At 62.8% G+C, this 56551-nt stretch carries 55 protein-coding genes and 3 pseudogenes (2 of these 58 only partly in view); 28 read left to right on the top strand and 30 right to left on the bottom strand.

What is annotated here, in order from left to right; translation table 11 throughout:
* The 21 genes from ACVOLZ_RS05935 to ACVOLZ_RS06035 all read right to left on the bottom strand — a co-directional run.
* On the bottom strand, positions 1-96 hold the 5' end (the start) of the coding sequence (locus ACVOLZ_RS05935) for a DUF3275 family protein (protein WP_003454876.1). 534 nt of this gene lie to the left of the window's left edge; 96 of the gene's 630 nt are visible here — the first part of the coding sequence; its start codon is at positions 94-96; its stop codon lies beyond the left edge, outside the window.
* Positions 97-207: 111 nt separating this feature from the next.
* Positions 208-771 carry an STY4534 family ICE replication protein gene (locus ACVOLZ_RS05940; protein ID WP_003454879.1) on the bottom strand — a complete coding sequence of 188 codons (564 nt, stop codon included), beginning with the start codon at positions 769-771 and terminating at the stop codon, positions 208-210.
* 298 nt (positions 772-1069) lie between these two features.
* On the bottom strand, positions 1070-1414 hold the full coding sequence (locus ACVOLZ_RS05945; protein ID WP_003454883.1) for a hypothetical protein: 345 nt from the start codon (positions 1412-1414) through the stop codon (positions 1070-1072).
* 143 nt (positions 1415-1557) lie between these two features.
* Positions 1558-1923, bottom strand: coding sequence for a DUF3085 domain-containing protein (locus tag ACVOLZ_RS05950; protein WP_003454886.1), 366 nt, complete (start codon positions 1921-1923; stop codon positions 1558-1560).
* Positions 1924-1998: 75 nt separating this feature from the next.
* A complete protein-coding gene (locus tag ACVOLZ_RS05955) occupies positions 1999-2796 on the bottom strand; it encodes a hypothetical protein (protein WP_003454887.1) in 798 nt (265 codons plus the stop codon).
* Between the two features lie 292 nt (positions 2797-3088).
* Complete coding sequence (locus ACVOLZ_RS05960) at positions 3089-3805, bottom strand: DUF5983 family protein (protein WP_003454888.1); 717 nt, start codon at positions 3803-3805, stop codon at positions 3089-3091.
* A gap of 80 nt (positions 3806-3885) precedes the next feature.
* Positions 3886-4350 carry a hypothetical protein gene (locus ACVOLZ_RS05965; protein ID WP_003454889.1) on the bottom strand — a complete coding sequence of 155 codons (465 nt, stop codon included), beginning with the start codon at positions 4348-4350 and terminating at the stop codon, positions 3886-3888.
* Positions 4351-4453: 103 nt separating this feature from the next.
* Positions 4454-4846, bottom strand: a complete 393-nt coding sequence (locus ACVOLZ_RS05970; RefSeq protein ID WP_003454890.1) for a hypothetical protein — start codon at positions 4844-4846, stop codon at positions 4454-4456.
* 25 nt (positions 4847-4871) lie between these two features.
* The gene (locus tag ACVOLZ_RS05975) at positions 4872-5198 is read right to left on the bottom strand and encodes a hypothetical protein (RefSeq protein WP_431606019.1); all 327 of its coding nucleotides are present in this window, start codon (positions 5196-5198) and stop codon (positions 4872-4874) included.
* A gap of 732 nt (positions 5199-5930) precedes the next feature.
* Positions 5931-7973: a DNA topoisomerase III gene (locus tag ACVOLZ_RS05980; protein ID WP_003454892.1), complete on the bottom strand. Its 2043-nt coding sequence runs from the start codon at positions 7971-7973 to the stop codon at positions 5931-5933.
* A gap of 277 nt (positions 7974-8250) precedes the next feature.
* A complete protein-coding gene (locus ACVOLZ_RS05985) occupies positions 8251-8700 on the bottom strand; it encodes a single-stranded DNA-binding protein (RefSeq protein ID WP_003454893.1) in 450 nt (149 codons plus the stop codon).
* Positions 8697-9248 carry a DUF3158 family protein gene (locus ACVOLZ_RS05990; protein WP_003454894.1) on the bottom strand — a complete coding sequence of 184 codons (552 nt, stop codon included), beginning with the start codon at positions 9246-9248 and terminating at the stop codon, positions 8697-8699. The genes ACVOLZ_RS05985 and ACVOLZ_RS05990 overlap by 4 nt, the downstream gene beginning before the upstream one ends.
* Positions 9245-10024, bottom strand: a complete 780-nt coding sequence (locus ACVOLZ_RS05995) for a PFL_4669 family integrating conjugative element protein (protein ID WP_003454895.1) — start codon at positions 10022-10024, stop codon at positions 9245-9247. Before ACVOLZ_RS05995 ends, ACVOLZ_RS05990 begins: the two co-directional genes overlap by 4 nt.
* 229 nt (positions 10025-10253) lie before the next feature.
* Complete coding sequence (locus ACVOLZ_RS06000; RefSeq protein ID WP_126220062.1) at positions 10254-11504, bottom strand: STY4528 family pathogenicity island replication protein; 1251 nt, start codon at positions 11502-11504, stop codon at positions 10254-10256.
* Between the two features lie 3 nt (positions 11505-11507).
* On the bottom strand, positions 11508-12068 hold the full coding sequence (locus ACVOLZ_RS06005; protein ID WP_003454899.1) for a DUF2857 domain-containing protein: 561 nt from the start codon (positions 12066-12068) through the stop codon (positions 11508-11510).
* A 12-nt stretch (positions 12069-12080) separates the two neighbouring features.
* Positions 12081-13742: a ParB family protein gene (locus ACVOLZ_RS06010; protein WP_003454909.1), complete on the bottom strand. Its 1662-nt coding sequence runs from the start codon at positions 13740-13742 to the stop codon at positions 12081-12083.
* On the bottom strand, positions 13735-13992 hold the full coding sequence (locus ACVOLZ_RS06015; protein WP_003454921.1) for a hypothetical protein: 258 nt from the start codon (positions 13990-13992) through the stop codon (positions 13735-13737). The genes ACVOLZ_RS06010 and ACVOLZ_RS06015 overlap by 8 nt, the downstream gene beginning before the upstream one ends.
* Positions 13976-14842 carry a ParA family protein gene (locus ACVOLZ_RS06020; protein ID WP_003454923.1) on the bottom strand — a complete coding sequence of 289 codons (867 nt, stop codon included), beginning with the start codon at positions 14840-14842 and terminating at the stop codon, positions 13976-13978. The genes ACVOLZ_RS06015 and ACVOLZ_RS06020 overlap by 17 nt, the downstream gene beginning before the upstream one ends.
* A 40-nt stretch (positions 14843-14882) precedes the next feature.
* The gene (locus tag ACVOLZ_RS06025) at positions 14883-15101 is read right to left on the bottom strand and encodes an AlpA family transcriptional regulator (protein ID WP_003454927.1); all 219 of its coding nucleotides are present in this window, start codon (positions 15099-15101) and stop codon (positions 14883-14885) included.
* A gap of 141 nt (positions 15102-15242) precedes the next feature.
* Positions 15243-16001 (bottom strand): hypothetical protein, encoded by a 759-nt coding sequence (locus tag ACVOLZ_RS06030; RefSeq protein ID WP_003454930.1) that lies wholly within the window; start codon positions 15999-16001, stop codon positions 15243-15245.
* A gap of 539 nt (positions 16002-16540) precedes the next feature.
* Positions 16541-17449, bottom strand: coding sequence for a LysR family transcriptional regulator (locus tag ACVOLZ_RS06035; RefSeq protein WP_012761385.1), 909 nt, complete (start codon positions 17447-17449; stop codon positions 16541-16543).
* Positions 17450-17588: 139 nt separating this feature from the next.
* On the opposite strand from ACVOLZ_RS06035, the pseudogene ACVOLZ_RS06040 reads away from it, so the two are divergent.
* A pseudogene (locus ACVOLZ_RS06040) lies at positions 17589-18018 on the top strand (transposase domain-containing protein); the annotation flags it as partial.
* A 135-nt stretch (positions 18019-18153) separates the two neighbouring features.
* On the opposite strand, the gene ACVOLZ_RS06045 reads toward ACVOLZ_RS06040, so the two are convergent.
* Positions 18154-18423, bottom strand: coding sequence for an IS110 family transposase (locus ACVOLZ_RS06045; protein ID WP_033873718.1), 270 nt, complete (start codon positions 18421-18423; stop codon positions 18154-18156).
* Positions 18424-18698: 275 nt separating this feature from the next.
* On the opposite strand from ACVOLZ_RS06045, the gene ACVOLZ_RS06050 reads away from it, so the two are divergent.
* The 12 genes from ACVOLZ_RS06050 (at position 18699) to kefB-GI (ending at position 32369) form a co-directional block, all read left to right on the top strand.
* A complete protein-coding gene (locus ACVOLZ_RS06050) occupies positions 18699-18971 on the top strand; it encodes a helix-turn-helix domain-containing protein (protein ID WP_126220061.1) in 273 nt (90 codons plus the stop codon).
* 44 nt (positions 18972-19015) lie between these two features.
* Positions 19016-19585 (top strand): Hsp20/alpha crystallin family protein, encoded by a 570-nt coding sequence (locus tag ACVOLZ_RS06055; RefSeq protein WP_016446189.1) that lies wholly within the window; start codon positions 19016-19018, stop codon positions 19583-19585.
* A 93-nt stretch (positions 19586-19678) separates the two neighbouring features.
* Positions 19679-22528, top strand: coding sequence for a heat shock survival AAA family ATPase ClpK (clpK, locus tag ACVOLZ_RS06060; RefSeq protein WP_126220060.1), 2850 nt, complete (start codon positions 19679-19681; stop codon positions 22526-22528).
* A 17-nt stretch (positions 22529-22545) separates the two neighbouring features.
* On the top strand, positions 22546-23976 hold the full coding sequence (cls, locus tag ACVOLZ_RS06065) for a cardiolipin synthase (protein WP_126220059.1): 1431 nt from the start codon (positions 22546-22548) through the stop codon (positions 23974-23976).
* Between the two features lie 27 nt (positions 23977-24003).
* A complete protein-coding gene (ftsH, locus tag ACVOLZ_RS06070) occupies positions 24004-25821 on the top strand; it encodes an ATP-dependent zinc metalloprotease FtsH (protein WP_126220058.1) in 1818 nt (605 codons plus the stop codon).
* An 87-nt stretch (positions 25822-25908) separates the two neighbouring features.
* Positions 25909-26367, top strand: a complete 459-nt coding sequence (gene hsp20-GI, locus ACVOLZ_RS06075; RefSeq protein ID WP_003454952.1) for a small heat shock protein sHSP20-GI — start codon at positions 25909-25911, stop codon at positions 26365-26367.
* 22 nt (positions 26368-26389) lie between these two features.
* A complete protein-coding gene (gene yfdX1, locus ACVOLZ_RS06080; RefSeq protein WP_126220057.1) occupies positions 26390-27304 on the top strand; it encodes a heat resistance protein YfdX1 in 915 nt (304 codons plus the stop codon).
* Between the two features lie 102 nt (positions 27305-27406).
* A complete protein-coding gene (gene yfdX2, locus ACVOLZ_RS06085) occupies positions 27407-28294 on the top strand; it encodes a heat resistance protein YfdX2 (protein WP_126220056.1) in 888 nt (295 codons plus the stop codon).
* An 89-nt stretch (positions 28295-28383) separates the two neighbouring features.
* On the top strand, positions 28384-28995 hold the full coding sequence (gene hdeD-GI, locus ACVOLZ_RS06090; protein WP_016451631.1) for a heat resistance membrane protein HdeD-GI: 612 nt from the start codon (positions 28384-28386) through the stop codon (positions 28993-28995).
* Between the two features lie 79 nt (positions 28996-29074).
* Positions 29075-30220, top strand: a complete 1146-nt coding sequence (locus ACVOLZ_RS06095; protein ID WP_126220055.1) for an RNA polymerase sigma factor — start codon at positions 29075-29077, stop codon at positions 30218-30220.
* Positions 30210-30650, top strand: coding sequence for a heat resistance system thioredoxin Trx-GI (gene trx-GI / locus ACVOLZ_RS06100; RefSeq protein WP_012761376.1), 441 nt, complete (start codon positions 30210-30212; stop codon positions 30648-30650). The genes ACVOLZ_RS06095 and trx-GI overlap by 11 nt, the downstream gene beginning before the upstream one ends.
* Before the next feature lie 3 nt (positions 30651-30653).
* Positions 30654-32369 (top strand): heat resistance system K+/H+ antiporter KefB-GI, encoded by a 1716-nt coding sequence (gene kefB-GI, locus ACVOLZ_RS06105; protein ID WP_126220054.1) that lies wholly within the window; start codon positions 30654-30656, stop codon positions 32367-32369.
* An 88-nt stretch (positions 32370-32457) separates the two neighbouring features.
* Here kefB-GI and ACVOLZ_RS06110 read toward each other — a convergent pair.
* A pseudogene (locus ACVOLZ_RS06110) lies at positions 32458-34019 on the bottom strand (IS3 family transposase).
* A 34-nt stretch (positions 34020-34053) separates the two neighbouring features.
* Between ACVOLZ_RS06110 and ACVOLZ_RS06115 the strand changes: the two are divergent.
* The 8 genes from ACVOLZ_RS06115 to ACVOLZ_RS06150 all read left to right on the top strand — a co-directional run bounded on the left by ACVOLZ_RS06115 (position 34054) and on the right by ACVOLZ_RS06150 (position 41830).
* Complete coding sequence (locus tag ACVOLZ_RS06115; protein WP_481515406.1) at positions 34054-34524, top strand: phosphate-starvation-inducible PsiE family protein; 471 nt, start codon at positions 34054-34056, stop codon at positions 34522-34524.
* Positions 34502-35467, top strand: a complete 966-nt coding sequence (locus ACVOLZ_RS06120) for a zinc metalloprotease HtpX (protein WP_003454968.1) — start codon at positions 34502-34504, stop codon at positions 35465-35467. The genes ACVOLZ_RS06115 and ACVOLZ_RS06120 overlap by 23 nt, the downstream gene beginning before the upstream one ends.
* 24 nt (positions 35468-35491) lie before the next feature.
* A complete protein-coding gene (locus ACVOLZ_RS06125; protein WP_003454970.1) occupies positions 35492-36643 on the top strand; it encodes a S1C family serine protease in 1152 nt (383 codons plus the stop codon).
* A gap of 232 nt (positions 36644-36875) precedes the next feature.
* Positions 36876-37784, top strand: a complete 909-nt coding sequence (locus ACVOLZ_RS06130) for a LysR family transcriptional regulator (RefSeq protein ID WP_003141085.1) — start codon at positions 36876-36878, stop codon at positions 37782-37784.
* A 333-nt stretch (positions 37785-38117) separates the two neighbouring features.
* On the top strand, positions 38118-38993 hold the full coding sequence (gene rimK, locus ACVOLZ_RS06135; RefSeq protein ID WP_481515423.1) for a 30S ribosomal protein S6--L-glutamate ligase: 876 nt from the start codon (positions 38118-38120) through the stop codon (positions 38991-38993).
* 220 nt (positions 38994-39213) lie between these two features.
* Positions 39214-39675, top strand: a complete 462-nt coding sequence (locus ACVOLZ_RS06140) for a hypothetical protein (protein WP_481515407.1) — start codon at positions 39214-39216, stop codon at positions 39673-39675.
* A gap of 144 nt (positions 39676-39819) precedes the next feature.
* Positions 39820-40497, top strand: coding sequence for a response regulator transcription factor (locus ACVOLZ_RS06145; RefSeq protein WP_057629745.1), 678 nt, complete (start codon positions 39820-39822; stop codon positions 40495-40497).
* Positions 40490-41830, top strand: a complete 1341-nt coding sequence (locus ACVOLZ_RS06150) for a sensor histidine kinase (protein WP_481515408.1) — start codon at positions 40490-40492, stop codon at positions 41828-41830. Before ACVOLZ_RS06145 ends, ACVOLZ_RS06150 begins: the two co-directional genes overlap by 8 nt.
* A gap of 380 nt (positions 41831-42210) precedes the next feature.
* Here ACVOLZ_RS06150 and coaE read toward each other — a convergent pair whose 3' ends face one another.
* Genes coaE through ACVOLZ_RS06165 form a run of 3 tightly spaced genes read right to left on the bottom strand, consistent with a single transcriptional unit; the run spans position 42211 to position 45015 of the window.
* Positions 42211-42825 carry a dephospho-CoA kinase gene (gene coaE / locus ACVOLZ_RS06155; RefSeq protein WP_481515409.1) on the bottom strand — a complete coding sequence of 205 codons (615 nt, stop codon included), beginning with the start codon at positions 42823-42825 and terminating at the stop codon, positions 42211-42213.
* Between the two features lie 59 nt (positions 42826-42884).
* Entirely contained in the window at positions 42885-43748 is an 864-nt protein-coding gene (locus ACVOLZ_RS06160) for a prepilin peptidase (protein WP_481515410.1), read from the bottom strand.
* 7 nt (positions 43749-43755) lie between these two features.
* On the bottom strand, positions 43756-45015 hold the full coding sequence (locus ACVOLZ_RS06165; RefSeq protein ID WP_481515411.1) for a type II secretion system F family protein: 1260 nt from the start codon (positions 45013-45015) through the stop codon (positions 43756-43758).
* Between the two features lie 481 nt (positions 45016-45496).
* Between ACVOLZ_RS06165 and ACVOLZ_RS06170 the strand changes: the two are divergent.
* The 6 genes and pseudogenes from ACVOLZ_RS06170 to ACVOLZ_RS06195 form a co-directional block, all read left to right on the top strand.
* A pseudogene (locus ACVOLZ_RS06170) lies at positions 45497-45596 on the top strand (prepilin-type N-terminal cleavage/methylation domain-containing protein); the annotation flags it as partial.
* Between the two features lie 502 nt (positions 45597-46098).
* Positions 46099-46404, top strand: a complete 306-nt coding sequence (locus tag ACVOLZ_RS06175; RefSeq protein WP_481515412.1) for a hypothetical protein — start codon at positions 46099-46101, stop codon at positions 46402-46404.
* Between the two features lie 163 nt (positions 46405-46567).
* Positions 46568-48430, top strand: a complete 1863-nt coding sequence (locus tag ACVOLZ_RS06180) for a hypothetical protein (protein WP_481515413.1) — start codon at positions 46568-46570, stop codon at positions 48428-48430.
* A gap of 80 nt (positions 48431-48510) precedes the next feature.
* Positions 48511-49683, top strand: a complete 1173-nt coding sequence (locus ACVOLZ_RS06185) for a lipopolysaccharide biosynthesis protein (protein WP_481515414.1) — start codon at positions 48511-48513, stop codon at positions 49681-49683.
* A gap of 10 nt (positions 49684-49693) precedes the next feature.
* Positions 49694-50539, top strand: a complete 846-nt coding sequence (locus tag ACVOLZ_RS06190; protein WP_481515415.1) for an FkbM family methyltransferase — start codon at positions 49694-49696, stop codon at positions 50537-50539.
* A gap of 60 nt (positions 50540-50599) precedes the next feature.
* On the top strand, positions 50600-51733 hold the full coding sequence (locus ACVOLZ_RS06195) for a glycosyltransferase (protein WP_481515416.1): 1134 nt from the start codon (positions 50600-50602) through the stop codon (positions 51731-51733).
* Positions 51734-51854: 121 nt separating this feature from the next.
* On the opposite strand, the gene ACVOLZ_RS06200 is transcribed toward ACVOLZ_RS06195, so the two are convergent.
* The 4 genes from ACVOLZ_RS06200 to ACVOLZ_RS06215 form a co-directional block, all read right to left on the bottom strand.
* Positions 51855-52766, bottom strand: a complete 912-nt coding sequence (locus ACVOLZ_RS06200; protein ID WP_481515417.1) for a glycosyltransferase family 2 protein — start codon at positions 52764-52766, stop codon at positions 51855-51857.
* Complete coding sequence (locus tag ACVOLZ_RS06205) at positions 52759-53793, bottom strand: glycosyltransferase family 4 protein (RefSeq protein WP_481515418.1); 1035 nt, start codon at positions 53791-53793, stop codon at positions 52759-52761. The genes ACVOLZ_RS06200 and ACVOLZ_RS06205 overlap by 8 nt, the downstream gene beginning before the upstream one ends.
* 192 nt (positions 53794-53985) lie before the next feature.
* Positions 53986-55185, bottom strand: coding sequence for a glycosyltransferase (locus ACVOLZ_RS06210; RefSeq protein WP_481515419.1), 1200 nt, complete (start codon positions 55183-55185; stop codon positions 53986-53988).
* On the bottom strand, positions 55178-56035 hold the full coding sequence (locus ACVOLZ_RS06215) for a glycosyltransferase family 2 protein (RefSeq protein WP_481515420.1): 858 nt from the start codon (positions 56033-56035) through the stop codon (positions 55178-55180). The genes ACVOLZ_RS06210 and ACVOLZ_RS06215 overlap by 8 nt, the downstream gene beginning before the upstream one ends.
* Before the next feature lie 353 nt (positions 56036-56388).
* Here ACVOLZ_RS06215 and pilB point away from each other — a divergent pair, with 353 nt between their 5' ends.
* Positions 56389-56551 carry the beginning of a type IV-A pilus assembly ATPase PilB gene (gene pilB / locus ACVOLZ_RS06220; RefSeq protein ID WP_481515421.1) on the top strand. It continues 1568 nt past the right edge of the window, so the window shows 163 of its 1731 coding nt (coding positions 1-163); it begins with the start codon at positions 56389-56391; its stop codon lies off the right edge, out of view.

The following is a 56551-nucleotide window of genomic DNA, read 5'->3' on the forward strand; positions in this document are numbered from 1 at the left end:
GAACTCGCCGATGGAGGTCGCAAGGCGCCCGACGTTGAAGTCGCCGTTACGGCCGTGGATGGTCTTGATGGCCAATTGGCCGGGAATGGTGATCATGAAGAACTCCTGCGGACGAAGCTGCGATCACGCACACGGCCGTCATGGCGACGGTCGCATGCGCACGCGAGTGGGAAGAAGACAAGGCCCCAGGGGACGGGGCCTTGCGGATCAGAACGACTCGGCAACTTCCAATGCAGGCGCATCGGCAGTGGCTTCGTCGGCAGCTTCGGCGGCGGGCCTGGCGGGCTCGAACGCAGCGGCTTGCGGCTCAGCGAACGTCGCGGGGACATCCGTGTTACGCACGTCGCGTTCGTCGCGCTGGTCGGCATCGGTCGGCTTGGGCTCGGCCTTGTAGACGAGCTTGCCGTCGACCTTGATCCAACTGACGAACAGCAGGCGGGCCTTGAAGCTCACCCCCTGCTCGCCGGCACGCTTGCCCTTGGAGTAGGTGAAGGTGTCGGCCCACAGGTCGCCCAGACGGAAGCCGATCATCACTTTCTTCTCGGCATCGACCGCTTGGATGCAGCGGCGCACGAGGTGCTGCGCTTCGGAGCCCGAGACGCGCGTGTCGAAACGCACGTAGGCCACGTCATCGCTGGGGCCGTTGAGCGCCGCGATGTCGCAGGCCAGGAACGCATCGCCTTTCTTGGGCTTCACTTCGCGGATGCGATTGAGATACCCGAGTCCGGTGATGTGCAGGTCGAAGTAGGACTTGTCGGTGGAAGTGGTCATGGTGAATCTCCTGAGAACAATGAGGCGGAGACACACCCGACCCAAGGCGGGGAAGGTGTGGAACCCCCGCGTGGGTTGAAGGAACAGCTTGGGTGGCATCACCATCGGGAGAACCGATGGCTGTTCGCGCTGGGATGCCGGAGCGAACTGGTTGATCAACGCGGTCGGAACCGCGTCGCAGTCTTGAAGATCGAGACTGCCTGGGCATGCTGCTGACGGGCGTCAGCGGAACATGGCGGCAGCGTGGCGCCAGGCGCGCGCCCGCGCGAGCGGCAATCGGCACCGGCGGCTGTCCGCATTAGTGGCACCCTCTCGCCACCGGGTTGGGCAGGTACTGCCGCTTGCGGACCAGCATCTCGAAAGGCTCGCCCGCGCGGCTGGCGGTATCGAAGTCCACCACCACGAAGCCCGGTTCGATGGGCCGGTACTCCAGCCAGTGGATCGGCACTTGCCAGTGCTCGGCGCAGTCGCGCACGAAGCGCAAGGTGGCTTCCACTTCTTTTCCGGTGTTGGCGAAGCAGACGACGGCATCTGCGGGCAGGCCGCCGTTGGCTTGCAGCACGCGCCAGAGCATGTACGCGCTGGTGCGGCCGCCGCTGAAGCTGATGCAGGTCGGTTGCTCGATCTTGAACGGGTCTCGCATGCAGGCGTCACCAGGCGGTGGCACCGGCAGATGCCGGCGTGAGCGGCCCGAGCCGGACTGGAGACGAGCGCGTGCGATGCGGCCATGGGCCGCGGCACGAGATAAAGAGAAGCCCCCGTGAAGGGGGCTGGGAAGCAGTACGGTCAGTGGCCGGCCGGTGCAGCGGATACCGCCTGCATCGACAGGTGCGTGACCGTGGCCGACACTTCGAGGTCGTCCTCGCTGTGCAGGATACGGGTGAGGACCCGTTCCTGCAGGGCGAAGAACTCGCCGAAGTCGTCGCCGCCGAATTCGGCGCGCGCCAGTTCCCACCAGTCGTCGAACGCATCGACATCGGGGTTGCAGCCCACGGCGTAGGCGATGGTCTTGCGCCGCCCATCGGGCCGGCTCTCGCCGTGCTCGGCCATGAAATACACGCCCTGGTCCTTGACCAGGATGACGCGGCACTGGTTGGCCGCCGCCTCGGCAAGCACGGGCCGAAGCTCGGTGCCTTTGAATCGAACAGTCATGGAAGTGGTCTCCAACGGTGAAGGAAGAAGGTTTCCCGCCGCGAGGACGGGAAGCCGCTTGGGGACGTGAGGGGATCAGTGCTGGACGGGCTTGCGACCGGACAGGCGCTGTACGCGGATGAGGCGCCAGCTCCCGTCGTCGATCAGCCGCTCCAGCACCTGGCCCAAGGTGTCGAAGAACACTTCATCGACCCGCTCGACCAGCTCGCCTTCGCGATGCAGCTCCACCGCGTAGGTGTCGAGGCCGCGTTCGTAGAGCACGGTGACGCGCCCCTGGAACTTCGCCGAAGCGACGGTGAAGCCGATGGCCGGCGGCGTGGCGATGATGTTGCTGGGGCTCGGATCGACCACCGTGAAGTCCCGCGCGCCGGCATCCACCAGCAGGTGCGTGATGCGGCGGAATCCATCGGGCGCGGGCAACTGCTCCAGTTGGTGGATCAGCTCCTGCAGCTCGGGGCACTGCGGCTCGGGGATCGGCAGCTTGGCCGGCGCGGAACCCAGGATGAGCCGCTTCACCGTGTACGGCTGGCCGTCGGCGGTGAACTCAGTGCTCTCCTCGGGCGTATCCGCGCGCAAGCCGTCGAAGCGGCGCCGCGCATACGGTTCGACCTGCACCTTGGCGCCTTCGTCGGGCACGTCGGTGACGAGGGCCTTGTCGAGCACCGCGAACTCGGCCCGCCCCGTCTTGACGACGATGGCCTCGTCGGTGGTGGCGATGACCTTGCCCTCGAAGGGCTTGGGATCAACGTGGAAGCCCAGCGTCGAAACCTTGGGCTGGCCGTCGAAGATGTTGAACTTGAAGCTGCGGACGTTGGAAGGCACGTGGCCGCGAACCAGCGTCGGCATCTGTGCGCGGATGGCTTGGGTATCCATGGAAGACTCCTTGTGGCAACCAAGGGACTTCCGCCCGCAAGGGAGGTGTGTCCCTTGGGGGTGAGGTGGATGGACGCGACATGCGCCCGGAGAAGGAATAGCAACCAGCACGGCGAACCGTGCCGCAGCCTCGAAGGTCTCGACTGCCTGGGCATGCTTGCCGGCAACGCCAGCGAACATGCGAGCAGCGTGCGTCAGGCGTGGGCCAGCGACGCGGGGGAATCGGCACTGCGCGTCCACCGGCTTCGTCCAGAAAGAATACGAGCCCCGCGTGGGGGCTCGAAAGGTGGTGTCAGTCGTCGTAGATCGGCAGGCCGTCCAGCACCTGCGCATCGGCATCGAAGACCAGCATGCGCACGTCGGCGAGCGCGGCCAGGTGCAGCACGTGCATGAGGGATTCCGGCATGCCCTTCTTGCGATGCTCCTGCATCAGCCGCTTGGCCGTGATGCCTTCGACCACACGCAGGTTCTCGTCGGTCCAGGGCGTGGCGATCAGCTTCAACCCAATGGCCGGGCTGTACGGGATGCGGAAGGCGACGAACAGGAACAGCGTCGGCGTGGCGATGTCCGCCAGCTCGGCGAGGAAGCGATGCGCGTCGACGTCGAGGTGCGCGCTGCTGATCTCCCAGCACCGGCTGTAGTAGCCGGTCTCGAAGCGCAGGCGCTGCACGACTTCGCGGGCTGATTCCTCGGAGTAGGTATCGCCCACGTGCAGCGGCTTGCCTTCTTCCTCGGCCATGACGGCATAGACCACGTTGCGGGCGAGGCCGTGACTGCGGCATTGCGCTTCCAGCTCGGCAGGCACGGCCTGGTCTTCGGTGATTAGCGCGAAGTCGTCCGAGAAGACACAGCTACGCCGTTCGATCTGGCTGTCCGGTAGATTCGACTGCGAGGGATGCAGCGGCAGGTAGGTCAGTGGGCAGTCGTCATCGTAGGAGATGGCGAGCAGCCGCTCGACCGACAGGCCATCGTAGCCGCGGATAAAGGGATTGTTGTTCGAGTAGGACATGGGATTTCTCCAGCAGAGGATGGCCGAGGCGATCCCCTGCTGGGGATTGAACCCCAGCGGGTGGATAAAGTGGCAGCCGGTCAGTCGGCAGCGGTAGAGGACGGGTCGCCCAGCGCCTTCAACAGGTCGAGCAGGCCGCCATTCGCAAGCTGGTACAGGCGGTTGTAGTCGTCGCCGGTCGGCGCCTGCTCCAGGCGATCCAGCCGCGCATCCAGGTTGAGGATGCTCTGGTGCACGTTGCGGGCGATGCTCAGCGCGGAAGGTTTTCCGGCCGGCTTAGGTGCATCGAGCACCGAAAGGACTTCAGCGGGCGATGGGTAGCGGCAGTCGGGTCCGTACTCGACCGGGAACACCTCGCGCCCGGTCAATCCGGTATTCGGGGTTCCGCTGCTGACATGCAGCACATACTCGTCGGGCACATCATTGCCGGCGTAGTCGAGCACCACGATGCGCGGCTTGCGCACGTCGGCCGGCCAGCCTTCAAGGATGACCGCATCGATGTCGTCGTCGGTCACGAGCAGACCGATGGAAAAGTCAGGGGACATGAATCACTCCTTTCAAGAAAAGGAGGGACATGGCCCCATGCAGGGACGCATGTCCCTCGTGGGGTGGGAAGAAAAGAAGAACGTCGGCAGGCCGCAGCGCGGCTCACCAGCCGTTGTAGTTCAGCGTCAGGTCGGCGACGACCTTGCGCCGTTCCAGGTCGAGGCCGCCCAGGTCGGACAGACCCTCGAAGCCGCAACGCTTGAGCATCGCACCGCCCTCGCGGGCGTTGTAGAAGCTCACCATCGCGGACAGGAACATCCGCTGGCCGCTGCTCAGGACGCCGAGGGCATCGTTGAGCATCAGCAGCTTCGGCCGCAGATCCCACTTGGTGGTGGCACGCTGCAGGCCTTCGCGGGTGCCGTCGCCGAACCATTCGGCTCCGGCGATGTCGACGCCGCGTTTCCACGCCTCGAAGAAGGCTTGGGGCGCGGCGGCGAAGTGCTGGTGTTCCAGCTCGATCTGATCAAGTACCTCTTGAGGCAGGGCACGGTTCATGACATGGGCTCCTGGTGGTTGGACATCACGGGTGGAGGCGCTGCTGCCAGCGGCCCGTTTGCAGGGCGTGCTCGGCGGCGTGGTGCGAGCGGAAGTAGCTGACCGACTCCCGCGAGACCGGGCCGTCCGCATCGGCGGTGCCGATGTAGTGGCCGGCTGCGCTGCACAGCACTTGCAGGGGCAGGCGCTTGCCGACGCAGGCCAGGGCCTGGTAGCCGATGGATTCGGCTCGGGCCTGTTCAGCACTCAAAGGTGCCGATGCGAGCGCAAGGGACATGGTTTTCTCCTGTTGGTTGAAGACCGGGAGCACCACGCCCTGACGGGAGCGGATACCTCCCGAAGGGTTGAACATGAAAAGCACCCGCGTCGTGGCGACGCGCGTCCGCGGTGGTCGGTGCGAAGCGGACTGGATCGGTCAACGCGGCGAACCGCGTTGCAGCCTTGAGGACCGGGGCTGCCAGGGCATGGTGCTGACGACCGTCAGCGACACATGCGGGAAGAATGAAAGCGCGGCGGCACTCCGTCGCTGATCAAACGGAACCGAACGCCGTCCAGTTTGGGCCGAGCGCTGGCAAGAGCAGCGATGCACGATTCCGTTCGCCCACGACAAAGGCGCCGAAGCCTCGCAAGGCTTCGGCTGGAGAGAAATCAATCCACCTGTGGGCTGCAAGCAGGCCAGGCCATCGTCAAAGCCATTCGCTGCGTCAGCAATCTCACCCGGCCCGTTTCGTGGCTGGGGCCGGCATCCTCTGGCGTGTATCCACACACAAAGGGAACCCGTTGTTCCGCCGGCGGGCACCGGCACCGAATACCGTCGACCGCAAACGGTCTCCTGACACCTCGCAGCCTTGCGGGCCAAGGCGTCAGGAGACCGCTCGCGGATGGACGGAAGCACGTCGATCAGCGGAATCGCGGCGAGCGCGATTCGATGGAACAATGACCTTCTCGCCCTGCCAGCCGTGATCGGCCCGTGCAGGACGCGCACACCGTTGCAGAAGGGAACGCGCGCTGGGGAGTCCCGCGAGGCGCGGGAGGTTTGCCCCGCCGTCGGCAGCAGCCGGCGTGGCAGAGGGAGATGGGGGCGTCAGTTCGCCCTGGGGCGCCGACGCGGTGGGCCTGATGCACGGCTGGATGCGCCGCGCTTGCCTGCTCCGGTATCTTCGACCGGCTGCGTGCCCTTGCAGTCCGGGTAGCGGCTGCAAGACCAGAACGCGCCGCTCCTGCCGCTGCGCTGGCGCATCGGTGCGCCGCACTGCGGGCAGCTCGGTGCGGGCGGCAGTTTGAGGTTCAGCGTGGCGCCGCGGTACTGCTGCACGAGCTGGGCGACCCAGCTCGATTGCTTGGCGATGAAGGTGTCCAGCGTCATCTGGCCGACCTCGATCATGTCCAGCGCCTGCTCCCACACCGCCGTGGTGCCCGGGTCGGCGATGGCCGCAGGCACGGCGTCGATCAGCGTGAAGGCGGCATCCGACGCGCGGATGGACCGACCCCTCTTCAACAGATAACCGCGGGCCAGCAGCCCGCTGATGATGTTGGCGCGCGTGGCCTCGGTGCCAATGCCCGTGGTGTCCTTGAGCTTCTGCTTCAGGCGCGGGTCGGTCACGAGCTTTGCGACGCCCTTCATGGCCTTGACCAGCTCGCCTTGCGTGTAGGGCTTGGACGGCAGCGTCTTCAACGCCTTCAGTTCGACCTGGCCGACCTGGCAGGCGGCACCTGTCTGCAGCGCCGGCAACACCTGTCCGCGCTGTGCATCCTCACCGTCACCGTCACCGTCACCGTCCTCGGGCTCAGGCGCCGCCAGCACCTGGCGCCATCCGGCCACCGCGATCTGCTTGCCGACCGCCACCAGCGACTGCCCGCCGCACGTGAGCTGCGGCACCGTCCGGTCGAACTCGTGGTGCGGCAGGAACTGCGCGAGGTAATGGGCGCGGATCAGCCGGTAGACGGCCAGCTCCTTGTCGCTCATCGCCGAGAGATTGGCCGGCTCCAACGTCGGAATGATGCCGTGGTGCGCCGTGACCTTGCCGTCATTCCAGGCCCGCGAACGCTGCTGGCGGTCCAGGCGGTCGATCAGCGGCCGCAGACCGGGATCGGTCTTGACCAGGCTGTCGAGGACGGCCGGCACCTCGGCCAGCATGCTCTCGGGCAGGTAGCCCGAATCCGAGCGCGGATAGGTCGTTGCCTTGTACGTCTCGTACAGCGCCTGGGCAATGTCCAGCGTCTCCTGCACGTCGAGGCCCAACTGCTTGGAACACACTTCCTGCAAGGTGCCGAGGTCGAACGGCAGCGGCGGGCCTTCGCGCACGCGCTCGGTCTCTACCGACAGCACCTGGGCGGTGCCGGCCGCGCGCAGGCGTTCGGCGGCCTGCTGCGCCACCGGCTGCTGCAAGCAGCGGCCGGCGTCGTCGGTGCTGCCCTGTGGCGGCGTCCAGCTTGCAACGAAGGACTGGCCTGCATGCGAGAGCGCGACCTCGATGGCCCAGAACGGCACCGAGACGAAGCGTGCGATCTCGCGATCACGGTCCACGACCAGCTTGAGCGTCGGCGTCTGCACGCGCCCGACCGACAGCACGCCGTTGTAGCCGGCCTGGCGGCCCAGCAGCGTGAACAGGCGGCTCAGGTTCATCCCGATCAGCCAGTCGGCACGCGATCGGGCGAGCGCGGAGAAGTACAGCGGCAGTGTCTCGGCGGACGGCTTGAGCGTGCCCAGGGCCTTGCGGATCGACGCATCGTTGAGCGCCGACAGCCACAGGCGCTGGATCGGGCCGCGGTAGCCGCACAGCTCGATGATCTCGCGGGCAATCATCTCGCCCTCGCGGTCGGCGTCGGTCGCGATCACCAGTTCGCCCGCCTTGGCGACGAGCTGCTGCACGACCTTGAACTGCGCCGCGGTCGCCGCCTTGGGCTCGACACGCCAACGCTCGGGAAGAATAGGCAGTTGCTCGATGCCCCAGCGCTTGTACTGCTCGCCGTAGCCTTCGGGCGGAACCGCTTCGACCAGATGACCGATGCACCAGGTCACGACGACACCCGCACCGCTGTAGCAGCCGTTGCCGCGTTGGCCGGCGCCCAGCACACGGGCGATGTCCTTGCCCTGGGACGGCTTCTCGCACAGGAACACGCGCATGAAGCCTCCTTGGAAGTGTGCGGTCATCGGATGGCCCCAGCTTGGCCGGGCCAGCGGATGACGGCAGCAAGGAAGCCGATTGGCGCAGACACCGCTTTGTGATCGGCAGGCGATGCGTTGCCGCAGCGGCATGCGCGAAGCCGCAACGGCTGGCGCAGCGGGAGCGTCGTTTCGGGAGGGCGGCTGGAACCCGGTGGAACACCCTGGAGCTATCCCCTGGGGATAGCTGGTGCATGGCGGGCGTCTGACGGTTGCTACAGCCGCCCCCTGCGGGGAATCAGCCCTTGGCCTTGGTTTCCTTCGACGCCTTCGTCCCCTTGGTCTCCTTCGGCGGCGGTACTGCGGCCTCGGGTTCCAGCGTCCTGGCGCTGAGGGTCACGGCCTGGATGCGGTACGGCAGAATGCCGATGCGGCGGGCCTCGATCTTGAAGGTCGTGCGCTCGTTGTCGTCGGCGTCCTCCCACTCGTCCTTCACCGTGCGGCCTTCTACCAGCACGCGCATGCCCTTCTGGTACAGGTCTTTCCAGTGGTCGGCGTCGCGGTGCCACAGCTCCACCGGCGCCCAGAAGCCGCCGCGGTCCTCGAATTCACCGTCCTTCTTTGGGATCGGGTTGTCGAAGTAGACGTTCAGGCGCAGCAGCCGGCGCGGCTCGTCGTTGCCGTTAGGGAATTCGCGATAGTCCGGCGCGGAACCGATGTTGCCCTCGCCGACGAAGTGCGTGCTCATGGAGACTCCTTGGGGGTGGTGGATGGAACCGACGCGGCATGCCCGTGGACACGTCGCAGGTAAGCCGCTTCGGCCTGCGCGGCCTTGCTGGCGCACTCCTGGGCCTGGCGGCCCAGCGTGTGAAGGAGGCTGATCTGCATGTTCAAAGCGATGCGCTGCAGCTCCATCGCGTACAGGTCGTCGATCAGCGAGGCCGGCGTCGCCGGGCGGTCGAGCAGCGATTCCCACAGCGCCACGCCCATGGAAGAACGGTCGTGGTTGCGCCAGCGCAGGAAGGTCGTGCCTGCGCCAGTGGTCTGCTGGGCCAGTTGCACGTCGAGCAGCGAGAAGGGGTAGGCCCGCGCCTGTTGCAGCACGCGCCGCTGCGCCAGCCCGATTAAGTCGTCGCGCAGCGCCGTGCACTGGTTGGCCCAGGCCTCCAGACTCCCCTTACCTTTAAAAGGCTGTAAAAGGCCTTTTAGGTAGGAGCCGTGTTCCAGGCGCTGGAAGTCCGCCTGTTCCAGCGGCAGGAAGCGCGCCGGTTGGCCGGTGGAAGACGATGCTGTCATGCCTTCGTGCCTTCGCCGTCATGGTCGTGGTCGTCGTCCGCCACGTCGGCTGCGCCAGCGCTGGGTGCGGCATCCGCGGCTGTACCAGGCTTGCCCGACCGCCGTGCGATCGGTGGCGCAAAGCGCGAGCGGCGCGTGCCTTCGAGCACGTCCTGCGGCAACTCGCCGAACTTCTCCAGCGCCGCCCGCGCCACCGCGTTCTTCGAGGCGAAGTCGTCGCGCGTCGCGCCGGAGTAGCGGTACTGCTGTGCCAGCGAGAACAGGCTGCGCAGCGCATGCGCGCCGTCGTTGAGCCAGCGTTCCAGCGTGCTGCGGTCGATCAGCGCGGTGTGGTGGGCGAGGATCAGCTTGCGGGCCAGGTCGTCGTAGTCGGCCAGCAGGTACACCGCCATGAAGCCGAGCTGCGCATTGACGAACAGCGGCAGCTTCACGGGCTGCACGTTCATGTTCTCGCCCAGCGACAGCGCGGGCGGCACGTCGGCCAGCGCCTGGTCCACCTGCTCACGCAGCGCCTGCAAGCTGTCCTTGGTCTGCGTCAGCTTGTCCTCGATGCGCAGCATCCAGAAATCCGAGTAGGGATCGTCCTGCTCGGCGCCGCGCTTCATCTTGTTCATCACGCTGATGTATCCGTTCAGGCCGATGATCCCGGGCCGGCCCTCGGCAGGCGCTCGGCCATGCCAGATGCGTGAAGCGTGGTGGGTGTGCAGCGTCAGCGACATCGCGCTGCGCAGCGATCCGAGATTCAACTGCAGGGGCGGCTGGGATTCATTGGCCATGGTGACGACTCGCGGTACGGGAACGAGCCGCCAGCATCGGCATCGCCCGGAAGGGCGTCAGTCAACAAACCGCAGCGGGTGCGCTCCCGGTTGTCGCCCCGGAAGGTCGCGTGTTCCGTCTATCCCCAGGGGATAGGTCCGCGCCGGGCTGCGACCGTGCGACGCATGACAGAACCGAAGCCGATGCCTGGAAGGCTTCGTGTCCCAGCTATCCCCTGGGGATAGCTGCTCAGGAATCGCCCAGGGTTGAACGCAGTTTCGCCAGGTAGGCCCGCGCTGCCTCGCGGCCAGGGCCGTTCGGCGCGGGCGGTGGCGGTGCAGACGGTGCCGGTGCGGCTGGCCGTGGCGGCGGCGCAGGCGGCGTCGATGGCGAACCGCCTTCGCCGGCCCAGGCGTTGAACTCGCCGCGGATCGCCTTCTGGATGATGCCGAACAGATAGCCGGCCGGGTTGCGTACCGCGCTGTTGCGGCAGCGCGCATCCCATTCGTCCAACACCGCCTGCCGCAGCGACTCGTCCACCTGCTGCAAGGCCACCATCGCGCCGCTTTGCTGCTCGTCCTTCAAGCGCAGCAGGCGCTCGGGCAGGCGCAGGTGCTGCAACGACTTCGCGCGCGGTACTGTACGTACTTGATTTATACGATCCATACGTACAGTACGGTCCTCCTTCGGATTCCGAAGTGAGCCGTCTGGCGCGGATTTCAGCCCTGCTTCGGATTCCGAAGACGGGCCTTCGAGATTCCGAAGCAGGCCGTCCTGGCCTTCTTCGGATTCGTGATCCACAGGCGCTTGTGGATAACTCGCGTCCGCCCATTCGTTGCGCGCCATGCGCAGTGCCAGCACCTGCAGCCGCGTGGGCAGCGTGCGGCCGTTGAGCATCGGGTCTTCGGCGATCTCGCGCAGGGTGTTCATGCCGACGATCTGCACCGCCTTCGCCGCATGGGTCAGCGCCTGGCCGACCAGGCCGAGGTAGTCGGGGTCGAGCTGCATCGCCTCGAAGGGTGTCAGCGGTTCGTCGTGCAGCATGTAGAGGTTGCTCAGGATGCGCCCGGTCTTCGGGTCGCGGCGCCGTCGCACCAGGCTCAGCCAGCGCGTCAGCCGCAGCAGCGTCAAGGCGCGCGCCACGGTCTCGTGCGAGGCCTGCGCCGCGCAGGGCATCGAGGCGAGGTAGGGGCGAAGCTGGTCGTAGGTCGGGAACGCCGTCACGCCGTCGCTCTGGAGCTGCAGGCGGAGCACCTGCCAGGCGTTGCGCTCCAGCGGCGTCAGGCGCCGGTCGAGGAACAGCGCACGCGGCACGCTCTCGTGCCGGTTGCCGCTGTAGAGGAAGCCGTCGCTGACCGGCGCGGCCGGCGATGCAGCAGCAGCGCCGCGCGGGGCTGGCGGTGTCGGCGGTGCCCGTGGCACCAGTTCCCGCAGCGCGTCGTCGAACAGTGCCGACAGCGCCACGGGGCCATCGCGCCGGGGTGCGCCGCCGGTCGCCATGGCCTACACCAGCCCCTGGTCGATCCAGTTGCGTATCGCCGACCAGATCACCGACATCGGCAGGTTCAAGGTCTCGGCCAGGTCCATGGTCAGCGTCAGCATCGCCACCTCATCGTCCAGCGCGATGCCGCGCTCCATGACGCCGGCCTTCCACTGCTTCCACAGCGCCGTGTCCTGCGCCTCGTCCAGCACCGGATGCCGCCCCTTGCGCTTGGGCAGGCCGAGGATGTCGCGGCGCAGGGCCACCTCCTGGTGCGTAAGCCCGTAGAAGCGGCTGACCATCTCCGTGCTGGCGCCCAGGCGCAGCATGCGGTCGACCGTCGCGATCTCTCGCTCCACGTCGTGCACTTGGCTCAGCAGCCGCTTCAGCACATCGCGGTTCACCGACACCGAACACCACGACACCGTGGCGTTCACCAGCATGCTCACGAGTTCGGGGTGCTTGAGCGCGTCCAGCTCCTCCTCGCCGAAGCCCATCGCCTTGCAGCGCCGCAGTTGCCCATTGCGCAGGTCGTGCAGCGCCTGTGCGATGACGGCCTGGTTGAGCGGATGCGGTGCCGACATGATGGCCTCTGCTCAGGCGCCGTGGCCGGGGTTGCTGGAGGCCGCGCCGGTCTCCAGATCCAGCAGCCGGCGCGCCATGCGCAGCAGCCGGAACAGCTTTACCAGCCCGGCATCGCTCAGGCGCGGATATGCGCCGCCGCCATGCAGCAAGGCCGCCAGGTCGTCGGCCAGCCGGGCGCCATCGAAGCCGGGGGCGGGTCGGGGCGCGGCGCACAGCGCATGCAGCAAGGTCAGCACCGCACACGCGAACGGAGGCAATGCGCGCACCGCCGGGGGCGCCACGCAGACGAAGCCCATGCCGCCTTCGCTGGGTTCGACCTGCCCGGCCACGTCGGCTTCCTCGGCGATCTCGCGCGCGAACTGCGCGATGTGCACCCGCAGCCGATCCGGCACATCCAGGCCGGGCTCGATGTACCAGACATCCGAGATGGGGTAGAGCCCGCCCGCCTGCACAGGGATCGCGCGCAGCGCGTCGGCCTCGAAGTCGGGCAGCTTGTCGCCCATCTGATCGGCCACCATGCGCTGGATGGATTGCAGGCGTTCGGTGGTCGGGGCCGGGGACACGATGTGACCCTGCAGGCGTTCGTCATCCTGCTGCATGCCCTTGTCGCTGGCGGCCGGCGTGGAACCGGCCTGCGCAGCCTGGCCAGGGCCAGGCTCCGACGACTGCACCGAGGGGCCGGGCGGCAGCGAAGGCGGTGACGGTGGTCGCGGTGGCCCGGCCGGCACCGCAGGTCTTGCCGCCTGCAGCGGCGCAGGATCGCTGGTCAATGCGCGCTGCCGGCTCTCGCTGTCGTCGATTTCCAGGCTCAGCGTGTCGTAGTCCGCTTCCAGCAGCTCGGCCATCTGGCCGACCAGCTCGTCCTGCACCCGCTGCGGTGAGAAGTTGTCGGGCTGCGTGTCGAACTGCGCCAGCACGTCCTGGAACAGCGTAGCGAAGTCCATCGACAGGTTGCGCCTCAGGGCACGCCGCTCCCAGGTGCGTTCGCAGGCCTTGCGCAGCACCGCGAGCCGTTCCACCTGATGCCGGCCGAGCCCGCCGTACAGCAGCGTGGGGATCGCCGGGAGCAGGTAGTGCACGGCGTCCTGCATGCGGCTGATGTGCGACTGCGGCAGCGGGAAGCCATCGGCCGTAAGCCGCCGCGCCAGCTCGCTCTGCGACAGCGGCTGGCCGCTGTCCCGCCCCATTTCCTGCTCGTAGAACTCGCGCGCCTTCTCCACGCCCAAGGCCCGCTCGATGAAGCTGAGCCCGCCGCGCAACTCGTTCTCGGCCAGGTGCCCGGTCAGCATCACCACTTCGCCGCGCTGCGGCCACGGGCGGAACAGGCAGGGGATGCGGAAGAACCGTTCGTCTTTCGTCTCGCTCCACAGCTCGCGCAGGATCGCCAGGCGCGTGTTGCCGCCGTTGCGGATGATGTAGTGCGGTTCGCCGGGCCGGCGCGTGATCGCGGGCGGCGCATCGAGCCCGCGTTCGCGGATCGAGGCCTTGATGTCCTCGTAGGCCGGGTTGCGCGTCACGCGCGGGTCGTGGTCGTAGGGGCGCAACTGGTCCAGCGTCACCACCATCGGCGTGTCGGCGATGGGGTCGCTCAGGGCCGCGACCGAAGGGCCGTTGCGCTCGAAGCCCGAGGCCAGCAGATTGGCGGCCATGTCCTGCGGCGTCAGGTCAGCCACGGCCATTCTCCTGAGATGCTGCAACACCCTGGGCCGCCTGTCGGTCGGCGCGGCGAAGCTGCGCACGGGCGTTGCGCTCGGCGCGGTGGTCGCTCGCCGTCGAGCTGGTGTAGATCGGCGCGCAGCCTTGCTTCGTGAACAGCAGGTGCCCGCCGCGGGTGCGCACCACCTTCCAACCTTCTCCCAGGGCGAACTCGATCAGCCCTCGCAGCCGCTTGTGGCCGCGGGCCAGGTCATGTGCGCTGGCCATGGCCGGCCCCTCCCGCGTCGCCTCGGCCGGTGACGAGCGCAAAGCGCTCCTGCCACGCCGGGAACAGCTCGCCGGCCAGCGCGCGCATGGTCTCCAATGCGGCAGGTGCCGTGCGGCCCGCCGGCTGGCGGTATTCCACCCGATGCACCGGCAGTCCGCGCGTCGCGGCGCGCTGATAGGCTTCAATCGCCGGCACGTCGGTGTCCAGCACGCGCACGCCAGGCTGCTCCTGGAATACCTGACGCAGCGCCTGCTGGATCAGCCGCGCATTCGACGACACCGGATGCACGCGGTTGATGAGCAGGTGCAGCGGCGGCGGCTCGATGCCGAGGTGGCGGTACGGCGCGATGTCCTCGATGAGTTGCAGCGTGCCGCGCCGCAGCTCGCGCGCCGCGAGGATTTCCGGCGTCACCGGCGAAAGCGCCAAGTTCGAGGCCAGCACCGCCATCTCCAGCAGCACGCTGCGCGCGCCCTGGGTGTCGATCAGCAGCAGGTCGTAGTGCGGCGCCAGCGTGGGCAGCAGGTGGCGCAGCCGCAATCTGCCATCGGGCGCGTGCAGCAGCAGCGTGTTCAGCTCGCCGCGGTCGTCGTTCGAGAGCACCAGGTCAAGCCGCTCGATCGCGGTGCGCGACACCAGTTGCTCGGCGCGCTGCTCGTTGTAGGCCAGCATCTCGTAGATGCCGGCCGGCGCGCGCTCGGCCAGCGTGAAGTAGCTCGACAGCGTGGGCTGCACGTCCAGGTCCAGCAGCAGCACGCGCAGCCCGGTGTCGGCTGCGAAGCCGCCCAGGTTGGCCGCCGTCGTGGTCTTGCCGACGCCGCCCTTGGTCGAAATGATGGACACCACCTGCATGGGCCTCTCCCGGTTGAATGGCATGTACCGAGGAAAAGCGTCAGGCGCGCTCATCGAGGCGATCGGCGATCCACTGCTCGACCTCCGCCGAGTCCCAGCCCACGGCGCGCACGCCCAAGCGCAGCGCCTTGGGGAACTTGCCTTCTTTCATCAGGCTGTAGATGTGCGCGCGCTTGAAGCCGGTTTTGGCCTCGACTTCGGCGCGACGCAGGATGCGGTGCTCGGCCGGCACTGCCGGCGCGGTGGTCTGCGAAGACATGAGAGACACTCCTTGACGCTCACTGGCGCTGTTCGGAAAGTGCCTCGTATTCAATACACCGCGGTCGCCGAAATCACTGCAATTGCAGAAGCAGCGACTGCAATTGCAGTGCGCCGCATCGGCATCATGCTGGCCGCGTCGTCAGCGCGACGCCTCCAGGTGGCGCCGCGCCTGCGCGAGCTTGCTCCACAGCGTCCGCTCGCTGAGACCCGGCCGCCCCTCATGGTGTGCGATCAGCGCGCTGACCACGGCATCCATGCTGCGGAACGACGAATAGGCCGCGCCTGACGGCGAATTGCCCAGCAGCAGCGTCAGCAGTCCGCCGATGATGTTGAGGTAAGTCGTCTCGCTGCGCAGGCCAGGCTCGCGCGCCTGTTCGTCGTTGGCCGCGCGCGTGGCATGTTCCTTCGCCAGTGCTTCGTGCGCGGTGCGCAGCGTTTCATGCACCAGGGCAAGTTCGGCAAGTTGCGACTTCGCTGCTTCGCGATCGGCCAGCAGAATGTTGAGCGTGTCCACGCTCACCGCCGGATGCACCGCGCGTTCGATGCCGTCAAACAAAAACCCCGGCCGATCGCCGGGGTAGAACTGCGACATCCACGCTTTCAAGTCCACGTGGCGCACGGTCAACTCGGGGTCGTCGAGCGCCGGCCGCTGCGAGTCCAGCACGATGCCGGCCTTGCCACCGGGCAATTCGCCATGCGTCAGCGCGTCGAAGATGCGCTCGGCATACAGGCGCAGCAGCGGCCAGCGCGGGAATTCGCCGGGCTCCGGCATGGCACGCTGCTCCAGCGCCTCCAGAATACGCTGCTCGAAGCGCAGGAGACCGCACCAGCGGACGGCCGCCTCGATCGGTCGGTAGTACGTCTTTGCGCCAAAGGCGTGGCTGCTCGATTTCGGCATAACGCGCTCTTCCCATCGTCGGATCGACACATGGCAAGCGCGCGCGGCCCACATGGGCGCAGCGATTGCCCAAAGAACCCGATAAAGCGCGAGCCGGTCGGCATCGTGGTGGACGTTGGGTGCGGCGATGTCGCCGAGCGTTACGCAGGGGGCAAACCTCCTTGCGGTGCCCGCTACACCTCAACCATAATGCACCTGCGAAAAATCTTGTTACCGGCGCAACGGTCTGAAAAGCCGCGCATCCAAGTTCGATCAGGAAGGGATGCCGCGCTTTACCGGAAAACCAGGGCAAAGTTTTCGTAGGAATACGGGCGGGGTAAAGCGCCAATGCGACTTCCGGCTGAGCCGGTTTGCATCCAGCAAGGGCTCATGCGTTCTGCGTCACTGCTGTGACCTCGACAGCTTGAAGGTGCCTTGCTTGATGCCGGGTGGATAGGCCCGATTCGCCATCCATGCCCGTGACGCAAAAGGTCGGCCGCCGATGCAATGCGGGTCAAGGTCCAGACCGAAAGGGAATCGTACCGTCCAAAATCCCCGCGTCACATCGGGCGTTGATCGGTGCCTTGCGGGCGTCCGACACGCTCCACGCGGTCGATGAACTGCCGCAGCGGCTCCATGATTTCGCCTTCGGGTCGCAGTAGATAGGTCGTCAGCGAAGCGGTCTCGTCGGCCAGCGGCCGCACGACGACATCGGCCTGATGGCAACCCGCCAGATGCGCCGCGCTCGAAAAGCCCACGCCGTAGCCGGCGGCCACGAGGGCCAGCATCAGGGAATGGGTCTTGACGTACTCGGCTACCGTCGGCTGCGCATCCACCGTGCGGAGCAGCCGTTCGCGCTGCCGGCTGCAACCTTCGCAGACCTGGGGATCGCACAGCACCAGCGGATAGCTCGCCACTTCCTCCAGCGGCACTTCCTTGAAAGCCAGCAGCGGATGCCTGGCGGGCAAAGCCACCACCAGCGGGTCTCGCCACACCGGCATGGCGACGATGCCGGCGTCCATTTCACCAGCCAATGCAAAACCTGCGTCATACAAGTCGTTGCGCAGTCCAGTCACCAACTGCGCCAGTGGCGTTTCAAATATCCGAATGCCGACCTGTGGTGCCTCCTCGCGGCAAAGCGCAAGCAACGCCGACAAGCGGGCCTGCCCCATGTCACCAGATAGTGCGATGCGCAGCGTGTTCCGCTGGTTCGCTGCGGCGCGTGCCTTGGTCTGCGCTTGCTCGAAGGCCAGCAGTACGCGCCGGGCTTCTTCGAGGAAGACCTGTCCCGCCGGTGTGAGACGAACACTGCGTGGCAAGCGGTTGAGCAGCGGCACCCCTAAATCCGCCTCCATCTGGCGGATCGTGCGCGACAGTGGAGACTGTTCGATGTGCAGCCGTCGAGCAGCCCGGCCGAAGTGCAGTTCCTCGGCTACGGCGATGAAGCAGCGAAGATGGCGTAAGTTCATGCTTTCTCCCTACCGATGTGATCAGTCCATATCATCGTAGGGAGCCGAATAGTGCGGAGGATTCACCTCTGTATCGAGATGAGAGCCATCCTGGGGGGTGATGCTCGGATGCTTTTCGCCCATGTCAGCGCCTACGGCGAAGCTCTCGTTCGAGATCGCCCAGCTGCGACGCCTGAAGTTCGGCAAGAATAGCGAGCAGCTCGATGCCGAACAACGCGCGCTGTTCGACGAGGCTCTGGACGCCGACCTTGCCGCGGCTGAGGCGCAGCTCCAGGAACTGCTGGGCAAGAAGAAGCCGCCGGCTACGCCTGGCGCGATGCCTAAGCGCACCGCCTTGCCGGCGGACCTGCCGCGCGTGGACTGCCACCACGAGCCCGAGAACACTCGCTGCGCGTGCGGCTGTGCGCTCAAGCGCATCAGCGAGAAGCTGGACAACACACCGGGCGTATTCACGGTAGAGTGCCACATCCGCGGCAAGTGGACCTGCGCACAGGTGCCGAACGCTGACCCAGGCGCCAGTCCCGGCGGAGATCATCGCCAAGGGCATCCCCACCTCCGGGCTGCTCACGTAGGTGCTGGTCGCAAAGGACTCCGACCATCTGCGGCTTACATGGTCGTCCCTAGGCAAGCAGGAATCAGCTGCGTGAGTGAATCGGGAGGTTTGCGCAGCTGATGGGTGGTCAGCAGCGTCTGCGCCGGCGTCTTCACCGGCACGAAGCGCATGTGCGGGCGGGTTGCCCATCGGCCGAATCGTTCTTGCGACCCTTGCCGGCCATGCGGTAGGGCGTGACGAAGTGGCCTGCAATCAGCCGCGCATCCAGCCCATAGCCGCGCAGCTTGCGTGCCCAGTGATGCGCACCGCCGCAGGCCTCCAGGGCCACCAGGCAGCCGGGAGGCAGCTCCGCGCACCAGGCCGCAAACTTGTCAGCGGCCAGCGCCTTGGCAACCACCACGCGCGCATCCACCGCATGCACCTAGATAACCCGCTTGGCCAGATCCACCCCGACTCGGGCAATCTCGTTCATGGACTTCCCCTTTCACATGGCTGCAGATTGATGACTTGGGGAGCACCATCGCGCTGGCAGCCAACATTTGTTTCCTGGCTGCTTACGATTGAGTCACATCAATCGGCCAGCAGATCGCTGGATGTTGACTCTTGACTTTTGGCATGTTAGGCGCAGTATCTTGCAAAGTCTTGCAAGAACTTCCTCAGGCGAGGCCGCGTGACGACGGAACTTGTGGGGGTGGTATGACAGCGCGCCAGCAGGCGATCTTCACACTCGACGAGTTGGCTGCCTACTTGAAAGTCGGCAAGCGGACGCTCTACCGGCTCGCCGCGCACGGGGAAATTCCGGCCTTCAAGGTCGGCGGGACGTGGCGGTTTCGTCAAAGTGAAATCGATCGATGGATCAATGATCAGATCCAAGCAGGCAGAAAGAAGGAGGTGATACGCACAGATGAGCAGCCAAAGTCAGCGGAACACTCCGTGTCGTCTGGGCGCGCTGTCCGTCGCCGCAGGTAAACGGAGTGAGCGAGAGTCTTCAATTTTTCTTCTGGAGGTGTGACATGGACATTGATTTCAAGAAATTGGCTCCCTGGAACTGGTTCAAGAAGGAGCAGGAAGAACAACAGAGCACTGCCTCGCTGCCGGTGCAGCGCAATGACCTGCCGGTGGCGGGTGGGCCCGTCAGTCCCATCCTGCAATTGCATCGCGAGATCGACCGCCTGTTCGACGACGCGTTTCGAGGCTTCGGTTTCCCGACGCTGGCCATGCCACGCTGGCCGTCGGACTGGCCGGGCATGCTGAAGCCGGCGCTGGACATCCAGGAGACCGACAAGCAGTACAAGATCGCCCTGGAAGTACCCGGCATCGAGGAAAAAGACATCCAGATCACGCTCGACAACGACGTGCTGCTGGTGCGCGGTGAAAAGCGTCAGGAGCAGGAAACGAAAGACGGCGGTTTCCATCGGGTGGAGCGCTCCTACGGCAGCTTTCAGCGCGCTCTGAACCTGCCGGCCGATGCCAACCAGGACACGATCAAGGCCGCTTTCAAGAACGGCGTGCTCACGATCACGATGGAAAAGCGCGAGGCCAGTACGCCCAAGCAGGGGCGCTCGATCCCGATCAACGGCTGACGCGGGGCAGCGCGTTTTTCTCAAAAACCACAAAGAGATGAGGCACCGTGATCGGCGGTGCCTCGTCAGATCAATCTTTACAGGAGCATCAGCATGGCCAGAAAACAATGCCAAGTCTGCGGCCAGCCCGCCACGGTGCGGGTGGAAGCCAATCTCAATGGTCGCCTCAGCACCATGCTGTTGTGTGACGATCACTATCGCCAACTGGTGCGCCAGCAAAAGCGCACCGTCTCACCGCTGGAAGCCTTGTTCGGCTCGCGCAGCGGGCTGTTCGAAGACTTCCTTGGCAGCGACTTCTTCCGCATCGGTGACGACGCACCGTCCATGGCGGCCGATACCGACGAGGTCGTCGATGCCTCGTTCGGCGAACCCGCCCCGGCCGGTACGGGCACCGCGCGCCGTCGCGGCAGTGGGCTCGCCAGCCGTATCAGCGAACAGTCCGAGGCCCTATTGCAGGAGGCCGCCCGACACGCTGCAGAGTTCGGGCGCGCCGAAGTCGATACCGAACACCTGCTGCTGGCGCTATCCGACAGCGACGTGGTCAAGACCATCCTGGGGCAGTTCAAGATCAAGGTCGATGACCTAAAGCGCCAGATCGAATCCGAAGCCAAGCGCGGCGATAAGCCGTTCGAGGGCGAGATCGGCGTGTCGCCCCGGGTCAAGGACGCGCTCAGCCGTGCTTTCGTGGCCTCCAACGAACTCGGCCACTCTTATGTCGGGCCGGAGCATTTCCTGATCGGACTCGCCGAGGAAGGCGAAGGTTTGGCGGCCAACCTGCTGCGCCGTTACGGCCTCACGCCGCAAGCGCTGCGCCAGCAGGTAAGCAAGGTGGTCGGCAAAGGGGCCGAGGATGGCCGCGCCGAGACGCCGACCAACACGCCGGAACTTGACAAGTATTCGCGCGACCTCACCAAGATGGCGCGCGAGGGCAAGCTCGATCCGGTCATCGGCCGCGCGCAGGAGATCGAGACGACCATCGAAGTGCTGGCCCGGCGCAAGAAGAACAACCCGGTGCTGATCGGCGAGCCCGGCGTCGGCAAGACCGCCATCGTCGAAGGGCTGGCGCAGCGCATGGTCGCCGGCGAAGTGCCCGAGACGCTGCGCGACAAGCGTCTGGTCGAACTCAACATCAACGCCATGGTGGCAGGCGCCAAGTACCGCGGCGAGTTCGAGGAGCGCGTGCAGAAGGTGCTCAAGGAAGTGACCGAGCACCAGGGCGAGCTGATTCTCTTCATCGACGAGGTGCACACCATCGTCGGTGCAGGCCAGGGTGGCGGCGAAGGCGGGCTGGACGTGGCCAACGTGTTCAAGCCGATGATGGCGCGCGGCGAACTGAACCTGATCGGCGCTACCACGCTCAACGAGTATCAGAAGTACATCGAGAAGGACGCCGCGCTGGAGCGTCGCTTCCAGCCGGTGATGGTGCCCGAGCCGACGGTAGCGCAGACCATGATGATCCTGCGCGGCCTGCGCGACACCTTCGAGGCGCACCACAAGGTCAGCATCACCGAGGATGCGATCATCGCCGCCGCCGAGTTGTCCGACCGCTACATCACCGCGCGCTTTTTGCCGGACAAGGCCATCGACCTGCTCGACCAGGCAGCCGCACGCGTGAAGCTGTCGGCCACGGCGCGCCCGGTGGCGGTGCAAGAGCTGGAGTCCGAACTGCATCAGTTGCGGCGTGAGCAGGACTATGCGGCTTCGCGCAAGCAGTACGACAAGGCCGCCGAGCTCGGCAAGCGCATCGAGGCCAAAGAGGCCGAACTCAAGAAGCTCGTCGAGGATTGGGAGCGCGAGCGCGCCTCGGGCAGCGCCGAAGTCAAGGCCGAGCATGTCGCGCAGATCGTCTCGCGCCTGACCGGCATTCCGGTCAACGAGCTGACGGTGGAAGAACGCGAGAAGCTGCTGCATCTGGAGCAGCGGCTGCACGAGCGCCTGGTGGGCCAGGACGAAGCGGTGCGCGCGGTGGCCGATGCCGTGCGGTTGTCGCGCGCGGGCCTGCGCGAAGGCAGCAAGCCGGTGGCGACTTTTCTGTTCCTCGGGCCGACCGGCGTGGGCAAGACCGAGCTCGCCAAGGCGCTGGCCGAGTCCATCTATGGCGATGAAGGTGCGCTGCTGCGCATCGACATGTCCGAGTACGGGGAACGCCATACCGTGGCACGCCTGGTGGGGGCGCCTCCGGGTTATGTGGGCTATGACGAGGGCGGCCAGCTCACCGAGAAGGTGCGGCGCAAACCCTACAGCGTGTTGCTGCTGGACGAGATCGAGAAGGCTCACCCCGACGTCTACAACATCCTGCTGCAGGTGTTCGACGACGGGCGGCTCACCGACGGCAAGGGCCGGGTGGTGGATTTCACCAATACCATCATCATCGCCACCTCGAACTTGGGCTCGGACATCATCCAGCGTCGGCTGAAGGCCCGTGGCGCCGCCGGCGAGGAATACGAGAAGACCAAGGGCGAGGTGATGGACGTGCTGCGCGGACACTTCCGCCCCGAGTTCCTCAACCGCATCGACGAGATCATCGTCTTCCATGCGCTGGGCAAGGAGGAGATCCGCCATATCGTCGGCCTGCAGCTCGATCGTGTGGCCCGCAACGCCGCCAGCCAGGGCGTGACGCTGACCTTCGATCAGACCTTGATCGATCACTTCGCGGAGGAAGGCTACAAGCCCGAGTTCGGCGCGCGTGAGCTCAAGCGGCTGATCCGCAGCGAGCTGGAGACGGCACTGGCGCGCGAGATGCTGGGTGGCGGTATCGGCAAGGCCGATCACGCCAGCGCCCGCTGGGACGACAAGGCCGAACGGGTGGTCTTCGAGCGCCAGGAGCCACCCGCGAAGCCGGCCGAGCCTGAGAAGCCCGATGCCGCGAACGCGGCCGAGACGCCGCCTAGCGACGCGAGCAAGCCTGCGCGCAAGAAGAAGTCAGCGGGCGGCGAATCTTGAGTCATGGGGAGGCTGTCGTGTCCGACCCCAACGGGCTGACATGGGCAGCCACCCTCGTGTCGCTGGCGGTCGCTATCCCCACAGCGGGGCACGCGGTCATCTACAAGCGTGACCCTCGATCGGCCACGCTGTGGGTACTGCTGATCGCCTTGTTGCCGCTGGGCGGTTCGCTGCTGTATGGGCTGTTCGGCATCAACCGTTACCAGCGGCGGGCGCGGCGGCTCTTCCCGGGGGCAGATCCTGCTGTTCGGCAGGACCTCTCGCCCACGATGCCCGAGGCTGTATCGCCGCCGCTTGCCGGTCTGGCCCACCTGGTGGGACGCGCCACCGGCCAGTCGCTGACCGGCGGCAACCGCATCGAGCCGCTTGTCGATGGCGAGCAGGCCTACCCGGCCATGCTCGCCGCCATCGAATCGGCGCGGTACAGCGTCGCCTTGGCCTCGTACATCTTCGACAGCCAAGGCATCGGGGCGCAGTTCGTCGATGCGCTGCGCCGGGCTCATGAGCGCGGCGTGCAAGTGCGGGTGCTGATCGACGACGTGTATGCCCGCTGGACGCCCCGCAGCGCCTACCGCGCCTTGCAGCGCGCCGGCGTTCCGGCGGCGACGTTCAACCCGACGTTGATTCCCGCGCGCCTGCATGCTGCGCATCTGCGCAATCACCGCAAGCTGCTGGTGATCGATGGCGAGACGGGTTTCACCGGCGGCATGAACATCTTCAGCCCGTATTGGCGGCCCGATGCGCCGGGCCGGGCCTGTCACGATTTGCACTTTCGTCTGCGCGGGCCGGTGGTTGCGCATCTGATGCGGTGCTTCACCGACGATTGGTGCGATACCACGGGCGAGCGGCTCAACGAGGGTCTCTGGGGCGAACCGCCCGCAACGGCTGATGAGCAAGGAACCTCTTGGGCGCGCGGCATCGAGGCCGGTCCCGATGAGGCCCTGGACCGGCTGCGCTGGACCTTCATGGGCGCTTTGAGCGCGGCGAAGCATTCGGTGCGCATCTGGACACCTTACTTCGTGCCCGATCAGCCCATGATGGCGGCGCTAAGCACGGCCGCGTCGCGCGGCGTGCGTATCGACGTGCTGACGCCCGCAAACGGCGACCATCCCACGGTGCAATGGGCTGCGCGCGCCCACTACTGGCAGGTGCTGGAGCACGGTGTGCGCATCTTCGAACGGCCGGGCCCGTTCGACCACAGCAAGCTGATGCTGGTAGACGGAGCGTGGTGCTGCCTGGGTTCGGCCAATTGGGATGCGCGCAGTTTGCGCCTCAACTTCGAGTTCAATGTGGAGGTGTACGACACCGTGTTGTCTACGCGGCTGTCATCCCTTTTTGATGCCGCTCGTGATGCGTCGGGCGAGATATCGGCGAAGGCGTTGCGCGCCCGCCCGCTGGCCATCCGCTTGCGCGACGGGGTGGCCCGTCTGTTCACCCCCATTCTCTAGCGGCACGACTTGCGAGGAACATTGCCCATGGAAAAGAAAGATCAATGGAACATTGGCTACTGGATCGTCGCCGGCCTGTTGCTGCTGACGCTGCAGAACTACTGGCAGGCGGCCAAGACCGTCGAGCCCGTGCCCTACAGCGAATTCGAGAAGGCGCTGGCCGAGGGGCGCGTCGCCGAAGTGCTGGTGTCGGACCGCACGGTCACCGGGCGCCTGAAATCGCCGGACAGCCGGGGCAAGACCACCATCGTGGCCACTCGCGTCGAACCCGACCTGGCCGAGCGGCTGTCCAAGTACGACGTGCCTTACGCGCGGGTGGTGGAAAGCACCTGGCTACGTGATGTGCTCTCCTGGATTCTGCCGGCGGTGGCCTTCTTCGGCGTCTGGTTCTTCCTGTTCCGCCGCTTCGCCGAGAAGCAGGGCATGGGCGGCTTCCTGAGCATCGGCAAGAGCCGTGCCAAGGTATTCATGGAGAAGAACACTGGCGTGACCTTTGCCGATGTCGCTGGTGTCGATGAGGCCAAGGCCGAGCTGGTCGAAATCGTCGATTTCCTCAAGAATCCGCAGGATTACGGCCGCCTCGGCGCGCGCATCCCGAAAGGTGTGTTGCTGGTTGGCCCGCCCGGCACGGGCAAGACCCTGCTGGCCAAGGCCGTGGCGGGCGAGGCCGGGGTACCGTTCTTCTCTATCTCCGGCTCGGAGTTCGTCGAGATGTTTGTCGGCGTGGGCGCGGCGCGGGTGCGCGACCTGTTCGAGCAGGCGCGCGGGCAGGCGCCGGCCATCATCTTCATCGATGAACTCGACGCGCTGGGCCGTGCACGCGGCGTCGGCGGGCCCATCGGCGGCCACGACGAGCGTGAGCAGACGCTCAACCAGCTGCTCACCGAGATGGACGGCTTCGACAGCTCGGTGGGGCTGATCATCCTCGCCGCCACCAACCGCCCCGAAATCCTCGACCAGGCGCTGCTGCGCGCCGGCCGCTTCGACCGCCAGGTGCTGGTGGACCGGCCCGACAAGAAGGGACGGCTGGACATCCTGAAAGTCCACGTCAAGAAGGTGACGCTGGCTCAGGATATCGATCTCGAACAGGTGGCTGCGCTGACCACGGGCTTTTCGGGTGCAGACCTCGCGAACCTGGTCAACGAGGCCGCGCTGGCCGCGACCCGGCGCAAAGCGTCCGCCGTGGAGTTGCAGGATTTCACCGCCGCCATCGAGCGCATCGTGGCGGGCCTGGAGAAGAAGAACCGAGTACTCAATCCCAAGGAGCGGGAAACCGTGGCCTATCACGAGATGGGCCATGCGCTGGTGGCGCTGGCGCTGCCCGGCACCGACCCCGTGCACAAGATCTCGATCATCCCGCGCGGCATCGGCGCGCTGGGCTACACCTTGCAGCGCCCCACCGAAGACCGCTTCCTGATGACGCGTACCGATCTCGAGCACAAGATCGCCGTACTGCTGGGCGGGCGTGCCGCCGAAAAGCTGGTGTTCGGCGAGTTGTCTACCGGGGCGGCGGACGATCTGGCGCGAGCCACCGACATCGCCCGCGACATGATCACCCGCTTTGGCATGGACGAAGGACTGGGCTACATCGCCTTCGAGGCGCAGCGGCCACGCTTTCTCGATACACCGGAACTGGCCCACGGCGGCTGCCGGGTGGCCGAATCGACCCAGGCGCGCATCGATCAGGCCATCCGCGACATCGTGATGGGCGTGTTCGAGCGCGCCTACCGGATCCTCGACACCAACCGCGCGGTGCTGGAGCGTTGTGCGCGCGAACTGCTGGCGCGGGAAACGCTCGACGAAAGCGATATCCGTCAATTGACTCAAGGACTTGTTCGGAACTGAAAACAGTAGTAGGTGCCATTCAGAGTAAGCCGGCGGCTCTGTTCGGTGCGTCATCCAATTCGCCGGCATTGTTCAAGGAGAACCGATATGTCTGCATTGACTCCGTGGGACCCCTTCCGGGAACTGGATGAATTGCAAAACCGCCTGGCGACGATGTTGGGAGGGACACCCCAGCGACAGGGCGCCCGTACCGGCAACGAAGCCATGACCACGGCGGACTGGGCACCAATGGTGGACATCAGCGAGGATGAGAACGCATTCCTCCTCAAGCTGGATCTGCCGGAGGTCCCCAAGGATGCCGTGCGCGTCAGCGCGGAAAACGGCGTGCTCACCATCAGCGGCGAGCGCAAACTGGAAAAAGAGGAGCAGGGCAAGAAGTTCCACCGCATCGAACGTGCGTATGGCCGCTTTGTGCGCAGCTTTGTCTTGCCTGACAACGTTGATCCGACCAAGGTGACGGCTTCCATGAAAGACGGCGTGCTGGAAGTGCGGCTTGTCAAGGCCGAGCAAGCCAAACCGAAACAGATTGAAATCTCAGTCAACTAACTTTAATTAGGAGCCCAAGATCATGAATATCAAACAGCCACAATACACCTTCTCCGCACTTGCCCTGGCGGTCGTCGTCGGACTGAGCGGACCGGCTCTGGCCCAATCGGCGACAGGTTCTAGCCCAGGTGCTGCAGCACCCTCTGCCGCATCCAAGGCGGCACAGCCACAGGTAGATGACAAGGCCGCCCGGGAAGCCGATAAAAAGCGTGCCGAGCTCACTCAAGACGCCATCACTGCGCTCACCAAGACCCAGGAGGCTTTGACACTCCTTGATGCAAAGAAGACCAAGGAGGCGCTCGCTGCGCTGGAACTGGCCAGCGGAAAGCTGGAACTGGTATTGGCACGCGACGCCAAACTTGCTTTGGCGCCGGTCGATGTACGCGTCATCACCCACGATATCCACGCCAACGTGGAATCGGTGAAGAAGGCGGTCAAGTTGTCTCGGGAGTTGTTGGGTGATGGCGAGGTGCAAAAGGCCCGGCCCATCGTCGCCAATCTGGCCAGCGAAATCGTGATCGAAACCGACAACCTGCCGATGGCAACGTACCCGGCAGCGATCAAGTCGGCCGCACGGCTCATCGACAGCGGCAAGATCGACGACGCCAAGGCGGAACTCGCCCGAGCACTGAACACGCTGGTGGTGACCTCGGTCGCCTTTCCTCTGCCCGTGCTACGGGCTGAAGCCGCGATGGCAAAAGCTGAAAAGCTGGCCGAGACCGACAAGCGCGATGCCAAGCAGAACGAGGAGCTCAGCACCTTGCTGTCGTCCGTGCGCACGGAGATCGAGATGGCGCAGATCCTGGGTTATGGCAAGAAGGCGGATTTCAAACCCATCTTCGATCATGTGAAGTCCATTGAGCAAAAGTCGGCTGGTGGCAAAAGCGGCAAGGGATGGTTCGACGAGTTGAAGACGCGCCTCCAACAGCTGTTTTGAGGTGATGAAGGGGCCGACTGTTCGGTCGGTCAGTCTCGCGATGTTCGCAGTCAGCCCCAATAGATTCGCCTATTTTCACTAACTCACACGAGGCATATCACCATGAATGAGCAAACATCGAATCCCAATGCGACTAACAAAGAAATAAACGAACAGGCCGCGGTAAGCAGCCTTCCTGTCAGTCCAGAGGCCAAGGCTGAAGTCGTCACGGAGGTACAGCCTGAGGTTCAGAAGGAAACGGTCTCGCAGGCGGCAGACAAACGTAAACAAGTCCTCGATGAGGCCGTCTCGGCCTTGGCGCTGACCAAATCAGCGCTGGCCGCACTTGACGGCAAGGACGCTGCACGCGCATTGGCAACGCTGGCCGAAGTGACGGGAAAGCTGGAGCTGATCGTTGCGCGCGAACCCACGCTCGCCCTGGCCCCCGTTGATGTGCGCACCATCGTGCACGACTTGTTCGCCAACACGGAAACCATTGAGGCGATGACCGACGAGGCGCTGGATGCCCTCAAACATGGCGAGGTGCAACAGGCACGTCACGTGCTGGCTTTGCTGGCCAGTGAAATCGTGATCGCGGTCACCAACATCCCTCTGGCGTCCTATCCCGCAGCCGTGAAGGCAGTCGTGCCGCTGATCGATCAGGGCAAGATCGAAGAAGCCAAAGCCGCGCTGCAGTCAGCGCTCAGCACGCTGGTCGAGGAGCGCAGCGTGCTTCCGCTGCCCGTCCTGCGTGCGAAGCTGCTCCTGAAGCGCGCCGAGACCTTGGTAGAAGATGGTCAGCGGAGCGAAGCGTCCAATGAGCGCCTGGAGACATTATTGAACGAAGCGCGGCAGCAGTTGGAAATGGCAGAACTGCTGGGCTATGGAAAGAAGAAGGACTTTGAGCCCCTGTATGCTGAACTCAAGAAAGTCAAGCAAAAGACGGCTGGGGGAGGCGGCGGAAAAGGCTGGCTCGATGAAATCAAGGCAAAACTGTCCAAGTTGTTCTGAAACCCCTGGAGAGGGGGCGCATAGCGCCCCCTCTCTTGTCCCATGAGTGTTTGATTTTTTATTTTGTATAGATCTTTAGGAGATATTGCATGAACACAGACACCATCGCTAATTCCAATGCGGATGACCCCACCAAAGCACTGTGTTCGCTGAGCCAAAATTGGTGGCTTTTTGTGCTGCGCGGTGTCTTGGCATTGATTTTTGCAGCCCTTGCGTTCTGGATGCCACAATCGGCTCTGTTGGCCATGACCATCATGTTCGGCGCATTTTCCTTGGTCAATGGCGCTTTCAACTTGGTTGCAGCGGTGCGCCATATCCAGAAAAAAGAGCGCTGGGGCTGGCTGCTGTTCAGCGGCATTGTCGGCATACTTACGGGCGTCGTCGTCCTGGTTGCTCCTTGGGTCGCCACGATAGTCTTGGCTTCTTTTTTATGGGCTAGCGTGGGCTTCTGGGCGATTTTCACCGGTGTGCTGGAGATATCCGCCGCCGTTCGGCTGCGTCAAGAAATCAAGGGTGAAATTTGGCTTGCCTTCAGTGGACTGCTCTCGATTGTCCTTGGCGCTATCGTCTTGTGGATATTTTTTTCCCGTCCGGTCGAGTCATTCCTGGCCGCAGGCTGGCTGTTGGGCTTCTATGCGGCAGTCTATGGTGTCACGCTTTTGTTCTTGAGTTGGCGTCTTCGCAAAACGCGCCAGGGATAAGAGCGGGTCAAACTAAATTCTATGGATATGAGCATCCTCGATTCATACCTCCATAGAAATGACATCGAAGGAGTCATACATGCAGATGCAATATAGCTATCGAGCTATCGACAAAGAGTTTCATGAACCTTGGCAGAGAGCTTTGGGAAATGTGATCGAGCACGCCCTCAAGCCATTGCTCGACAAACACACTAAAGATTCAGCGCAACTTCAAATCGTCCTTGATCGCGACAAGCTCAAGCGGCAATTTCTGGCCAGTGGCTATATGCACCTGCCCGGCAAAAAGACTGTCAGCGTTACTGCATCACATGACGAGCTGACGCCCCTCGCGCAGATGCTCGCACAGTCGTTGTTCCGTCAGGCCAAGAAGCATTTTGACCGACTGCATGCTCAGGATCAAATCAAGCGCAAAGCACGACGCGAGCGCTTGCGCGAGCTCAAGGTGCGGATTGCCGCAAAACCCGCATCAGCCGCCCATGAGGCCGAGGCGACCCGAATGCCTCTACTGTCGAAACTTGAGGCTGTCGCAAGGCGTGAGCTGGCTTATCTGCGGGCCGTCGGCGATTTACCGCGCGATTATCCGACGCTGCGCGACGTGGTGGATGAAGCGATTGTCCGAGCTGAGGTGGAATGGCAATCCGTGCCGGGGGAAAAAGAGGCTTACACCGGTCTTTTGAAGCATCTGTTCGCCGTCCTGGATAACGAAGTGGCAAGCAGCCGGCAATTTGGCGAATTCGTTTCTCTGGACGCGCCGGTCGAACCGGATGCCCAAGACGTCGCCGAGGCCATGGTGGAAGAGGAAGTCTTCGAATTTTATCAGCCCGATGACACACTCAGGCTGGCCGATATCATCGCTGACAGTCAGCATCCCGATGCCGCAACGATCGCGGAACAGGAGGAGCTAGTTGATCGGTCGAGCGAGTTCGCTTTTGCATTCGACCTGCTGAAGGACATGCCGCGTTTGTGGCGGCGCATTTTTCTGCTTATCCGTGTGGACGGGCTGGATGCCAGCAGCGTCTCTGAAATCCTGCTGATTCCTAGTAAGGAAGATACTGTCCAAAGGTGGCTCATGCAGGCCGAAGCGTTCATCGCTGCTCATTTGGAAGAGGCCGGAGTAAGCAAAGACGGGAACGATTGGCTCCAAGGCGTTGATTGGTCGGCATTGTCTGTGACCCGAAGCGCGGCAGCCTCACTGTGGTCCAAGGAGGCGAACCATGAAGAATGATCTTCACCTCGTCTGTCCGCATTGCCAGTCCATCAACCGCGTACCGACTGCGAAGCTATCGGAACATCCCAACTGCGGCCGCTGCCAGCAGCCCTTGTTCACGGGCGAACCCATCGAGTTGACCACGGCGACGTTCTCGCGCCACGTGGAGCGCAGCGACCTGCCACTGTTGGTCGATTTCTGGGCACCTTGGTGCGGGCCGTGCAAGATGATGGCCCCGCAGTTCCAGCAAGCGGCGCGCCAGCTCGAACCCAGGGTCAGGCTGGCCAAGGTCAATACCGAGGCAGAACCCCACCTGGCCGCGCAGTTCGGCATCCGCAGCATTCCGACGCTCGCCCTGTTCCAGGGTGGGCGGGAGATCGGGCGTCAGGCCGGCGCCTTGGGCGCGCAGGACATCGTGCGCTGGGCATCTGCACAGGTGGGGCGCTGACCGATGCAGGACTTGCTCGGCGCCACCCTGATCCTGCTGGCGGCATGCAGCCTCGCGGCGGTGGCGACGGCGGCGTTCAGAGTACCCGCCTTGCTGGGTTACCTCGCCGTCGGCGCCTTGCTGGGCCCGTCGGTCAGCGGTGTAGTCGCGCCGGGAGAAGCGCTTGATTTTCTGTCCGAGCTGGGCGTGGCCCTGCTGCTGTTCATGGTTGGGCTGGAGTTCTCCCTCGGGCACTTCTGGCTTTCCCGTAAAACCGTATTGGCGGCCGGCAGCTTGCAGATGATCGCTGTCGCCACGCCACTGACCTTGATGTTGATGTGGCTGGGACAGCCAGTTCAGAGCGCTGCGTTGCTCAGCACTGCGGCGGCCATGTCGTCCACGGCGCTGGTCAGCCGGCAGTTGGCCGACCAGGGTGAACTCACCACACGCCATGGCCGCAGCGCCATCGCCGTGCTGGTCTTTCAGGATCTGGCCAGCGTGCCCCTGTTGGCCTTGCTGGCGATCTGGGCGCGCGGCGAGTCGCCGAAGGTCGAGAGCATGCTGCTCGAAGTGTTGGGCGTGCTGATGTTGTTCGCGGCAGCGGCCCTCGCCTCCCGTCGTCTGTTGCATGGCCTGCTGGGCTGGGTGGCGCGGCAGGGCCACGAAGAATCCTTCGTGCTGGTTTCCTTGTGCGTGGTGGTGGCTGCCGCCGCTGCTGCACACGCGGTCGGCGTATCCGCCGCCCTGGGTGCGTTTTTGGCCGGCATGGTGCTGGGCGAGAGCGACTTCCGTCACCACATGGAAAGCCACCTCAAACCGTTTCGCGATGTGTTGTCGGGGGTGTTCTTCGTGACCATCGGCCTGCAGTTGGACGGAGCGCAGATTCTTTCGGCACCACTGGCGGTGTTCGCGTGGCTGGCAGTGCTGGTACCGGTCAAGATCGGGCTCAACACCCTGGCCTTGCGGGCGACGCGCCTGTCCGCCCTCGATGCCTGGCGCACGGGCATAGCGTTGGGGCATGGCGGCGAGTTCGCCCTGCTGTTGTTGGGCATGGTCTTGCAGCAGCATCTGATCCCCGCGACCGTCGTACAACCCATGCTAGTTGCGCTGGTGCTCAGCATGGCCCTGGCACCGCTACTGATCCGCCATCACGATGTACTTGCCCGGTTCTTGAGCCGCACCGGCGGCGTCATTCAGCCACCCCAGGCTGAAGAAGTTGAGATCACCGCGCAGACAGCGCGATATCGAGACCACGTCATCATCTGCGGCGCGGGCGAGCTTGGCCTGACCGTCAGTGAGATTCTTCGCCACGCCGGCGTGGCGCATCTGCTGCTGGAGGCGGACGCGCAGAAGGTCGAGGCCGCGCGTGCCGCCGGCGCGCCGGTGTTCCATGGCGATGCCAGTCGGCCCGATACCTTGCTGGCTGCCGGCTTGACGCATGCGCACATGGTGGTGCTGACGTTCGCCCATGCCCAGCAAGCGTTGCGCATCGCCCAGGCGATTGCCGAGCGCCGTCCGGCGCTGACCTTGTGGGTGTCATGCAGAAGTACGACCGCGGCCGATGCATTTCGCGCCATGCCCAACGTGCGCGTGTACCAGCAATCCTTTGCCGCAGCTATTGGGCTGGCGGAACAGGTGATGTCGACGCTTGGCATGTCGACCGAGCTGATTGAAGGACACATCAGCGCAATGCGCCGCCGTCTCGACAGCAGCCGTTTTCCAGGGAGTTCATCGTCATGAAATCAACACGCCTTAACTCATTTCAGGTCTTGCGCGACCAATTGGCCATCATGAGTTTCGGCGCGCGTCAAGGTAGTTGCCGCCTGATTCACGCAGCGTTGAGCTGAGTATGTTGAGCTGCGGCAGCCATGCTGACCAGCTCGTCGCGCTCGGGATTGAGAGTCACCACATCGATGTGCGACCAGTTGCGTGTGTTGCCAGACCAGCGTGCCGGATGGCGTTGCTGGGCCTGGGCGTACAGCTCGCGCCGGGCCGCCAGGATGGCTCGGTCTTCGCCCGCGTGGCGCTGCTGCGGGCTGACGTAGCGGATGCCGCTGTGGCGGTGATCGACGTTGTACCAACGCACGAACTCGGCAGCCCATGCCCTGGCCGCGTCCAGGCTGGCGAAGCCCTTGGCGGGGAACTCGGGCCGGTACTTGGCCGTGCGGAACAGCGACTCGGCGTAGGCGTTGTCGTCGCTGACGCGGGGCCGCGAGTACGAGGGCTTCACGCCCAGCCAATTGAGCATCGCCAGCACCGTCGTGGCCTTGAGCGTGGAGCCGTTGTCACCGTGCAGCACCGGCTTGGACTCCCGCGCTGCGATGCCCTCGGCCAGCGCGGTACGCCGCACCAGGTGCGCCGCGTGATCCGAGTCATCGCTGTCATGCACCTCGGCGCCCACGATCTTGCGGCTGTACAGGTCCAGGATCAGGTACAGGTGGAACCAGCGGCCCAGCACGTTGGCCGGCAGGTAGGTCATGTCCCAGCACCAGACCTGGCCCGGCGCCGTGGCGATGTGGGTGGTGGGCGGGCGTGTCGCCCTGGGCGCCTTGGCGCGACCACGACGGGCGTTCTGCCCAGCCGCCTTGAGCACGCGGGCCATGCTCGACTCGCTGCCCAGGTACACGCCTTCGTCGGCCAGCATGGGCACGATGCGCGCTGGCGGCACCGAGGCGAAGCGCGGCTCGTTGGCCACGGCCAGCAGCGCAGCACGCTCCTCAGGGCTCAAGGCATGGCCAGGCGTGGGACGCACAGCCTGCAGCCTGCCGTCGCCCGCTGTGAGGCCCTCGTTGCCCTTCCAGCGTTGCAAGGTGCGCGCATCGATGCCAGCGGTCTCGCAGGCCGGCCGCAGCCGGGCCCCCGCGCTGTGCGCTGCATCGATGTCCCGGGCCAGGGCTTGGCGATCTTCGAGGTCGATCATTCGTCCTCGCCCTTGTTGAAGATCGCCGCAACTTTTTTTGACAGCACCAGCAGCGCCGCCGTCTCGGCCAGTGCACGGTCCTTGCGCAGCAGATCGCGCTCCAGCTCCTTGATGCGTTTGCGGTCCGCGCGCGTGGCCTGCGGGCTGGCGCGTGCGTCCTCGGGGTCGGCCAGCGCGGTGGTGCAGCTGGCTCGCCACTTGTCCAACTCGGCCGGGTACACGCCGTGCTCGCGACACCACGCGCTCTTGGCAGCCTCGTTCATCGCCGCCGTGGTGATCACGGCTTCAAGCCGCGCGCCCGCAGTCCATGCCCGCCCTCGGGCGGGCATGGACTGCGCCTTGTCGCGCCACCGCTCCAGCGCACCCACCCCTACGCCCATCTCCTGCGACACCACTTCCAGTGGTGCGCTCTCCGGTGGCAGAAACCTCGCCACCGCCTTGTCCATGAATGCCTGTCCGTATCGAGCCAATTCCGTCCTTCATCGCCGCCCCCAGGGTTGTTCTATGGAGGCGGCAACTATTCTGACGCGGGGGGGTTTTTACGAGCGCTTCGAGCAGGTCGTCGCGCTCGTGCTGTCGGCGGTGATTGCCGTCATCATCGTGGTGTCGCTGTTCCAGCTCATCTCCATCGTCTTCACGCTGCTGGTTCTCGATGCCTTCAATCCCCTGGATCACAAGGTATTCCAGAGTGTGTTCGGCATGATCATGACGCTCTTGATCGCGATGGAGTTCAAGCATTCCATCGTGCGCGTGGCGCTGCGTCGGGACAGCATCATCCAGGTCAAGACCGTGATCCTCATCGGCCTGATCGCGCTGGCGCGCAAGTTCGTGATCCTCGACCCCGAGGCGAGCCCTGGCAAGATCGCCGCGCTTGCAGGCGCCACGCTGGCGCTTGGTGCCACTTACTGGCTGCTGCGCGAGCGCGACGACCGCGCCGCCGAGACCTCTGAGCATGACCCGTCATCATCCCAGTGATCCGCGCACGGCGCTGTTGCAACACCGCTGGCTCAACCGCCTGCAGACCGGGCTGTTGGTCCTGACCCTGGTCGGGATCGCAGCCGTAGCAGGGAGACTGCCGTTTGGGGAAGGCGGCCTGTGGCTCGCGCTGTTTGCCGTTGCAGGTGCGTTGCTGCTGGAACCGGTAGCCGCGTCGGCGCTGAGCTTGCGCCTGTACCGCGTACGGGCCTTGCACCCGCAAGAAGCCCACGAGATGTGGGCCCTGTTGCGCGAGCTGCCCGCCCGTGCCGGTTTGCCCGCCACGCCGGTGCCGCACTATGTGCCCAGTGCCGTCGTCAACGCCTTCGCCACCGGATCGAAGCAGGAGGCATCGATCGCCCTCACCGATGGCCTGCTGCGCAGCCTGAGCCCACGCGAGCTGGCGGGTGTGCTCGCGCACGAGATCGCGCACATCGCCAGTGAGGATCTGCGCGTCATGGGGCTGGCGGATTCCGTCAGTCGCTTCACGAGCCTACTGGCCCTTATGGGACAGATCGCGATCCTGCTGAGCCTGCCCGCGCTGCTGGTTGGCGCGGCGGAGGTCTATTGGCCTGGTTTATTGTTATTGGCCGCATCGCCCCAGCTGGCCCTGCTCGCACAGCTCGGCTTGTCTCGCGTGCGTGAGTTCGACGCTGACCGCCTCGCGGCGGAACTGACGGGCGACCCGCAGGGGCTGGCGTCCGCGCTGGCGAAAATCGAGCGGGTCAGCCGCTCCTGGCGTGCCTGGCTGTGGCCGGGATGGGGCAATCCCGAGCCCTCCTGCTTGCGCACGCATCCGGCAACGCAAGAGCGTATCGCACGCCTGCTGACGTTGGCGCCTGGGCCAGCATCAGCGTTGCCATTCCACGCGCCCCATTTCTTGCCGGAATCCGCTGTGACGCCGCGCCCGCCGCGCTGGCACCCGAGCGGGCTGTGGCGCTGATTGCCTATCAACAGGAGACTTCTCATGGCCTACCCCGACCCGTACCCACGCCCCGCACCGGACCCCTTCATCCGGCGCTGGCTCTTCATCACCGCCTGTATTGCCACGCTCATGCTGCTGTGGCAGTTCCTGCCCGCCATCGAGGCCTGGTTCAGTCCGCGCGAGGCGGCAGAACGCACTGTGACGGCGCGTGGCGATCTGGCGGCGGACGAGAAAGCCACCATCGAACTGTTCGAGAAATCGCGCGCCTCGGTGGTCTACATCACTACCGCACAATTGGTACGCGATGTCTGGACGCGCAACGTCTTCTCCGTGCCGCGCGGCACTGGCTCGGGCTTCATCTGGGACGACGCCGGCCACGTCGTCACTAACTTCCACGTCATCCAGGGCGCGTCCGAAGCCACCGTCAAACTGGCCGACGGCCGCGACTACCAGGCCGCACTGGTGGGGACGAGCCCCGCGCACGACATCGCTGTGCTCAAGATCGGCGTCGGTTTCAAGCGCCCGCCGGCCGTGCCGGTCGGCACCAGTGCCGACCTCAAGGTGGGTCAGAAGGTGTTCGCTATCGGCAACCCCTTCGGCCTGGACTGGACGCTCACCACCGGCATCGTCTCCGCGCTCGACCGCTCGTTACCCGGAGAAGCGGGCGGCCCGGCCATCGATCACCTGATCCAGACCGACGCCGCCATCAACCCTGGCAACTCCGGTGGGCCGCTGCTCGATTCGGCAGGAAGGCTCATCGGCATCAACACGGCGATCTATAGCCCCTCCGGCGCCTCGGCCGGGATTGGTTTCGCCGTGCCGGTGGACACCGTCATGCGCGTAGTCCCGCAACTCATCAAGACCGGTAAGTACATCCGTCCGGCGCTGGGCATTGAGGTGGACGAACAGCTCAATCAGCGCCTGCTGGCGCTGACTGGAAGCAAGGGCGTGTTCGTGTTGCGTGTTACCCCTGGTTCGGCAGCGCACAAGGCCGGCCTCGCGGGTGTCGAAGTCACGCCGCAAGGCATCGTGCCGGGCGACCGCATCATCGATGTTGATGGCCAGGCGACGGACGATGTGGCCAAGCTGCTCGCGCGGCTAGACGACAGGAAGGTCGGCGATGTGGTGGTCTTGTCAGTGGAGCGGGCCGGCAAATCGCGCGAGGTGCGTGTGGAGCTGCAACCCGGGAATTGATTGAACTGAACCTGTGGATCAGGCGGTAGTGCAGCGTCGCGGCGATTGAGGTTCTCAGGTCTTCGGCCAGGTAGCGTTCCGCCTCAACCTCCGTAATTTTCGGATGCGATCTGCCTATCCGAATAGGCAAGCATGCAACGCCGGAACCTCTTGCCAATCATCGAAGGAGAAAGCGAGGCGCAATCCGCATGAGGTGGACGCAGGCCAGGAACGAGGCAAACAGGAGGCCGCATTGGAACTCAGACTACTGCGCTATTTCGTTGCGGTCGCGGAAGAACTGCATTTCGCGCGAGCGGCCGAGCGCCTTGGCGTAGAACAATCGCCTGTGTCGCGCGCAATGCGAAATCTCGAAGCCACGCTCGGCGTGCAGTTGTTCGACCGCAGCGCGCACCAGACGCGACTGACCTGGGCCGGTCAAGTGTTCCTCGGTGAGTGCCGGCGCGTGCTGGCCACCGTGGAGCAGGCGGTGAGTGCCGCAAAGGCGGCGGCGCAGGGCTATCAGGGTTATCTGCGCATCGCCATCTGCGACAGCTTGGCGCAGCCCCACATTGCCACCTTGCTGGCGCGCAGCCGCGAGGAAGAGCCCGAACTGGAGATTCGCGTCTTCGAGCTGCCTTTCGCGCAGCAGCTCAAGGGCCTGCACAACGATCTGCTGGACATCGGTTTTGCGCTGTCGGACGCGGTGAGCGAAGGCCTTGTCGCCGAGCCCGTGTGGACCGATCCTCTGTCGGTGATCGTGCCCGTGCGCCACCCCTTGTTGGCGCACGCGGAAGTGCCATTGGATGAAGCCTTGAAGTTTCCGTTGGTACTGTGCCATCCGGACGCGGGATCGGGCTGCCACCACCAGATCCAGGCGGTGCTTCAAGGTGCGTCCAAGCCGCTCAAGCTGGTAGATCAGGTGACGAGCCTAGGCGTGATGCTGACTCTGGTCGGTGCCGGTTATGGCCTAGGTTTCGCCATTGCCTCGCAGGTGCAGACCCTGAACCGCCCCGACATAACCGTTCGCCCCTTGGCCGGCACGCCGCCCATGCTGTCCACCTACCTGCTGCGCCGCAGCGCCGAACCCTCTGAGCCCATGAAGCGGTTTCTGCAGCGCGCCCGCGAGGAGTTCCTGCCAAAGGGAGATGAACCGGCCTCGTGACGTTGAGCGCTCGGGTACATTGGCTACTGCTGGCTGTCCATGGCTCGCACTGGACTTGCTCGGAGCGCGCGTTGACCAAGCGTGGTTTTTCAGTCCATAATTATGTCCATCTCGGTTCGCCGAGTGCGGAAAACTCGTTATCAATCAACGAGTTGGGAACACGATGATGTTCCCTTCGCCCGCTCCAATACCAGGCAGATGATGGGTTTGATCGGGGGGCGGCAGCTGGCCGCCTCACACGGCCATAACGGCCGACACGAACGCCATGATCCAGATCATCCGGATACGGTAACGCCGCGATATGCTGCGCGCCTACTGACCATTCCCGCCGCGATGAAACTGGCCATTCTTTCCCGTAACACCAAGCTCTATTCGACCCGTCGACTGGTCGAGGCTGCACGCACACGTGGCCATACCGTGCGCATTCTCGACCCGCTGCGCTGCTATATGCGCATTACCTCCAGTGGCTTCGGCATGCACTACAAGGGCAAGGCGCTGACCGGGATAGACGCGGTGATTCCGCGTATCGGCGCCTCGATCACCCGCTACGGCACGGCGGTGCTGCGCCAGTTCGAAATGATGGGCGCGCGCACCCCCAATCCATCCGATGCAATCCTGCGTGCGCGCGACAAGCTGCGCGCGCACCAGCTGCTGGCGGCCAAGGGCATCGACATGCCGGTTACCGTGTTCGGCGACAACCCCGACGATACCGACGACCTGCTGTCGATGCTGGGGCCGCCGCCGCATGTGGTGAAGCTCAGCGAGGGCACGCAGGGCAGGGGCGTGATCCTCACCGAGAAGCTCAGTGCCTCCAAGGGCACCGTCGAGGCCCTGCGTGGGCTGTACGCCAACTTCCTGGTGCAGGAGTTCATTGCCGAGGCCCACGGCGCGGACCTGCGCTGCCTGGTGGTGGGCGATCAGGTGGTCGCGACCATGCGACGGCAGGCGCAGGACGGGGACTTCCGCTCCAATCTTCACGCTGGCGGCGTTGCCGAACGGGTGGTCTGCAGCAAGGCCGAGCAGCAGGTGGCGATACGCTCGGCCAAGGCGCTGGGGCTGGGCATTGCCGGTGTCGACCTGATCCGCTCCAAGCGCGGGCCGCTGGTGCTGGAGGTCAACTCGACCCCGGGGCTGGAGGGCATCGAGGGGGTTTCCGGGGACGATATCGCCGGGCGCATGATCGAATACGTGACCAGCCTCAAGCGCTGAGGCTGGGGATGCAATTTCTTTGCATGGTTTTAACAAGCCTTTAATCCGGCTGGTCCTAGCCTGTTCCCACTGTGCCCAGCCCTCCTCAGTGGGTCCGGTGATCGGGAATTTTTAAGGCCCCGGCGGTTTCCGTCGGGGCCTTGTTTTTGTTGAAAATTCTTTATGTTGTTGTAGGGCCTAAGCAGCGCTAGAGTAGAATGAATCTAAGGAGGGTGAGCGTATGTCCCGGAAGCTGTTGTTGGCGGTGCTGTTGATGGGGCCTGGCATTGTTTTGGCAAAGCCGGCTGAAGTTCCGTTTCGGGCAGGTGAATCGTTTCAAGTGCAGCATCAAAAGGTGCGCGCGGACCTGCAGGGCGGCGAGGTATATAGCGAGATATCGGCAGACGATCGTCAGCGCGTGGTTACGGCGCTTGAGCGCATGTCCGGCTTGATCGGAGAAGGTAGTGCTGAGTCGCTTTCCCCCGAAAGCAAGGCGCAGGTGTTCAGTGACCAGGAGCTGGTCAACACCTTGTTGACCAAGGCGCGCCAGGACAGTCGGCTTATCTGCAGGCGTGAGAAAAGCATTGGTTCACAGATGACTTCCTCGCAATGTTTCACTGTTGCGCAGCGTGACCGTATGAAAAGGGATTCACAAGATCGCCTGCAGTCTACGCAGAAGGGTGCTTTCAAGGTGGCAGATTGATCTGCAGAGCCAAGCAGAACCTTGCATCGAGGTAGTCCGTGTCTGCGGCTTGGATGTGAGGACTTAACGCTGGCTGTGCTGTAATCCCCAACAAGTGGGCTTCATGCCCACTTGTACTTTTCAAGACATAAGGTCCCCGCACACGTGCGCATTCTTGTAATCGAAGACAATAGCGATATCGCCGCCAACCTAGGTGACTATCTTGAGGATCGTGGGCATACGGTCGATTTCGCCGCCGATGGCGTGACCGGCCTGCATCTGGCCGTGGTGCATGAGTTCGACGCGATCGTGTTGGATCTCAATCTGCCCGGTATGGATGGCATCGAGGTCTGCCGCAAGTTGCGCAACGATGCGCGCAAGCAGACGCCGGTGTTGATGCTTACCGCACGCGATTCGCTGGACAACAAGCTGGCCGGCTTCGATTCCGGTGCCGATGACTACCTGATCAAGCCGTTCGCGCTGCAGGAAGTGGAAGTGCGGCTCAATGCACTCTCACGACGCGGCAAGGGCGCACACACTCGAGTGCTGGAAGTGGGTGATCTGGAATACAACCTGGATACGCTGGAAGTGCGCCGCCAAGGCAAGCTGTTGCAGCTCAATCCGACCGCGTTGAAGATTCTGCAGGCCTTGATGGAGGCCTCGCCAGCGGTGGTTACCCGGCAGGAGCTGGAAACCCGCGTATGGGGTGAAGAACTGCCGGATTCGGATTCGTTGCGCGTGCATATCCATGGCCTGCGCGCCGTGGTGGACAAGCCGTTTGAAGTGCCGATGATCCAGACCCGTCACGGCATTGGTTACCGTATCTCCGCACCCGATGCCTGAATCTGCATTGCCCGAACCTGTTCGCAAGCGGGGACGCTACCGTCGCCGCCTGCGTAGCCGCATCATCGTCTCGTTTGTGCTGTTGGGCTTCTGCCTGACGGCACTTTTTGCGTTTGCCACGAACTGGGCGCGGATGCGCGTGGAAAACCAGCTCGTCGAAGATGTGATGAATCGCAACCTCGACGCCTCCTGGCAGAGCTACATGCGCAGTGGTGGTACCGACGTGGTTGCGCCGGTCCAACAGATGCGAGCTTTCCTGTTCCGGCCGGACAAACTCGACAGCCTGCGTCGCGACTATCCCGAATGGGAGGGTTTGCAGGATGGCATCCACAACATCAGTGGCGAGGATGCCGAGGGCAAGCCTTTCTCTTACAAGGTGGGTGTGCGCAAGACGCCGGATGCCTGGTTCTTCATCGCCTATGACATGGGGCAGGCGCTTCGTGGCGAGCAGCAGCTGAACCGGGCGCTGTTTTTGTCGGTGATCATTTTTAGTCTGCTGTCATGGGTGTTGGGTTGGTGGTCCGCCTCACGGGTGATGCGGCCTGTGTCCGATCTGGCCGCACGCCTGCGTGCCTATCGTGGAGGCAATGCGCATCCCGAGCCACTTGCGCCGCGCTTTCCGGATGATGAGGTTGGGCAGTTGGCCGAGGCGCTTGACGATTACTCGGCGCGCTTGACCGAAGTGGTGCAGCGTGACCGTGAGTTCAATGCTGACGTGAGTCACGAGCTGCGCACGCCGCTGGCAGTGATTCGCGGAGCTACCGAATTGTTGCTCGCCCGTCCAGGCATCGATGAGAAGGTGCTGCAACGTCTGCAGCGCATCCAGCGTGCGGAGCAGCAGTGCAGTGATCTGATCGGCTCACTGTTGCTGTTGTCGCGTAATGAGCGTGCACAGGGCAGCAGCAATGTGGCCCGGGTTGCCGAGCAATTGCTGGAGTCGCACCGCGCCCAGCTCGGTGGCAAGCCGCTGGAGCTGGCACTGGAAGGCTCGCGCGAACTGGTGATCGACGCGCCAGAGTCGGCGTTGTCGGTGGCGCTGGGCAACCTGATCGGCAACGCCGTCAAGTATTCGCAGGAAGGCCGGGTGCTGGTGAGGGTGGGCAGCAACGCGGTGGAAGTGATCGACAACGGTCCAGGGCTGAGCGAGAAAGACGCTGCCAGCCTGTTCCAGCGCGGCTATCGCGGCACTCATGCGGGGCATTCCCAGGGCGGCGGTATTGGTCTGTCGATCGTCAGCCGGCTTTGTGCGCTCTACGGCTGGCAGGTGGATATCCGCCCGGGCACGGAACGCGGTGTGATTGCGACGCTGACGTTTTCGCCTGAGCAAGCCTGATCAGGGTGATCGCAGCGATGTTGACCCATCTTCAGCTAGTGAGGGGCGAACCGCTGTTTCGCTGCTACTCCAATGACCTTGTGCCGGCGCAAGGGATGGGGCACAGGGAGTAATGCTGTTCACTTCAGTATTGGAGTCACCCGGAAACCGATGTCAGGCCACCGGCATTGGAGTTTTGTGGGAGCGGCGTAAGCCGCGAAGCAAGGACATCATCAGATGAAGATGTTTGGGCTGCGCTAGCTTCGCGGCTTACGCCGCTCCCACATGCAGGCAGCGGGCCGCTGCATCGACCGCTCTGGATGTCGATAACGCGGCGTTGCTGAAGTGAGCAGCATCAGCGACAGGGGGGGGCGAGGGAAGATCTCCGCGTATGGCTTGAATCATTGCCCCGCCGCAAGCTCCCGATAGCGTGCATCCAGTGCTTCGATATGCGCCTGCAGCGCATCCGGATGGCCATCATTGATGATCACATCATCAGCCAATGCCAAGCGCTGCGCGCGGCTGGCCTGCGCCTGGATCATGCGTTCCGCCAGCTCAGCATCAATGTTGTCGCGGCTGAGCAGGCGCGCATGTTGCACCTCCTCCGGCGCGTCCACCACCAGGACACGTTGCAGCCACGGATAGGTTGGTCGCCCGCCAGCCTCAGTGAGCAGAGGGATGGCGGCAATCGCATAAGGGCTGGTGGCCGCCTCACAAATGCCGCGCACGCGGGCACGGATGGCGGGATGGGTGATGGCTTCAAGTGCGCGGCGTTCATCGGGGTTGGCAAACACGCGCTGGCGCAGGAAGGCCCGGTCCAGGCTGCCGTCGGCCTGCAGAACCTCGGTGCCAAACAGCTCGGCAATCGCCGCTAGCCCGGGGCTGCCAACAGCAACCACCTCGCGCGCTGCGATATCCGCATCGGCCACAGTGATGCCCAAGGCTTCGAAGCGCCTGCTGACTTCACTCTTGCCCGACGCGATGCCGCCGGTCAGTCCAACGATGAAGCTGCTCATGCAATGACTCCAAAACAACAATGGCCCTTGAGAGGGCCATTGTCGCTTGCGATGGCCTGCTACTGCAGGCCCGCCAGTCGCATATAGCTGCCTATCATCTGGTCACCCCACATGAAGACCAGCCAGCCAGCGATGGCCAGATAGGGCCCAAACGGGATCGGTGTCGCGCGGTCGCGGCCGCGCGAGTACAGCCAGATAGAACCGATGATGGCGCCCACCAGCGACGACAGCAGGATGATCGGCAGGATGCCCTTGAATCCACACCAGGCGCCCAATGCCGCCAGTAACTTGAAGTCGCCGTGGCCCATGCCTTCCTTGCCGGTTATCTGCTTGTACAGCCACCAGACTGTCCACAATGACATGTAGCCAAGCGCGGCGCCTATCAGTGCAGGTTTGGTGGGCATGTACAGGTTGTCCATGCTGCCGATCAGGCCCAGCCACATCAACGGAATTGTGAGCTGGTCGGGTAGCAGCTGGGTGCGCAGATCGATGCCGGACAGCGCCACCAGGAAGCAGCTCAGCACGATCGCGCCAAAGCCCTGCCAACCGAAACCGAACTGCCAGACGCTGGCCACTACCATCAAAGCGGTAACCAGCTCCACGATCGGATACTGGATGGAGATCGGTGCCTGGCAATGCCGGCATTTGCCGCGCTGGATCAGCCAGCTGAACAGCGGGATGTTCTCGTACCAGCTCAGCTTGTGCTTGCAGTGCGGGCAGTGCGAAGGCTCTACCACGATGCCAGGCGGCGGCGGCTCGTAGATGTCGGGCAGTTCGAGGATTTCGCGCGCATCGCGCTTCCACTGCCACTCCATGCGCTTGGGCAAACGCAGGATCACCACATTGAGGAAGCTGCCGATCAGCAGTCCCAGTCCGGCCGCGGCGGGAAAGCCGAGGCCGGGATGCTGGTCGAGAAAAGCCATTTGCTAATTATCCAACAACGGAAGCAAGTTTGAAGATTGGCAGGTACATGCCAACGACCATGCCGCCGACGACCACGCCGATGAATACCATGATCAAGGGCTCCAGCAGGCTGCTCAACGCGTCCACCGAGTTGTTGACTTCCTGCTCGAAGTACTCGGCCACCTTGAATAGCATGGTATCGAGGGCGCCGGCTTCCTCGCCGATGGCGGTCATCTGCACCACCATGTGCGGGAACAGGTTCACCTGCTTCATCGCCATGTTGACCGGGTAGCCAACCGAGACGTCGTCACGCATGCGTAACACGGCGTCTTCATAGGTCTTGTTGCCTGTGGCGCCAGCAACAATGCCCAAGGCTTCCACCAACGGTACGCCGGCCTTGAAGGTAACAGCAGTCGTGCGGGCAAAGCGGGCAATAGCACTGTTATGCATGATCTGGCCGATTACCGGCACCTTGAGGATCAAGCGATCCAGCGTGTGCTGCATTTTGGGCGACCGCTTGTAAAGAAAGGTCGTTCCGCCAATAACAATGATCGCAAGCAGCAATAGTGCCCACCACCATTTGACCATGAAGCGCGAGGCCGCCACGATCATCTGGGTGAATACGGGTAGGTCGGTGCCGAAGCTCTTAAAAATATCCTCAAATTGCGGAACAACCCACAAAAGCAAGAGGGAGCTGACCAGAATGGCTACCGCGATCACCATGGCGGGGTAGAACAGCGCCTTCTTGATCTTGCCTTTCAGTGATTCCAGGTTTTCCTGATAGTTGGCAATAGTCTCCAGCACGGTTTCCAGTACGCCGGCACCTTCGCCAGCGCGCACCAGGTTGCGATAAAGCTCATCAAACTGCACCGGGTGCTTGCTGATGGCTTCGTACAGGGACGAGCCGCCCTCCAGGTCGGCGCGGATCGTGCCCACCAGTTTGGCCATGCGCGGGTTCTTGTGGCCGCTACCGATGATCTCCAGCGCGCTGACAATGGGTACGCCGGACTTCATCATGGTCGCCATCTGGCGACTGAAGAACGCGATGTCCTTTGGTTTGACAGGTTTGCCGGCGGCCCCGAACAGCGGCTTGGGCTTGGGCTTGACCACGGTTGGGGTGATGCCCAGGCGGCGCAGCTCAGCCTTCAGCAGGTTGGCATTCTTGGCGTCCTGCTCGCCCTTCATCTTCACGCCGCGCTTGTCTGTTCCCTCCCAGACAAACGGCAGCATCTGGCTGGTGTTGCGTCCAACCGGCTCTTTATTGATCGCGTTGCGGGTAACGGCCATCTTCTCTCCCCGTCCGGCCATCCCCAGGCCAGACAACGTTGGCATGGTAGCTTGTCAAACGGCTGTAGGCACAGTCTGGAGGCAAGCTTTTTTGGAGGGCAGGTCACATTGCACTCCTCCATCCGGACGTCGAACGGGCTGCGGCCATTATCCGGGGGGGGCGGAGGTCTTTGTTCCCGGGTTGGCGTAGGCGTCGAGGCTTTGCTGCGATGCCTTCACTGCGGGTAGAGGGGGCTGGGGTGGGGCATGGTTGCCAAGCCTGTCTGTACAAGTGCGTCACAAAGTGACGCACCTGGTCACCTTGTGGTGTTGTTCCTGAATCCAACCCGCGGGGCTTCCTTTCTTCGGCGATGCTGCCATCATTGTCCGTGGGGAGCAGGGAGCTGTTGGAAAGTTGGCACGCAATCTGCTTTGTAACCCCATGCGAGCAGGCATCTGTCTGCAACCATGTTCACAATCCAAACCTCTAGGGGATGTACTCATGAAGAAGCAACAGGGCTTTACCCTGATCGAATTGATGATCGTGGTTGCGATCATCGCCATCCTGGCCGCCATCGCGCTGCCGGCTTACAACAACTATCGCGTGAAGTCGGCTGACGGCGCCTGCCAGGCAGAAGCCAAGGCCTACATGAACTCGGCCGTTGCCGCTGCTCAGTCGGAAATGACCGTCGAGGCTCCGAAGGTCAAGGCCTGTGCTTCGCCGAGCACTGCTCTGACCGCTGCCGATGTCAGCAATGCTGCTTCGATCACCTTTGCGCCGAAGGCTCCGGGCAAGGCTTCGACCATTTGTAAGGCTGATACCGCTACCTGCGGCAAGCCGGGCGCTGCTGCGCCGTAATTTGCCAGCGCTTGCAGTGATGTCGAGAGACCCCTCCGTAAAGGAGGGGTTTTTTTTGAAGGGCTGACAAGCTGGGGGACCTTGGAACTTTGTGCCAGAAGCGCATCAGCTTGCTTGCTGTGACCTTGTAATGGTGGCTGCTGCGAGATGATCGCAATCGCGGCTTTCAAGTCATTTGTTGATTGGGGTTTCAATGCGTCTTTTTGGGGGAAGAGGCTATGTCTAGATACGCAAAGGGTTTTACCTTGATCGAGCTGATGATCGTTGTGGCGATCATCGCGATTTTGGCTGCAATCGCGTTGCCGGCATACAACCAGTATCGGATCAAGTCGGCCGAGGGTGCGTGCCAGATGGAAATGAAGAACTACGCCAACTTTGCGTTGGCGGCACTTTACAATGAGCTACCGCCCAGTGCCCCGCCGCAAAGCGCTTGCTCTGCAGCTGATACCGCTACCAATATGAGTACGCCGATCATTGGCACCCCGAAACGTCCTGGCAGCCGGCAGACCCGCTGTGACATGCTGACAGCCAACTGCGAGATCGTCCGTTAGTTGCTGATGCATTCGATCGGGTGATTCGTCCGGAGCCGTTGACCCCGGACGCTTGGTCGTAGTTGTTTTCGATAAGCATTGGCCCCGCGTGCGGGTGGTTGCGGGTGTACTCTCTCCGATCCTTATCTGCGGGTTCAGACTGCCTGTGCACTTTTTCAAAACCATGACCCCGCGCGTTTTCATTCTCATTGGCTTGATCTGCGGTGTGCTGGCTGGGTTGCTGTTCATGCCGGGATCAAGTGGAAGTTTCATCTTGGATGATGGTTCCAACATCGTCGATAATCCTGGTGTGCATCTTCACGAGCTGAGTGTCCCTGCGATTAAGGGCGTGATTCTTAGCCCGCAGCCAGGTGGCCTAAGCCGGATTGTGCCGACGCTTACGTTTGCACTGGATTACTGGCGTGGTGGTGGTGAGCCCGGGGCATTCAAGGGCACCAATATCTTCATTCACATGCTTACTGTCTGCGGACTGGCCTTGTTTCTGCACCTGCTGTTGCTGGCGGCGGGGATGCGCGACAGTGTTGCCAGGCTTGTTGCATTGCTGGTTGCCCTGGCCTGGGCTGTTCATCCACTCCAAGTGTCGTCCGTGCTGTATGTCGTGCAGCGTATGCAGACGCTCGCAACACTGTTTCTGGTGCTGTCGATGTGGTGTTACCTGCGCGGCAGGTTGGCACAAGTGCAAGGGGAATCGGGGCGCAGGAGTTTCCTGGTCAGCTTTATGCTGTGGCTGTTGGCACTGGGGTGCAAGGAAGATGCGGTTCTTTTGCCCGTCTATTGCCTGCTGATGGAGCTGACGGTGATGCAGTTCCGGTCCGCCAGCCCTGTTTTTTCACGTCGACTGCGGAACTGTTACCTGATGGCGGCCGCAGCAGGGTTGCTTTTCTATGTGCTGGTAGTCGTGCCGCACTATTGGGAATGGGGCAACTACCCGGGGCGGGACTTTTCCAGCTACGAGCGTTTGTTGACCCAGGCGCGCATCCTGGTGATGCACCTTGGGCATATTGTAGTTCCGCTGCCGGCCAGCATGCCGTTCTACTACGACTGGGTTGTTCCATCACGGGGGTTGTTGCAGCCGGTGACAACCTTGCCATCGGTACTTTTGATCATTGCTCTGTTGGGTGCAGCTTGGGGGTTGCGTTTACGGCGGCCATTGTTCGCATTCGGCATTTTGCTTTTCTTCGCCAGCCACTTCATTACCAGCAATGTCTTGAATCTGGAGCTGGCATTCGAGCACCGAAACCACCTCGGTCTGGTCGGTGTCGTGCTCGCGATGGCTGACATGCTGATGGCTTTGGCGCGGCGCCTGCGGATCACCGCAGCGGTTGGGCTGGGTCTCTGCGGCTTGCTGCTTGCGTTGATGGCTAGTGCTACCGCGATGCGTGCCCATGACTGGGGTAGCAGGCTAGGTTTGGCGCTGGCCAGTAGCGAGTTGGCACCCCATTCGGCGCGCGCTTGGAACAGCCTCTGTCTGACCTACTATGCGATGGGTGGTGGCAAGCTGGCAGATAATCCAAAGCTGGACGATGCGATCGATGCATGCGGCAAGGGCGCACAAGCAGCTCCTTATTCGCTGACCAGCTTCACAAACTTTATTATATTCAAGAGCGCGCGTGGCGACGTTCGAGCGCAGGACTGGTCAAAATATCTGGAACGATTGCGCTCGGTGAGTATGGGGCCAGAGAATCGGCAGTCGTTGTGGATAATCATCAACAACGTGCGGGCTGGCGCAAAGCTGGATGAAGCCGGTGTTTTTTCTGCGTTGGAGATATTCAGTCAGCGACTGCGTTTGGATGCTGGTGAGAATACGGCTATTGGCTATTTCATACTTGGTCACAGCCATCAACCGGAGCAGGCGTTGGCGTACTTCAAGCGAGCGGTGCAGGGCGCGGCTGCGGACGACCCACTTGCACTTGAGACCATCGCCGAGATGCGAGGACAGGGGCGTGCAGACTGGGCTGCGGAGTTGGAGGCTCAGCTTGCAAGTGTCGGAGTCGTGCCTGTGATGGCGCCGGCCGATGCGCACTGAGCCTTCTCGATATGGCTCGCGAGGGTGCTGGTCAGGTGTTTAGTTGGCGCCCGGGTAGGCTTGCTCGTAGCAGTGGGTCGTTGTTGCTGTGGATGGTGTTGCGTGCGGCAGCGCAGGCGCTTGCCGTATTGATCTTGGCTCGCTTGTTGGGGGCTGCAGGTTATGGGCGATTCGTCGCCATTCTCGCGACCGCAGCATTCGTTGCCCCGTTTGTTGGTCTGGGTTTATCCAACATAGTTCTGCGCAATGGAGTAAAGGACCCGGCCGGTCTCGAATGGTACCAAGCCAAAGCGATGCGACTGTGGCGACTAAGTCTGCTGCCGGCAATTCTGGTCGCGTGCCTGCTTGCAATCCTGCTGTTGCCGGCTGACATTCCGAAGTTGGCGGCATTCAGTGCGATCATCGCTGAGCTTGTCGCCGCTTCATTGGTTGAGTTGAGGGCGCGCTACTGGCAGGCAGAGCACAGGATCGGTAATTTTGGTGCAGTCAATGCTGGGCTACCGTTGATTCGCTTGGTAGCGTTGTCGGTGTTGTATTTCAGTGCCCAGGATTATGATGTGCAGCGGGTGCTTTGGGTCTACGCCGCAGTCAGCTTGATGTACTGTGTTTTTTTGTGGCTGCCTTGTCGAAAGCGGCAACGAGGTGAGCCTGGTGCAGAGGCGATGGCTTGGGCAGATGGTGTTTCTTTCGGCATGGCTGCCTTTGCAGTGCGGCTACAGGGAGAATTCAACAAGCCTGTTCTTGCTCATATGGGCTTTGATCTGGTGGGTGCCTACAATGCGGCACAGCGTGCCGCCGATTTGGCGAGCATGCCGTTGTCTGCGCTGCAGGAGTCGTTGTGGCCGCGGCTATATTCCAAGAGCTCGACCCCACATCAATTGCATGTTTCCGGTCTGCTGCTGCTGTTGCTGGCGGCGTTCTGTGGGGCAGGAATCTGGTTGCTGGCGCCGTTGCTCCCTCGGGTGTTGGGGGGCGGATTTATAGATGCGGTGACTACCGCGCGCTGGCTGGCGCTGCTGCCGTTGTTGCAGTCAATTCGCGCGTTGTTGAATTTTCACGTAATTCAGCGTGCTCGTATGAAGTTGATAGGCTGGGCCTCCGCCATCGGCGCTGCTGCAAGCGTACTTGGGGTTTGGTTGCTGGTGCCGAGCAGGGGGATCGAAGGTGCAGTGATATCCGCGTATGTCACTGAGGTAGTAATGATGGTGATCCTTGTTGGTGGAATCCTACACTTCAGTCGGAGAGCGGTTTAAGGAATCCTGCATGTCGCTTTTGTCCATTCTCACAAGCTCCAGACTCCTGCGCAGGCCGTTGCTTGCTGCGAGCAGGTTTTTGCTGCAGCCGTTGCGGTCCGGGCCGAGGGTTCTCCGTCGCGCAGCGTACGATGCCATGCCTATTCCCTATCTGGTCGCCGGGAGTCAGGAGCTGTTTGTAGTGTCGACGGCCGATAAGGTGATCGGTCGTGAGTTGTTCCTGAGTGGCGAGTTTGACTTTGCAAAGCTGCAGCTGGCCATTGCGATCATCGATCGCGAGGGGGCAGATAGACCTGATCATTTGATCGATGTTGGCGCGAACATTGGTTCCATAGTCATTCCCGCCCTCAAGCGCGGACTGGTACGATCGGCCACTGCGATAGAGCCTCACCCTGGGAACCTGAGGTTGCTGCGTGCGAATCTTGCATTGAATGGGGTGCAGGATTCCGTCCGCGTCGTGGAGGCGGCGGTGGGGGCGGAGGATTCTGCTGTTCTGCTGCTGAAGGAGTCCGCAACCAATGGCGGAAATCACAGTATTGGTAACGAAGGTATTCCAGTTTCTTCGCGTAGTTTGGATGCGCTTGGGCCGCCTACGGCCGGCGCGTTGCTCTGGATGGATATAGAAGGTTATGAGGGGCATGCGCTTCTCGGCGCTAGGTCCCTGCTGACCAGCGGCGCGCCGATAGTTTCCGAGTTCAATCCGAGCTATCTTGAGGATGCGGGAGGATTTGATTTCTTCTGCAATGTCCTGCGGGAGCGTCGCATCTTTGATCTGGGTAATGGCGGCGCCGAGACGTCTCTGGCGGATCTTGCTCGTATTCATCGGACCACGTTCACCGACGTACTGGCGTTGTGATGTGTTGTCGGATCGGAAATACTGCCCGTATCGCCTTGTAGGCATGGCTGGTGGCCGGCAATGAGTACGTTTGAGTCAGGGAAGGATGTGGTCCCGCGCAGAATCCTGTTCTTCCTGAGCTCCATGACTTGTGGCGGTGCTGAGCGCGTCGCGTTGTTGCTTTCTTCCGCATTGCTGGACCTCGGCTGCGACGTGATCGTTGTGCTAGCACGGGGCGAAGGTGAGTTTCTTGCCCTTCTTCCCTCCAGGGTAAAGGTTGTCTCCCTTGAATGTGGCAGGCCGATCAACGGAATACGACGGTTTGGAAGCGTCATCCACCAGCTGGACCCGGATGTAATTGTCTCGTTTGGCATGCATGTTGGAGTTGCAGCTGCGCTCTCGAAGAAGATATGCGGGTTCCGCCAACCACTGTTGGTTCGGAATGAGAGTCATATCGCAGTCGAATGGGCGCGTGAGCGATTTCATAATCGTTTGCTGGGTCCGCTGCTGTCTCGATGGATGGCTAGGAGTTCCACTATCGTTTGTGTGTCGCATTCATTGCGTGTGCCCACTGCTGAATTCTTACGGATTACTCCGGAGCGGATCGAAGTTGTATTGAACCCGGTGTTCCCACTTGCTGCACCCGCAAATGAAGCAATGTTGCATCCTTGGTTGGCACGGAAAACCTGTCCTACTTTCATTGCGATGGGACGCTTGGAATTGCAGAAGGACTTCCGGACGTTGTTGGGTGCATTTCGGCGAGTACTGGACGAGGTGGACTGTCGACTTGTGATTTTTGGTGAGGGATCGCTCCGGCGCTCGCTCTCCGAGCAGTGTGCTGATCTTCGGCTGGGTGAGAGCGTGGAACTCGCTGGCGTTACTGAATCACCTTCGCTGCAGATGCGGCACGCAACGGGTTTCGTGTTGAGTTCCTGCTGGGAGGGCTTTGGCTTGGTCTTGGTCGAGGCGCTGGCCGCCGGGACGGAAGTCATCTCCACGGATTGTGACTATGGCCCCTCTGAATTGCTGCAAGGCGGGCGCTTTGGGACGCTTGTTCCTGTTTCGAACGAAGCGGCATTGGCCGTTGCGATGGTCCGCCTGGCATGGGGGGGCGTGGCGGAGTCCAAGCCTTCAAGTGAGTGGTATGCGCAGTTCGATGCGAGTGTTGCAGCCAGGCAGCATCTGGAAATCATTGAGCGGGTGATAGCGGGATGACCAGGATTGGGTCGAGGCTTGGGTAGATGTAGGTCGTAGTTGCTTGAAGGCTGCTTTGCCTGTGAGTGTGCTGGATAGAGGGTTCTTGCTCGCTATATACCGCTGATTGCGATTCATCCGGTCATCGTTGACGTGAAGCTGACGCGGGCGGCGTCATCGTTTGCAGTCGTCCAGATGCAACATCGCGCACGGCCTGCCACAAGCTTATGACTGGGATCATATTACCGTTGCGTAGTGAGCGCAGGACGGCGCGTGCGGGAAGATAGACCAGTCGTCCTGCCAGATTGATCGCGCGTTGCATGGGAGTGCAGGCTAATTTGATGGCAAGTAGGCAGTGGCCGCGATTGATATGGTACTCGTAGAAAGGCGAGCCGTTGCGTGCGCTGCCGCCACCTGAATGCATTGTCTGGCCGTTCTCGGTAACGGCATGCGTCATGCCTCTGCTTTTCAGCGTCGCGCCCAGCATGACGTCTTCTCCATAGAAGAAAAACTCCTCATCCAGCAAATTGGCGGAGGCCAGCGTTTGCGATATTAATATGCATGCGCCGGTCAGGAATGCTACGCTCCCAGGAAGCGGGCGGCTGCTGAGTAACCCGGTATGCTTTTGATAATATGAAACTGGCTGGTGAATGATGTCAGCCGAATCGACCAGCATTGGAGCGGTCAGGTCGGCGCCGTCGTGCAGGCTGGTGAGAAGGGCATCCATGCAGCCTGGCATTAAGCGAGCGTCGGAGTTGATAAGAAGAACGTCCGCTGGATTAGTACGTGCAATATGCGCAAGGGCACGATTGACGCCAGCGGAGAACCCCAAGTTCCTGCCGTCGCTCAATGTATCGAGTTGGATCAGGTCTGATCGCAGACGCTCCAAATCAGTCCGCATGGCGTTCAGTGATACGCCCTGATCTTCTGAGTTGTCGACCAGGACAATATGCTGGATGCCCTGGTCAACCAGTGAGTCCAGGCAACTTACTGTTTGCTCCGGGGTGCGGAAGTTGAGGACGATCGCCGCCGGTTTCGGTCCGGTATCAGACATTTTTGGTGTGGCTCGATTTTGCCAATAGCTGGCGATAGATATCTATATATTCGAGAATATTGGCGACGCTGAAGCGCTCGCATATATCGGCCTGCTGTGCAGTTTGCGCTTCCATGGACGCCTCCCCGCGTTCTCGCAGATGCCTGGCCGCGCAGGCCAGCGCTTGTACGTCGTCGATCGGGACCAGGGTGTCGAACGGTCCCGTCGCAACTTCGATCAAGCCACTGGTGCGGAAGCCTAGGAACGGCTTGCCACAAGCCGCCGCCTCCAAGGCGGTATAGCCGAAGCCCTCATAGCGCGAGAGCGAAACAACGGCATCGCATTGCTGGTATTCATTGATAAGCAGCTCATCGCTGAGGCGGCCGAGCTCGATCACGTTTGCGGCGGGGAGGGTGGGCTGTTTCCTTCCGCCTGCATATCTGATTTCAAAACCAGAGCCTAGGCAGCTTGCAAGCTTCGGTAACAGATCGATACCCTTGCGACGCGACGCGGTGCCTGCCATGAATAATCGAAATACGTCGCCTGCGCAGTGGTGCGCGGGTCGGGCAGGGGTGAAGACAGTAGTGTCGATCCAGTTGTGAATGACCGAAATGTCCTGACGTTCGGAGAATTCGGTGACGGTGCCCCGTACATATTCGGAAACTGTTGTCACGGCGTCAGCACCAAGTATCGAGCGTAGCTCGCGTGGTTTGATCAGAAGTTCGTGATACACAGCTTGTCGTGCCGAACGAAACGGGCGATACGCAGGGTCGTGCACAAGATGGTGGACGGTGGCGATGACCGGGAGATGCGTTGGCCAGAATTTTCTAGGTAGCCAGCTGTTGACGTGGACCATGTTTGCCCATGACGGCGGCTCCGGTGCCGGAGTTGCCCAAGGTAGATACTCAGCGTGATGGGGTAGCCAAGCAATCTCTGCACGGACTCCGTTCGCATTCAACTCCTTGCAAAGACGCAAGGTGAAAATGTCGGAGCCCGTGTTGGCGCGAATCGTTGGCAGCCATATCGCGGGAGTGGTCACGATGGTCATGGTTGGTATTGTCGGGATGAAGGTTCTATGTGGCGGCAGTGATGGCGTAACGGATGGCTACGCAGATTGTTCCACGTTTTCGACTTGCCGCTGTCATTGCCGCAGTCGCGGTTGATGCTATTTGGTCTGCACTTTATATGCCGGGTATGAGCACTCAATGTAACTTTTTCGCATGGAGGTCAGTTGGCGAAATCATCGGCGTTTGGATTTGGCAAGCTCTTCTAGGATATCGCCGTATTCGCGGGCAACGTGTTCCCAAGAAAACGTCTCAAATAATCCTTTGCGCCACTGCGATGTCGATCCAGTTGTTCTGCCTGGATCTCGTAGTGCTCGAAGCATGGCTTTAGATAGTGCACCTGCGCCGCTATCGGTAGCGTAGTGGATAGGGGCTGCCTGCGGGATCGCAGCTTGAAGTGCGAGGTTTGGGGCTGAGGCCACTGGGCAGTCGCAGCCAAGTGCTTCTACTGCTACGAGTCCCAGTCCTTCGGGGGCATCATCACCCCCGGACGGGCAGATCAAAACAGCGGCTGAGCGAAACATCGCGGCGATTTTCTTCTGATCTTTTCTGCCATGGAAATGTAGTTTTGACTGTATGCCGAGTTTTTCCGCTAGTTGCTGTAGTGCTCCCAACTCTGGGCCATCGCCCACAACGTCAAGCATGAGTTCCGGAATGTTCTGGAGTGCTTTGGAGAATGCAAGTACTGCGACGCTCGGGCGCTTCGAGCTGGTGAGTCTGCCAACATAAAGAGCACGCATGGAACGGGCAAGCTGGAAGTCGGGATGGAAGGTATGTAGTAGATCTACACCCATGGGTAGCAATCTGACATTACTGATGCCCTCTGTTTCGAGCTGGTCCTGAACTCGAGTACCTACCGCGGTTATCGTCCGTGCTGGTTCTGCGGCGAAACGACGTATGCATTTCCAGAGCGACCCTTTTAGGCCCAAGACGTCGGTTCCATGGGCAGTGATGCAGTAAGGGGTTTTTCCGCAAGAAATGGCTGCAATCAGCGCCCCAGGGAAAAACCAGTGAGCGTGCACGACATCAGCCCCCAGCTCTCGTCGGAGCTGCCATGCCTGCCACGTCCATGCAAGTAGATAGCTGGGTAACAGCAATAGTTTCCACGGTGCCGCCTTCAGGTTTGCTGATAGCCCACCGCCATACACCAGCGACTCCCAGCCGGCGGGAGCGTAGTGATAGCGCACGACCCTGACGCTATCCATGATTTCGGTGGACTTGGCCCCCGGGGCGCGGGAGGTTGAAACCACTACGTCGAAACGGTCCGTCAGTCGGGAAGCAAGGTCATGCACGAACGAAGGTTCGGTATCTCCTTGCCAGCGCGGATACGTTGAGGTGATAACCAGTAGGCGCGGTTTGTGCTGGTTGTCAGCCATCGCGGCGATAGGTCAAGTTGGTTATCTGCTCAGAAATCAGCCCAATCATGAAGATGATCACGGCAGCACTGAACAGCAGCGCGCTCATGTTTGTAAAGCGATGCTCTACGGCGAACGTGTATCCGTAATAGCCGAGGCCGATCAAGAAGAAGGTAATGGCTACCGGTGCAAACAACTTGAGCGGTGAATAAAGCGTGGCGATCTTGAAAATTATCAACAGGAAGCGAATGCCATCCTTGAGTGGGCGGATATGGCTGCCGTTGCCGACACGTTTGGCCACTGGGATTGGCACGTAGGCAACTGGATAGGCGCTGCGGAAGAACGCCATGGTGCTGGTGGTCGGGTAGCTGAAGCCGTTCGGCAGGAGGTGCAGGAATTCCTTGAATTTGTCCGCCCGTACCGCGCGGAAACCTGATGTGAGGTCGGCGATGTGATGCCCGGTCATATGGCTGGCGAGCCAGTTGTAGAGCCCGTTGGCCAATCCGCGGTGGAAGTTGGCCTGGCCGCTGCCGTCGCGAGCACCAACGACCATGTCGAACCCTTCCTCCAATTTTGCAAGCAGGAGGCCGATGTGCTGTGCGCTGTGTTGGCCATCGGCATCCATGAACACCAGCACCTTGCCCGTGGCGGCGCGTGCGCCGCGCTTGATGGCTGCGCCGTTGCCCATTGAATAGGGGCTGCTGAGCACCGTGGCTCCCAAGCCTTTGGCGATCTCGGCGGTGGTGTCGCTGGAGCCGTCGTCTACGACTATGATTTCCGCGTCCGGGTAGGCTTGCCGAAGCCCGGGCAGAGTTTTTGCCAATCCTTCCGCCTCGTTTTTGGCGGGCAGGATGATGCTCAGTTCATGCACGATTGAATACCCATAGTTCTCCCCGGGAGCATAGTAGCCGGGTTCGCGCAGGCAGGGGCATCGTCGCACTTGTGCGTTGGAGGGGCGGAACTGTGCGATCCAAGCTACACATGGATGACCAAGGTTCCGGCCGAGGTGACGTCGGTTGGGCTGAGACATTGCGTGATTCAGGACGATGGCGCTGAATCTGGAAGGAGGTGCTGCCGGTATCGGCCTGGTGAAGTTGATTGTAAGTCTCGCCAGGTTCTGTGGGAGCAATCGGGGTTCTTACGGGGGGGATTCACCCGGCCAAGGCGCGCAGCCGGCATGGTCATGGGTACAATTGTCCCGTTACCGTCCGGCCAGGGGAAACCATGAATACTGCAGTCACCGCCAATCTTGTCGGAATCACCGGCATTGCCCGCCGTCTGGTCCAGGACGGGGCGCTGGAAGAATCGGTGGCCCGCACCGCCATGACCCAGGCGGGTGAGGCCAAGGTGCCGTTGGCGCAGTGGCTGGCCGACAAGAAGCTGGTGA

It is taken from the genome of Stenotrophomonas sp. STEN020 (assembly GCF_056760195.1).

Coding starts and splice junctions, on each gene's coding strand:
- ACVOLZ_RS06160 (WP_481515410.1), bottom strand. CDS start 43,748: ATGGCTTTTCTCGACCAGCATCCCGGCCTCGGCTTTCCCGCCGCGGCC.
- ACVOLZ_RS06115 (WP_481515406.1), top strand. CDS start 34,054: ATGGAGGCGGCAACTATTCTGACGCGGGGGGGTTTTTACGAGCGCTTC.
- trx-GI (WP_012761376.1), top strand. CDS start 30,210: ATGAAGAATGATCTTCACCTCGTCTGTCCGCATTGCCAGTCCATCAAC.
- ACVOLZ_RS06125 (WP_003454970.1), top strand. CDS start 35,492: ATGGCCTACCCCGACCCGTACCCACGCCCCGCACCGGACCCCTTCATC.
- ftsH (WP_126220058.1), top strand. CDS start 24,004: ATGGAAAAGAAAGATCAATGGAACATTGGCTACTGGATCGTCGCCGGC.
- ACVOLZ_RS06095 (WP_126220055.1), top strand. CDS start 29,075: ATGCAGATGCAATATAGCTATCGAGCTATCGACAAAGAGTTTCATGAA.
- ACVOLZ_RS05990 (WP_003454894.1), bottom strand. CDS start 9,248: ATGACAGCATCGTCTTCCACCGGCCAACCGGCGCGCTTCCTGCCGCTG.
- ACVOLZ_RS06035 (WP_012761385.1), bottom strand. CDS start 17,449: ATGAACTTACGCCATCTTCGCTGCTTCATCGCCGTAGCCGAGGAACTG.
- yfdX2 (WP_126220056.1), top strand. CDS start 27,407: ATGAATGAGCAAACATCGAATCCCAATGCGACTAACAAAGAAATAAAC.
- ACVOLZ_RS06180 (WP_481515413.1), top strand. CDS start 46,568: ATGACCCCGCGCGTTTTCATTCTCATTGGCTTGATCTGCGGTGTGCTG.
- ACVOLZ_RS05970 (WP_003454890.1), bottom strand. CDS start 4,846: ATGAACCGTGCCCTGCCTCAAGAGGTACTTGATCAGATCGAGCTGGAA.
- ACVOLZ_RS06165 (WP_481515411.1), bottom strand. CDS start 45,015: ATGGCCGTTACCCGCAACGCGATCAATAAAGAGCCGGTTGGACGCAAC.
- ACVOLZ_RS05985 (WP_003454893.1), bottom strand. CDS start 8,700: ATGAGCACGCACTTCGTCGGCGAGGGCAACATCGGTTCCGCGCCGGAC.
- clpK (WP_126220060.1), top strand. CDS start 19,679: ATGGCCAGAAAACAATGCCAAGTCTGCGGCCAGCCCGCCACGGTGCGG.
- ACVOLZ_RS05955 (WP_003454887.1), bottom strand. CDS start 2,796: ATGGATACCCAAGCCATCCGCGCACAGATGCCGACGCTGGTTCGCGGC.
- ACVOLZ_RS06015 (WP_003454921.1), bottom strand. CDS start 13,992: ATGGCCAGCGCACATGACCTGGCCCGCGGCCACAAGCGGCTGCGAGGG.
- ACVOLZ_RS06140 (WP_481515407.1), top strand. CDS start 39,214: ATGTCCCGGAAGCTGTTGTTGGCGGTGCTGTTGATGGGGCCTGGCATT.
- ACVOLZ_RS06005 (WP_003454899.1), bottom strand. CDS start 12,068: ATGTCGGCACCGCATCCGCTCAACCAGGCCGTCATCGCACAGGCGCTG.
- hdeD-GI (WP_016451631.1), top strand. CDS start 28,384: ATGAACACAGACACCATCGCTAATTCCAATGCGGATGACCCCACCAAA.
- ACVOLZ_RS05950 (WP_003454886.1), bottom strand. CDS start 1,923: ATGACTGTTCGATTCAAAGGCACCGAGCTTCGGCCCGTGCTTGCCGAG.
- ACVOLZ_RS06200 (WP_481515417.1), bottom strand. CDS start 52,766: ATGTCTGATACCGGACCGAAACCGGCGGCGATCGTCCTCAACTTCCGC.
- ACVOLZ_RS05980 (WP_003454892.1), bottom strand. CDS start 7,973: ATGCGCGTGTTCCTGTGCGAGAAGCCGTCCCAGGGCAAGGACATCGCC.
- ACVOLZ_RS05975 (WP_431606019.1), bottom strand. CDS start 5,198: ATGTTCAACCCTTCGGGAGGTATCCGCTCCCGTCAGGGCGTGGTGCTC.
- ACVOLZ_RS06210 (WP_481515419.1), bottom strand. CDS start 55,185: ATGGCTGACAACCAGCACAAACCGCGCCTACTGGTTATCACCTCAACG.
- ACVOLZ_RS05995 (WP_003454895.1), bottom strand. CDS start 10,024: ATGGCCAATGAATCCCAGCCGCCCCTGCAGTTGAATCTCGGATCGCTG.
- ACVOLZ_RS06195 (WP_481515416.1), top strand. CDS start 50,600: ATGAGTACGTTTGAGTCAGGGAAGGATGTGGTCCCGCGCAGAATCCTG.
- yfdX1 (WP_126220057.1), top strand. CDS start 26,390: ATGAATATCAAACAGCCACAATACACCTTCTCCGCACTTGCCCTGGCG.
- ACVOLZ_RS06190 (WP_481515415.1), top strand. CDS start 49,694: ATGTCGCTTTTGTCCATTCTCACAAGCTCCAGACTCCTGCGCAGGCCG.
- ACVOLZ_RS06205 (WP_481515418.1), bottom strand. CDS start 53,793: ATGACCATCGTGACCACTCCCGCGATATGGCTGCCAACGATTCGCGCC.
- ACVOLZ_RS05940 (WP_003454879.1), bottom strand. CDS start 771: ATGACCACTTCCACCGACAAGTCCTACTTCGACCTGCACATCACCGGA.
- ACVOLZ_RS06150 (WP_481515408.1), top strand. CDS start 40,490: ATGCCTGAATCTGCATTGCCCGAACCTGTTCGCAAGCGGGGACGCTAC.
- ACVOLZ_RS05945 (WP_003454883.1), bottom strand. CDS start 1,414: ATGCGAGACCCGTTCAAGATCGAGCAACCGACCTGCATCAGCTTCAGC.
- ACVOLZ_RS06120 (WP_003454968.1), top strand. CDS start 34,502: ATGACCCGTCATCATCCCAGTGATCCGCGCACGGCGCTGTTGCAACAC.
- ACVOLZ_RS06030 (WP_003454930.1), bottom strand. CDS start 16,001: ATGCCGAAATCGAGCAGCCACGCCTTTGGCGCAAAGACGTACTACCGA.
- ACVOLZ_RS06020 (WP_003454923.1), bottom strand. CDS start 14,842: ATGCAGGTGGTGTCCATCATTTCGACCAAGGGCGGCGTCGGCAAGACC.
- rimK (WP_481515423.1), top strand. CDS start 38,118: ATGAAACTGGCCATTCTTTCCCGTAACACCAAGCTCTATTCGACCCGT.
- ACVOLZ_RS05965 (WP_003454889.1), bottom strand. CDS start 4,350: ATGTCCCCTGACTTTTCCATCGGTCTGCTCGTGACCGACGACGACATC.
- ACVOLZ_RS05960 (WP_003454888.1), bottom strand. CDS start 3,805: ATGTCCTACTCGAACAACAATCCCTTTATCCGCGGCTACGATGGCCTG.
- ACVOLZ_RS06025 (WP_003454927.1), bottom strand. CDS start 15,101: ATGTCTTCGCAGACCACCGCGCCGGCAGTGCCGGCCGAGCACCGCATC.
- ACVOLZ_RS06050 (WP_126220061.1), top strand. CDS start 18,699: ATGACAGCGCGCCAGCAGGCGATCTTCACACTCGACGAGTTGGCTGCC.
- coaE (WP_481515409.1), bottom strand. CDS start 42,825: ATGAGCAGCTTCATCGTTGGACTGACCGGCGGCATCGCGTCGGGCAAG.
- hsp20-GI (WP_003454952.1), top strand. CDS start 25,909: ATGTCTGCATTGACTCCGTGGGACCCCTTCCGGGAACTGGATGAATTG.
- ACVOLZ_RS06000 (WP_126220062.1), bottom strand. CDS start 11,504: ATGGCGACCGGCGGCGCACCCCGGCGCGATGGCCCCGTGGCGCTGTCG.
- kefB-GI (WP_126220054.1), top strand. CDS start 30,654: ATGCAGGACTTGCTCGGCGCCACCCTGATCCTGCTGGCGGCATGCAGC.
- ACVOLZ_RS06055 (WP_016446189.1), top strand. CDS start 19,016: ATGGACATTGATTTCAAGAAATTGGCTCCCTGGAACTGGTTCAAGAAG.